The sequence below is a fragment of the Kitasatospora sp. NPDC056181 genome (assembly GCF_042266225.1).
Lineage (GTDB): Bacteria > Actinomycetota > Actinomycetes > Streptomycetales > Streptomycetaceae > Kitasatospora.
Genome location: NZ_JBHJUK010000063.1, coordinates 1 through 47,751 on the forward strand (window position 1 = coordinate 1; position 47,751 = coordinate 47,751).

Consider the following 47,751-nt stretch of genomic DNA (forward strand, 5'->3'; position numbering starts at 1 on the left):
CGACGGCCGCATCGTCGACGAGCTCACCGGCCCCACCGCCGACACCGTCCTGGACCGCATGCGCCGCTTCGACGCCAAGGGCCGCACCAGCTGACCCGCGCCCGCTGAACCGGCCGCCACCCATCGGACTCCCAGGACTGAAACCCCTCATGTACCGCACCGCACTGCGCAACGTGCTGGCCCACAAGGGCCGACTGCTGATGACGGCGCTCTCCGTCATGCTCGGCACCGCCTTCGTCGCCGGCACGCTCGTCTTCACGGACACCCTCGGCAGCGCCCTGAGGTCCCAGAGCGCCAAGAGCTACACCGACATAGCCGTCACGGTCAGCGACCGCGGCGCCGTCAGCAACGGCTACGACCGCCGGGGCGAGGGCCCCACCGGGCCCACCCTCACCGAGGAGACCCGCAAGGCCGTCGCCGCCCTGCCGGGCACCGCCGAGGCGCGCGGCGTGGTCAGCGGCTTCGCCGGCATCGCCGACCGGAAGGGCGCGCTGATCGGCAACGGCTTCTCCACCACCGGCACCAACTACGTGCCCGGCGCCGACGGCACCGACCCGCGCTACCCGCTGGTCGAGGGCCAGGGCCCGAAGAACGCCAAGGAGATCGCGCTCGACCGCAAGACCGCCGAGAAGGGCGGCTACAAGGTCGGCGACACCGTCCGGGTGGCCGTCAACGGCCCGGTGATGGAGCTCAGGCTCACCGGCACCGTGAGCACCAACGACCCGCGCGTCGTCTCCGGCGGCTCGCTCGCCGCCTTCGACACCGCGACCGCCCAGCAGCTCTACCTGACGCCCGGCCGGTTCGCCGAGATCGACGTCAAGGCCAAGCCGGGCGCCGACGACACCGCCCTGCTCGCCGCCGTCAAGCAGGCCGTCCCGCAGGGCGACTCGATCGAGGCCCGTACCGGCCGCGAGCTCGCCGACGAGCAGGACCGCATGATCGAGGCGGGCACCAAGGGCATGAGCAGCGCGCTGCTGGTCTTCGCCGGCATCGCGCTCTTCGTCGGCGTCTTCATCATCGCCAACACCTTCACCATGCTGGTCGCCCAGCGCACCAAGGAGCTCGCGCTGCTGCGCGCCGTCGGCGCCGGACGCCGGCAGGTCACCCTCTCGGTGCTGATCGAGGCGCTGCTGATCGGCCTCACCGCCTCGGTGGCCGGGCTGCTCGCCGGCATCGGGATCGCCGCCGGGCTGCGCGCCCTGCTGAACGGGCCGCTGGAGGCCAACCTGCCGGACGGCCCGCTGGTGATCGGCCCGTCCACGGTGATCGCCACGGTCGCCGTCGGCGTCGTGGTGACCGTGCTGGCCGCCTGGCTGCCGGCCCTGCGGGCCTCCCGGATCGCCCCGGTGGCCGCGATGAGCTCCGCCGAGCAGCCGGCCACCCAGAAGAGCCTGCGGGTGCGCAACGCGATCGGCCTGCTGTTCGCCGCGACCGGCGTCGGCGGCCTGCTGGCCGGCTCGGCCGCCAAGGAGGTCAAGCTCGTCGGCCTCGGCGCCGGCGCCCTGCTGATCGGCGTCTTCGTCCTCACCCCGCTGCTCTCCCGGCCGCTGATCGCGATGTTCGCGCCGCTGCTGCGCCGACTGTTCGGGACGCCGGGCAAGCTGGCCCGGGAGAACGCCGTCCGCAACCCGCGCCGCACCGCGGCGACCGCCTCGGCGCTCACCATCGGCGTCACCCTGATCACCGCCCTGACCGTCGTCGGCGCCTCGGTGAACAAGGCCGTGGACGAGGCCACCGCGAGCGACATGAAGGCCGACTACACGGTGGCGATGGAGAACTTCTCCACGCTCTCCCCCGAGGTCGCCACCCAGATCGCCCGCACGCCCGGCGTCACCGCCATGAGCGTGATGCGCACCGTCGAGGTCGAGACCGGCACCGACGGCGACACCGACTGGCTCACCGGCGTGGACGCGAACACCATCGACCGGCTGGCCACCCTGAAGGTCGTGGAGGGCTCGGCCGACGCGCTCAAGCAGGGACAGCTGCTCTCCAGTCGGGGTTACGCCGAGCGCAACAACCTCAAGGTCGGCTCGACGCTGGCCGTCACCTACCCGGACGGCTCACAGGGCACGCTGACCGTCGGCGGCCTGCTGGAGTCGAGCTCCGTGGTCTCCGGGCTGCTCGCGCCGGACGCCGTGGTCGGAGCGCACGCCTCGGCGGGCTCCGGTCTGGACAAGGTCCTGGTCAAGGGCGCCAACGGCGCGGACCCGAAGCTGAAGCAGGCGCTGCGCGACGCCACCGGCGGCAACCCGCTGATCGCCGTCAAGGGCGAGAAGGACATCAAGGCGGAGAACCGCCAGATGGTGACCGCCGTGCTGAACATCATGTACGGGCTGCTCGGGATGTCCGTGGTGATCGCGGTGCTGGGCGTCGTCAACACCATGGCGATGTCGGTGTTCGAGCGCCGCCGGGAGATCGGCATGCTCCGGGCGATCGGACTGGACCGGCGCGGCATCGGCCGGATGGTCCGGCTGGAGTCGCTGGTGATCGCGTTGTTCGGCGGTGTGGTGGGCGTGCTGCTGGGCGTCGTGACCGCCTGGGCGGGCAACCGCACGATGGCGGGCACGTTCAAGAACATCACCACCGTGGTCCCGCCGGTCCAGGTGCTCGGGTTCCTGGTCGGCGCCGCGGTGATCGGCCTGCTGGCCGCCCTCGTACCGGCCCGCCGGGCCGCCCGGATGGACATCCTGGGCGCGATCAAGAGCGAGTAGGCGCCCCCGGAGAACGTGGAGCCCCCGGCCGGATCGGGTACCGGCCGGGGGCTCCGGCGTGCGGGCGGCGGGGTGCGGGCGGCGCCGGGATGCGACCACCGGGTTTGCGGACGCCGGGTGTACGGGCGCCGGGTGTACGGGCGCCGGGTGTACGGGCGGCGCCGCGGGGCGGACGACCGCGGGGAACGGACCCGCCCCGGGCGGAGCGCCGAAGCCCTCCGCCCGGGGCGGTCACCTGTCCTTTCACCCGATCGGGTCAGAATTCACTCGTGACGCTCACCCCGCTGAAGCCCTGCTGGGCGTAGAGGCTGAAGAAGACGTAGCCGGCGGGCGGGTTGGTCACGGTCAGGGTCTCGGAGTTGTCCGGGCCCGTCGAACGCGTGGCGTAGGAGTTGGTGTACGCCCAGCTGCCCGGGTTGTAGTAGAGGTCGCCGTTGCCGGTGCCGCCACTGGTGGTGATCTTCACCTGCTTGGTGCCGGCCGGCACCAGGACGTAGAAGTGCGCGTAGTTGCCCGTGGTGGCCGCGACGTTGCTGCGACCGCAGTTGGCGTCCAGCTGGCGGGTGTCGGCGGCCGTGCACTCCGGCACCCGCGGCGTGGTGCCGTCGGTGGCGCAGGCGCCGTTCGCGCACCTGGTCAGCCAGCTGTCGAAGTCGGCGTCGTAGCGGGTGCCGATGGTGGTCTTGAGCAGGGTACGGGCCCCGTCCCAGTCCCCCGCCCGGTACTTGGCGAGAACGGCGTCCATGTCGGAACGGTGCTGCTCCAGCATGTAGCGGACGGCGAGGTAGCCCCAGCGGTAGACGCGGTCCTGGTCCCCGTAGGCGGTGTCGAAGAGGTCGCTCAGCTTGTAGGTGTGACGGGCCGCGGCCTCGATGGCGGCGTCGTTGGTGACCTTGCGGTACGAGTAGGAGACGTACTCGGCGAAGCCCTCGACCCACCAGACGGTCGGGGTCTTCATGCCGGCGTTGAAGTCGCCGTACATGTCGAACCGGCCGTCGAGGTAGTGGGTGTACTCGTGGTTGAGGTTCCAGATCTGGAAGTCCGGGCGGGCCCACTCGGCCTCGTAGCAGAGGAACCGCGGCTGGTTGCCGGCCGTGGCCGGGTTGCCCTCCAGGTACATGCCGCCGTTGTTGGTGTCGATGCCGTAGACGGCGGCGGCGAGCACCTGGTAGTCGAGCGAGGAGTGGAAGACCACGACCTCGATCGTGTTGTTCCCGTCGTCCTTGACCGGGCCGTTGTCCTTGGCCACCGAGTGGAAGAACGCGTCCTGGCCGGTCAGGCTGGTGCAGGCGGTGCCCAGCTGGGTGTTGTCCAGCGCCTGGGCGATCAGCTTGATGCTCGGGCTGCAGGTGTAGTTCACCGTCAGCACGCCCGCCTTGATCCGGTCGGCGCTGTTGCAGGTGCCGTAGTACGAGCAGTTGCCGGCGTCGTAGTAGCCGACCGCCTCGGCGACCGCGGCCCACTGGAAGACGGTGCGGCCGTTCGGTGCGGACCGGTCGGCCAGCGCCTTGGCGAGCGGACGGACCTTGGGCTGGAGCGCCGTGTCCTTGAGGAAGCGGCCCAGCTCCTTGGTCGCGTTGTAGACCAGCACGCCGAAGTCGCCGCCGAGCAGGTCGTTGTTGCGGGTCGCGAAGCCGGACAGCGTGTCCAGCACGCTCGGGTCGGCCTCGACGGCCGCGTCGAAGCCGGGCACCTGGTGGCCGCGGAACAGCACGGTGAACACCGGGTTCACCGACCACGCCATGCCGGCGGGGTTCCAGGTGGCGCTGTTGTAGTCGCCCAGCAGCCGCTTGACCACCGGGATGTAGCGGATGTTCTCCTGCGCGCTGTCGATCAGGGTGACGGCCTCGCCCAGGATGGGCGCGTTGCCCGCGGCGACGTCACGCACGTGCGCGCTGGCGAAGAAGGCGTCCAGCCCGGAACGGATCGCCGTCTGGAGGGTGGCACCGTACGGGCCGACGTCGTCCTTGTGGTACCACTGCGCGAAGTAGCCGGCGCGCAGGTAGAGCACCAGCTGCTCGACGGAGGTCGAGTTGTCGCCCGGGTAGGAGGCGGCCGCGTCGCGCAGGGCGTACGACACGGTGGTCATCTGCTCCTCGCGGAACGCACCCCGCGCGTTGGCGCCGGTGAGCTGGAAGAGCCCGTTGATGCACTGGATGTCGGCGGCCTTGATGTGCTGGACCAGGTCGCTGCCCGTCCGGCCGGTGAAGTCGCCGACGTTGCAGGTCTGCCCGGCCGCCGCCGCAGCGAGGCCGAAGGACTTGGCGGTCGGCACGGCCTTGGTGGTCGGCCGGACCTCGGCCGGCCGGGTGTCGAGCGGGAGCGGCGCGCGCTGGTCGGCCGGGGTGGACTGCCGGTCGCCGTCGCCGTGCCCGGGGGCGTCGGTGGCGGGCTGCGGCGCCAGTCCGGCGAGGGTGCCGGGAGTGGGGGACGCCTTGCCGGGTGCGACGGGCGCGGCCTGGCTGTGCGGGGCGAACAGACCGACCGTCAGGAACAGGGTCAGGGCGAGCGTCAGGAGTCGTGCCAGTTGCGGTAGTCGCAACAGACGTGCGGAGCTCACGTGGGGGCCTCCGGGCCGTCGTCGGCCGCGCTGGGGGGCGCGGCCGGAGTGGGGGAGCGAGGACCGTCGGCGAAGGTGCCGCGTGGGGCGGCTCCGTCGCGTACGCGGTGGGGATGTGACATGTACAATTGCACACGTCACACGGTGTTGAGAAGTCCTCAAGCGGTGCGCAGTTCATGGGGAAACCGCAAAGGGATCGTGGTGGTGATCTGCACGTCGGCCTGGTCCGCTCCGCCGGTCGGGCCGGACGGCGGCCGGGCCGGGGCGGCGCACAGGTCCGGGCCGGGGCGGTGCGAACGTTCGGGCCGGGGCGGTGCGAAGGTCCGGGCCGGCTGGTCCCGTCCGGTCGTGGCCGCCGGGCGGGCGGTCGCACGACGTGGTCCGCGGAGGTGCCGACGGCCTGGCATGATCGCCGTATGAACGACCGAATCATCGCCGCCTGTGACGGGGCGGCCAAGGGAAACCCGGGCCCGGCGGCCTGGGCCTACGTGGTGGCGGACAGCGCCGGGGCACCGCAGCGCTGGGAGTCCGGCCCGCTGGGGCACAGCACCAACAACGTGGGCGAACTCACGGCGCTGGAGCGGCTGCTGGCCGCCACGGATCCCGCCGTGCCGCTGGAGGTCCGGCTGGACAGCACGTACACGCGTGATTCGGTGACGAAGTGGCTGAAGGGCTGGAAGCGCAACGGCTGGAAGACCGCCGCCGGAAAGCCGGTGGCCAACCAGGAGCTGATCCAGCGGATCGACGGGCTCCTGGACGGGCGGGACGTCACGTTCGTCTACGTGCCCGCCCACCAGGTGGACGGCGATCCGCTGAACGCCCTGGCCGACAAGGCCGCCAGTGACGCCGCCCGGACCCAGGAGGCCGCCGGCGGTACCGCGGCCGACCTCCCCGTGCCGGACCCGGCCCCGAGCACCTCCTCCCGGAGCGGCGGCGCCCGGAGCGGACGCGCCGCCTCCCCGTCCACGGCGAAGCGCCGGTCCTCGGGCGGTGCGCCGTCGCTGGCCGCGCGGTTCCCCGGCACCTGCCCGTGCACCCGGCCGTACGCCAAGGGGGACCGGATCACCAAGGTGGGCGGCGGTTGGGGACACCCGGAGTGCGCAGCCACGCAGGCGTGAGCGCCACCGCCGACGGTGGAGCCCCCGGCCGGATCGGGTACCGGCCGGGGGCTCCGGCTTTGGGGCGGGACATCCGACTTTGGGGCGGGACAGACGTTTCGTCAGCAGCCGTCGCCGTCGAGGATGTCAGCAGCCGTTGAGGATCGAGGTCAGCGCGCTCTTCTCGGCGCTGTCGACGTTCAGCCCGTAGAAGTACTTCACCTGCACCCAGGCGCGGGCGTAGGTACAGCGGTAGGACGCCTGCGGCAGCCAGTTGGCCGGGTCCTGGTCGCCCTTGGTGCGGTTGGAGCTCGCGGAGACGGCGATCAGCTGCGGGCGGGTGAGGTCGTTGGCGAAGGCCTTGCGCTGGTCGGTGGTCCAGGCCCAGGCACCGGAGCGCCAGGCCTCGGCGAGCGGCACCAGGTGGTCGATGTCGAAGGAGGAGGCGCTGGTGGTGGTGACGTTGTCGTACACCGAGGTCCAACTGCCGCTCACGGAGGCGCAGCTGGAGTCGGTCACCACACCGCTGCCGTCGCGCTTGAGGACGGTCTCGCGGGTGTTGCAGGTGCCGGAGATGGTGATCCAGTGCGGGAACAACGTCCGGTCGTAGGTGTCGGCGTGGGACTCCGCGGCCACCGCGATCGAGGCCAGGTACGAGCGGGCGGTGGCGGCCGAGACCGGGGCGGGCAGGGCGGCCTGGGCGGTGCCGGCGCCGGCCAGCAGGGTGGTGAGGGCGAGCAGCAGGGCGCCGGTGGCGGCGGCCAGGGCACGGTGGGGCGTGCGTATCGCAGGCATGCGGGGGGACTCCAGGGTCGGTGTGAGGGCAGGCGGAAGCCCCCGGGCGGAGCGGCCCGGGCTGGTAACCAGCATGGCGCGTCAGGGGTTTACGCGGGTAGACCCTAGAGGTGAACTTTTGAGTGAGAGTCAGCTCACAGCGTCCGTCGGGGAAATGGAGCAAACCGGGGCGGGCCGGCCGACGGGCCCGGGCGGCCGGAAGGGAACCGCACCGGCCGGCGGGCGGGGAAGGGCACCGACCGGGCCGCGGTGAGCCTCGGTGCGCCGGCCCATGGGCGGGCCCGGGCCGGGACGATCGCTGCGAGGGGACGGGGGACCCCCGTGCGGCTCCGCGCCTCCACGTACCGGGGCCGCCGGCGCGACACGGTCAACCGCCCGGCCGTCACCCTCAAGCCGTCACCTACGCGCCGTCGGCCGGGGCCCCGATCGCCGCGGCCGCCCCGGGCCTGCACGAGCAGATCGGCGGCGAGCGGAACCGGGACCAGGCGCGCCGGGACCAGCCACACCGGGACCACCGCCACACCGGGATCCGCGGCCCCCGCTCTCCGTCCGGGCCCTGATGGACCTCGGCCCCACCGACGAGTGGACGAGGTACACGCCTTCCGCCGGTGGCTGCGGAACCGCCCACCGGCCGGCGGCACCACCTCGGGCGAGCCGCTGCGGATCAGGTACCGGGTGAACGGCGAGCCGCACCCGACCGAGAAGACCCCCGACGTCGAGACGCTCGTCCGCGCAGGCCGGCCCGACCGGGCGCGCCGTGCCTTCGCACCACGCCTTCGACAGGACGCTCAGCTCCGCGAACCACGCCGGCCCGCCCGCCGAGGGGATCGGCCCGTCGGGCGGTCAACTCGGCGACTTCCCCGAGGCGTTCACCCACCTCACGCCGGTGGCGTCGGCCCTCGCCCTCGACGAGCGGCTCGACCCCGCACGACGAGCAGCTCGACGGCGCGCAACGGTGACCGGTCGCGGTCACCCCGGCCTGCGCGCGGCGGCCGCGCTCCCGGCTCCCGGACCGGGCCCTGCCGCGTCCCCCGCCCCCGGCGCCGGGGAGCGCGGCAGCAGGGCCGCCGACGCGAGGCCCACCACGGCCGCTCCCGCCAGCACGGCCATCGCGGCGGCGTAGGCGTGGCTGGAGAGCCCGGCGACCAGGATCGTCCCGGCGACCGCCGTGCCGAAGGACGAACCGAGGTTGGAGATGCTGCGGGACAGCCCGGAGATCTCCCCCTGCCGTTCCTCGGGGAACGCGGACTGCACGACGTTGACCGACGGGGTGAGCATGACCCCGAGGCCGAGGCCGATCAGCAGCAGTCCGGGGGCGAAGGCCCACGCCCCCGGGGTGCCGGCGACCAAGGCGATCAGCACGCCGACGCCGACGACGGTCAGGACGAAGCCCGCCATGATGAGGGTCCGCTGCGGGAACCGCCGCGCGAGGCGTTCCGCGGCCAGCGAGGAGACGAGCAGGCCGAGCGTGGCCGCCGTGAAGATCACACCGGTCTGGACGGCGTCGTAGCCGCGGACCACCTGGAGGTACGTCGCCACGGTGAACGACGTCCCCATGAGCACCAGCCACTGGGCGTTCTGGGTGACCAGGCCGAGGTTGGAGACCCGGCTGCGGAACAGGCTGGTGGAGAGCAGCGGTTCCCGCCCGGCCCGCTCCTCCGCACGGATCCGGTGCACGAACCAGGCCAGCACCAGTGCGCCACCGACGACCAGGCCGACCGTCAACCAGAGGTTGTTGTCGGCGGCGAGGATGCCCGTGACGACCAGCACCAGGCCGACCGCCGACAGCACCGCTCCGCCCAGGTCGAACGGCCGGGCGGGGTCGGGCGGCAGCGGGTCCACGAGCGAGCGGCTGAGCAGGACGATCACCGCGATCACCAGGGCCTGGAAGACGAACGCCGCCCGCCAGCTGAGCACCGAGGTGATCAGCCCGCCGATCAACGGCCCCGCCGCGGCGCCGACCCCGCCCAGGGCCATGATGGTCCCGAACGCCCGCGCCCGGGCGGTCAGGTCCTCGAAGAGCAGCGTGGTGAGGATGTAGACGGGCGGGATAAGCAGCGCCGTGCCGACGCCCTCGAAGATCGAGTTGCCCAGGATCAGCACCCCGAGCCCCGGCGAGACGGCGCTCAGCACCGCACCGATCCCGTAGATCACCAGTCCGAGCATGAAGCAGCGCTTGCGCCCCCAGCGGTCGGTCAGCTTGCCGCCCGGAATCATCAGGGCGGCCATGACCAGCAGGAACACAGTGATCGCCACCTGCACGCCCTGAACGGTGGTGTCCAGGTCCTGGCTGATGTCGTTGATCATCACGTTCATGTTCGAGCCCGCGAAGCTGCAGATGAACTGTGCCAGCGCGAGCGGCGCGAGCACCCGCCGCTGCGCTCCCGTCGGCCTGGCCGGCTGGTCCGCTGCGGTCATGACCCGCCCTTTCCGGAGGTCGCGACGGTCTTCAGGGGTCACCGGCGGTGCTGCGGGCCGGGTTGCGGGCCCGCCGCGGTGCTGCGGGCCGGCCCCGGGACCGCCCCGGGGACGGGCCGCCCGACGGCGGCACCGTTCGGTGGCGTCCGTCCCCACCATGGCGGTGACGGGCGGCTCGTGCCCGTCATGCCCGCATCCGGGTGACCCGTCCGGCCCCGGCGCGGCCCGGCACAGCCCGGCACAGCCCGGCACGGCCGCGGCTGCGTCCCGCTGCGGAGGTGGCCCGGCGGCCCGGCAGAGCCCCCGGACCTACACTGGGTTGGCGTACTGACGGGCCGGGCGGCCCTGTTGGGAGGACCACATGGCATCGAGCAGCCGGCGTCGCCCGATCGTGCTGGGCATCGACGCCTCGGCCCCCCACTCCCCCGCCGTCCTCTGGGCCGCGCAGGAGGCCGCGCAGCGCGGGGCGCCGCTGCGGATGGTCCACGCCTCGCTCCCCATGGAGGTCGACCTCCGCGGGTTCGAGGAGTCCGACCGCCACAAGGCCCTGCGTCGGCAGGGCGAGGAGGCGCTCGACGAGGCGTCGGCGCTGGTCCGCGACCACCACCCCGGCCTGGAGCTGAGCGTCCGGCTGGTGGGCGAGCACCCCGCCCCGGCGCTGTGCCGGGAGTCGGAGGACGCGGAGCTCGTCGTGGTCGGCTCGCGCGGGCTGAAGCGGTGGGACGAGATGCTGAGCACCTACTCCGTGGCGGTGCCGGTGTCCGCCCGGAGTCACTGCCCGGTCGTCGTGGTCCGCGTGACGGGGGCCCCGCCGCCCGGGCCGGAACGCCGGGTCGTCGTCGGCTCCGACGGCAGCCCCGACGCCGGCCACGCCATCGGCTTCGCCGCCGACCTCGCCGCCCGCCACGGGGCGTCCCTGCACGTCGTCCAGGTCTGGAAGGCGCCGCTGCTGGTGCCCGTCGACGAGAAGTCCGTCCTGGCGGAGCTCGGCCGGTCCCTCCGGGAGAGCACCGGCGGCCTGTCCGCGGACTTCCCGGACGTGCCGCTCGTCCACGAGGTCCTCGTCGGGCACCCCGTCGAAACACTCTCCGCCGCCGCCGACCGGGCGCTCGCGGTCGTGGTCGGTCGCCACGGGGACGGCGGGTTCACCGGCAGGCACCTCGGGTCCGTGGCCCACGGCCTGCTCCACCACTCCCTCTCCCCCGTGATCACCGTCCCGCTGCCCGCCGGCTGACGACGGCCGGGGCCGGGCCCTGCCGCCGTCCCGGGGCCGGGGCCCTTTCCCGGCCGGACCGTCGGTGGTGCGTGCGAGGATGGCCCGGCCGGGCGACGCCCGGGGACCGGCAGGGGGATCGACAGGGGGATCGATGGATCGGATCAGGATCACGGGCGAGGGCCCGGACGGGCACCAGCACGTCGTGAGGGTCGTCTCGCGCCGGCACAACCAGGAACGGGTGGTCTGCGACACCTGCGGCTACAGCAGGTGGTCGGCGATCGGAGCCCGGGACAAGGCCGAGCGGCACCTCGCCGAGTCGCACGACGCGGAGTACTTCCGGCAGGAGCACGCGCCCGGGTGGTGGGTGGTGACGGCGATCGGCGTGATCGGCTTCGTCGCCTTCCTGTTCAGCCCGTACGGCTTCTTCCACTGAGCAGACACCCGGGACGGCGCCCGAGAGGACACCCGGGCCGGCACCTGCGGCGGCGCCGCTCCACCGGAACGACACCGGAACGACACCGCCCCGCCGGGCGGTGGCCGGGCGGGGCGGTGGGACGAGCGGTGGGGCGGTGGGACGAGCGGTGGGGCGGTGCCTCAGACGGCCGACTTCGCGGAGCCGGTCTTCGGTGCGACCGGCTTGGCCGGCCGGCCACCGAAGACGCCGAAGAAGAAGGCCAGCGTCGGGAGCAGGTACGCCGCCCAGACGGCCAGCTGGAGCACGGTCGGGTCCGGCTGGAAGTTGAACACGCCCTTCAGCAGGGTCCCGTACCAGCTGTCCTTCGGGATGGTGCTGCTGACGTCGAAGGCCAGGTCGTGCAGGCCGCCGAGCCAGCCGGCCTCCTGCAGGTCGTGCACGCCGTACGCCAGCACACCGGCGGCGACGACGACGAGCATGGCGCCGGTCCAGGTGAAGAACTTGGCCAGGTTGATCTTCAGCGCGCCGCGGTAGAAGAGCCAGCCGAGCACCACCGAGGTGAGCAGGCCCAGCGCCGCACCGATGACCGGGTTGTAGCCGTCGTTGGTGGCCTGCACCGCCGACCAGATGAACAGCGCCGTCTCCAGCCCCTCGCGGCCGACGGCCAGGAAGGAGGTGACCACGAGCGCGACGGTGCCCATGGCGAGCGCCGCGTCGAGCTTGCCGTGCAACTCGGTCTTCAGGTGACGGGCGGTGCGGCGCATCCAGAACACCATCCAGGTGACCAGGCCGACCGAGAGGATCGACAGCGTGCCGCCGAGCGCCTCCTGCGCCTCGAAGGTCAGCTGCGACGAGCCGAACTGGAGGACCGCGCCGAACGCCATGCTCAGCACGACGGCCGCCGTGATGCCGCCCCAGACCGGCGCGAGCTTGTCCTTGCGGTCGGTCTTGACCAGATAGGCGATCAGGATGCAGACGACGAGGCTGGCTTCGAGGCCCTCGCGCAGGCCGATCAGGTAGTTGCCGAACACGGCACTCTCCTCGGGGTTCGAACGGGACGGGGATCAGCCGAAGAGGGCTTGGCCCCACCACTCGCCGGGCTTGCGGACGCCCGCCGGGCAGGCGAAGTGGGCGGAGCCGACGTGCTGGATGTACTCGTTGAGCTTGTCGCTGGAGGCGAGGCGCTGCTGGAGCGGGACGAACGCCTTGCGGCTGTCGCGCTGGTAGGCGAGGAAGAAGAGGCCGGCGTCCAGGCGGCCGAGGCCGTCCGTCCCGTCGGTGAAGGAGAAACCGCGGCGCAGGATCATCAGGCCGTCGTTGCTGTCCGGGTGGGCGAGGCGCACGTGCGAGTCCTCGGGCATCGCCTTGAGGTCCGGCGCGTCGTGCTCCTTCGGCTTCCCGTACGGGGCGCCCTCGCCCTTGGTGCGGCCGAAGACGTCCTCCTGCTCCTTGAGCGAGGTACGGTCCCAGGTCTCGATGTGCATCCGGATGCGACGGGCGACCAGGTAGGAGCCGCCGGTCATCCAGTCCGGGCCCTCGCCGGGGCCGACCCAGACGTGCTCGGCGAGCTTGGCCGTGTCGGTGCCGGCGATGTTGTGGGTGCCGTCCTTGAAACCCATCATGTTGCGCGGGGTCTGCGCGTCCGGGGTGGTGGAGGAGGTCTTGCCGAAGCCCAGCTGCGACCAGCGGATGTTGACCGTGCCCATGCCGATCCGGGCCAGGTTGCGGATCGCGTGCACGGCGACCTGCGGGTCGTCCGCACAGGCCTGGATGCAGATGTCGCCGCCGCTGCGCTGCGGGTCGAGCTTGTCGCCCTTGAAGTTCGGCAGGTCGATCAGGGCCTCGGGGCGCTTGGCCTTGAGGCCGAAGCGGTCCACGCCGTCCTTCTCGAACAGGGACGGGCCGAAGCCGATGGTGAGGGTGAGCCGGCAGGCGGGCAGGCCCATCGCCTCGCCGGTGTCGTCCGGCGGAGCCTGCGGAAGGCCGCTGGCGGCGCCGCTGCCGACCTCGCGCCCGCCGGTCATCGCGGCGGCGGCCTTGGTCCACTCCTTCAGCATCTTCACCAGCGACTCGCGCGTGGCCGTGGCCGAGACGTCGAAGGCGGCGAAGTGCAGCCGGTCCTGGACCGGGGTGGAGATGCCGGACTGGTGGTCGCCGAAGAACGGGATGTCCCCGGCGGTGGCGGCGGCGGCCGCCGGGGCCGGGTCGTCCTGCCGGGTGGCGGCGGCGACCGAGCCGACGCCGGCCGCGCCGAGGGCGACCCCGGCGCCCGCCCAGCCGATCACGGCACGGCGGCTGACCGGGCCGCGGGCGGCACCGTCCTGGCCGGCGGCGGTCGCACGGGCGGTGGCGGCGGCCTCGGAGGCGGTGGGGGTGGCAGCGGCGTCGGAGGCGGCCGGAGTTCCGGTCTGCTGCTCGTTCTCGGCGTCCATCGGCGGGCGGGCCCTTCTCTGTACTGAACTCACGGATGCCGTGGCGGCCGATCGGGCCGCCACGGCGGTGTGGTGGAGGTGTGGTGCTCTGCCGGGCCGGCCCCGGTCGGGGCCGGGCCGGGCGGGTACTACTTGACGACCACCGCGGCACCCAGCTTCGACAGCGGCTCACCCAGCGAGTTCACCGCGTCGGAGAAGGTCTTGCGCTCGGCCTCGGCCACCTTGTCGTACGAGGTGAAGGTACCGTCGGCCTGCTTGTACTTGGCGAGCAGCGCCTGGATCGCGGCGAACTCCGAGTCCAGGGTCTTGGCCAGCTCGGCGTCCTTCTCCGAGGCGACCGGCTTCAGCAGCTCGTAGGCCTTCTGCGCGCCCTCGACGTTGGCCTGGAAGTCGGCGAGGTCCGTGTGGCTGTAACGGTCCTCCTCGCCGGTGATCTTGTTGGTGGCGACCTCGTCCAGCAGCTCCTTGGCACCGTTGGCCATGCTGGTCGCGGTGATCTCCGCCTCGGGGATCTTCTTCTGCCAGTCCTTCAGGTCGGCGACCAGCTGGTCGGCGAGCTTCTTGTCGGCGTCGTCGATCTTGTTCTCGGCCCAGAGCGACTTCTCCAGCTTGTGCCAGCCGGTCCACTCCTGACCGGCCTCCAGCTTGTCCTCGCGGGTGTCGGTCTTCGGGTCGACGTCACCGAAGCTCTCGGCGACCGGCTCGGTGCGCTCCCAGCCGGCGCGCGACGGAGCGTACAGCGGCTTGGCCTTCTCCACGTCGCCGGCCTTGATCGCGGCGGCGAAGGCCTCGACGGCCGGGATGGTGGCGTCGGCCTGCTCCTGCGCGTACTTGCGGTAGGCGTCGACGGCGGCGGTCAGGCGCGGGTCGGCCGGGGCGGCCTGGGCGGAGGCGTCACCGGTGACGGTGATCTTCTGGCGGATGCCGTCGCCGACCATGCCGGGCTTGCAGGCGACCTCGTACGAGCCGGCCTTGATCTCGGCGTTGATCGTGGCCTTGGTGCCGGGGCCGATGTTCTCGCGCTCGGTGATGATCTTGTCGCCGTCGCCGTAGACGTAGACCTCGGTGGTCTTCGAGCCCTTGTTGGCGATGTCGATCACGACGTGGCCGGCCGGGAAGCTGGTCTTGGAGAGCTCGCAGGCCGTGTCGGTGGCGTTCACCTTCACGGCGTCGGCGGACGCCTTGTCGTCCTTCTTCTGCGAGCAGCCGGCCAGAGCGGCGGTTGCCACAGCGAGGGTGAGCAGCGTGGCTGCGGTGGAACGACGGGCGGACATGAAGGCTCCAGCGGGAGGGCAGGGTGAACCAGGGCAGGGCTGAGTGTGGATGCGGGAACCGGAGCCACCCGGAGCCCCCACCCACTTAGCTAAGGCATACCTTAGAGATATCTGTTTTTGCCGTCTACACCGCCCCCCGTTCGCCGTCCTCGCAGGTGGGGACGGCCCTTGGCGGCGGCATGTCGTCAGCCCACCGACGAATTCCGGCCACCACCCGCCGAACGGCGGGGTTGACCTCGCCCGCTTCCCCTGTTCCCCCTGCTCCTGGCGTTCCTCCCGCCTCTCCCACCCCTCGCGGTTCGCGCGGTTCGCGTGGTCCACGTGGTCCGCACCTCGTGCGGTTCGCTCTCGTACGGTTCGCACCTCGTGCGGCTCGCACCTTGCGCGGCGTCAGCGCTCCGGCGTACGGCGGGTGGCGGCGCGGGCGGTCCAACGGCCCTCGTGACGGGTGATCCGGATGGGGTGGCCGAAGCAGGCGCTGATCAGCTCGGTGGTCATCACCTCGTCCACCGGCCCGGCCGCGAGGCACTCGCCCTCGCGGAGCAGCAGCGCGTGGGTGGTGCTCTCCGGCAGCTCCTCCAGGTGGTGCGTCACCAGCACGCTGGCCAGCTCCGGATGCTGGTGGCGCAGCAGGTCCAGGCTGTCCAGCAGCAGCTCGCGGGCGGTGAGGTCGAGTCCGGTGGCGGGCTCGTCGAGCAGCAGCAGACGGGGGCTGGGCATCAGCGCGCGGGCGATCAGGGCGCGGCCGCGCTCGCCCTGGGAGAGCGTGGTCCAGGGGGACTCGGCCATCGCGGTCATGCCGAGGGTCGCGATCAGCTGCTCGGCCCGGTCGAGCTCCTCGGGGGCGGGCTTGCGGTTGAGGTCCGGCTCGATGGTGTTGCCGGTGCCGGTGAGCACGACCTCGCAGACGGTCAGCGGCGAGCGCAGCGGGTGACGCGGGTTCACGTGGCCCAGGTGGGCACGCAGTTCGCGGATGTCGACCCGGCCGAGCCGGCGGCCGAGCACGTCCACCTCGCCGCGGGTGGGGTGGGAGACCGCACCGAGCAGGCCGAGCAGGGTGGACTTGCCCGCGCCGTTGGGGCCGAGCAGCGCCCAGTGCTGACCGGGCTCGATGGCCAGGGTGATCCCGCGCAGCAGGTGGCGGCCGTCGCGGACGACGTCGACGTCCCGGGTGCGCAGCAGCGGGCCGGTGGGCAGCGGGTCGGACGTACTCATGGCGGACGTACTCATAGCGGGCGGTCCTCCGGGGGTCGGCGCCGGGCAGGGGTGCGGGTGCGGCGCCGCGCCGGGCGGGCAGGCACCGACCGTCCGCGTGCAGAGTACAACCATCGCCGCGATGGCGGCCCGTGACGTCCGAGGGGCGGACGGGCAGGGCGGACGGGCTGGGCGGGCCGGAAGTGGCCGGGGCGGGCGCGGCGGGCGCGCAGGGAATGGCCGGGACGGGCGGGGCGGACGGCACGGACGGGCGGGGCGGACGGCACGGACGGGCGGGGCGGACGGCACGGACGGGCGGCGAGTGACCGGGACGGCGGGGGCGGACGGCCCTTGCGAGGGGGCGCGCGCGAGGCGGTCGTTCGCACGCCCCTGTCGCCGGAAGGCAGTTGGCGGCAGGATCGGAGGGAAGCACGATGCGAAGGGGGCTGACAGGATGGGGTGGGACGCGGAGCCGGTGGGGCGGGCCGGGACGCTGCACGGACGGTTCGAGGAGCAGGCCCGGCACTCGCCGGGCGCGATCGCCGTCCGGTGCGGCCCCCGGGAGCTGACGTACGGTGAGCTGGACGCGCGGGCGGACCGGTTGGCCCGGTACCTCGCGGCACAGGGGCTGGCCCCGGGCGGCCGGGCGGCCGTGGCACTGGGCCGGGGCACCGAGGTGTTCGTCGCGCTGCTCGCGGTGCTGAAGGCGGGTGGCGCGTACGTACCGCTGGAACCGGGCGCGCCCGACCCGCTGCTGCGCCACGTGCTGGCGGACGCCGATCCGGCGCTGGTGGTGACCGAGGAGGCCCACCGGGTGCGGCTGACCGACGCCAGCGGGCGGACGGTGGTCTGCGTGGACTCGGCGGCGGAGACGGTGGCGGCACTGCCCGCCGGACCGCCCGAGGCGTCCACCGGGCCGGAGGACCTCGCCTGCGTCTTCTTCACCTCCGGCTCCACCGGACTGCCCCGGGGCGCGCTGATCGAACACCGCAACCTGCTGGCCGCCCACCGGGGCTGGCACGAGGTGTACGGGCTCTCCCCCGCCGACCGGATCCTGCAGACGGCGAGCCTGGAGTTCGACGTCTTCACCGCCGACTGGGTCCGCGCGCTGTGCACCGGCGCCACCCTGGTGGTCGCACCGCGCAACCTCACCCTGGACCGCACCGCCGACATCGCCGACCTCCCGGCGCTGGTGGCCGCCGAGCGGATCACCGTCCTGGAGCTGAACGTCCGCACCGCGCGCCGCCTGCGCGACCACCTGGCGGCCACCGGCGGCTCGCTGCCGGGTGTACGGCTGCTGACCGTGGGCGCGGAGAAGTGGTACCTGGACGAGCAGCTGAGCCTCCAGCAGCTGCTCGGCAGAGCCGGCGGCGGGCGTGTTGTGGGTGGCGCCGGCAGCGGGAGTGCTGCGGGTGGCGCCGGCGGCAGGGGCGGCGAGGGTGGTGCGGGCGGCGGGGGCGGCACCGCGGGCCTGCTCAAGCACGGCCCGGTGGACGGGGCCGCGGACGGCACGGAGGACGGGGCCGGGGGCGGTGGCACGCGGGTGCTCAACGTGTACGGGCTCGCCGAGGCGTCCGTGGACAGCACCTGGTTCGACGCCGCCGGCTCGGCGGGCGGCGAACTCAGCGAACGCGTCTCGCTGGTCGGCACGCCCTTCCCCGGCACCCGCGTCTACGTGCTCGGCCCGGACGGCACCCCGCTGCCGCACGGGGAGGTCGGCGAGATCGCCGTCGCCGGCCCGGGCCTGGGCCGCGGCTACCTGAACCGCCCCGAGGAGACGGCCCGGCGCTTCGTCCGGGCGGTGTTCGACCCCGACGGCCGCGTCCTGCTCACCGGAGACCTCGGGCGGGTCCGCGAGGACGACGTCCTGGAGTTCACCGCCCGGGCCGAGGGCGTGGTCGGACCCACCGACTCCGTGCAGGCCGCCGACGTGGTCGAGCGGGTCACCAGGGCCGCTCACGCCGAGGGCGTGCTGCGCGCTCACCCGGCGGTGCGGGAGGCCGCCGTCGCCGAGGTCGAGCCGGAGCCGGGGCGGCGCGTCCTGGTCGGTTACGCGGTGGCGGCGCCGAACGCCGACGAGGTCGACGCCTGGTCGCTCTCCGCCCACCTGTCCGAGCGGCTGCCGGCCGGGGCCGCGCCGGCCGCCGTGGTGCCGCTGCCCGCGCTCCCCCGCACCCGGGCCGGCAAGCCGGACCGCGCCGCCCTGCCGCTGCCGGCCCCGCGCGACTACTTCGCGTCCAACGGGCCGGGGGCCCCGAGGGGCGGTAAGGGCGGCAGGGGCGGAAAGGGTGGCGGGGGCGGGGGCGGCGGCAAGGCGGGGGGCCGGCGGCCGAGCGACGACCCGGCGGCCAAGCTCGGCTGCGGCTGGATCGCGCTCGCCCTGCCCTTCGCCTTCGTCGCCTGGCTGCTCACCGACACCCTCTGGCCGGGATCCACCGACGTCTCGGCGGTACCCGACCCCTATTCCGGCTGGTTCCGCATCCTGTACGTCTTCGAGTACCTCTCCTTCGGCCTGGGCGTGGCCTTTCTCATGGCCGGCCCCGCGGTCATCGCCAGGTTCAACCGGCCGGTCGGGCTCTCCATCGCCACCACGGTGTCGGTCTTCTGGCTGCTCGCCGCCTGGTGGCCCCAGGACAACCTCTACCGGACCAGCTCGCCGACGGACTGGCCCCGGCAGGCGGTCCTGGTATACGCGTTCAACATCGCGCTGATGGTCGCCGCCGCGATCGTGGTGCGCTTCCTGGCCTGGAGGTCGCCGGCCGAGCGGAGGTGACGGCCCGCCGGGCAGAGGTGACGGCCCGCCGGGCGGAGGTGCTGGTCCGCGGGGCGTCAGGAGGCGAGGCGGCGAGAGGGCTCGCGGCGCGGCGAGCCGGCGGCCGGGCCCGCGGCGACGCAAGCCGACGGGCGGGCCCGCGGCGAGGCGCCGCGGGCTCAGCGCAGGGCCTCGAACATCCGGCCCAGCGCCTGGTTGGCCGCCCCGACCAGGGCCTCGGCCGCGTCCAACGCCTCGACCGCACCGGACGCCCAGGCGTCCGGTGCGTCACCGCGCGCGGCGAGCGCCAGGCCGACGGCCGGTTCCGGGTCGTATCCGGCCGTCACCACCAGCGGCAGCAGGGTGACGCCGAGCGCGGCGCAGCGCGGGCGCAACCGGTCCAGGTGGTCGTGGAGCGCCTGCTGGGAGAGCCGGGCGCCGAGCGGCATCGCGTCCAGGGTGCGGACCACGTGCCCCGGACCGCGGACCTGGTCCAGCCGAGCCTGCAGCACGAAGGCGATCGCGGGCCCGGTCAGCCGCAGGTTGGTCTCGGTGGGCGCGAGCCTCCGCTCCCGGTCGGTGACGAAGTCGACGTCGTACCAGCCGCGGTGACCCTCCGCCGCGAGGCGCTCGCCGACCGCGCGTCCGAACCTGCGGGCGGTCGCCGCCGCACTCGGCGGCACCACGCCCGGGCCGACCGTCACCCCCTGGTACCGGGTGCCGTCCACCGCCATCGCGCCGACGCCGACCGGGTGGACGGTCCCGTCCTCGCCGATCACCGCGTCGAAGGTGAGGTCGCGCAGACGGTCCGCCCGGCCGCCGTCGATGTACTCCTCCAGTAGCAGCCCTCCGCCGGGCGGCAGCACCTCCTCCCGGGCCAGGCGGCGCAGCAGGGCCCGCGCGCCGCCGGCCGCGAACAGCTGCTGCGGGGTCACCACGACGGTGCCGTAACCGCCGACGCCGTGCGGGCTCTTGACCACCGTGGTCTGGCCACGGCCCGCCCGGGCGGTGAGTCGGCGGGCGGTCCGGCGGGGCGAGTCCGGCTGCTCCTGCCGTGGCACGACGATCCCCGGGTGGTCCGGGGCCAGCCCGGCGAAGAGCCGGTGCGAGGCCGCCTTGGACTCGTACCGCCGCACCGCCGCGAGTTCGGGCCCCTCCCCCTCGGGCCCCTCCCCCTGCGCGGGCGTCCGCCCCCATGCCAGCACCGGTTCGGGACCTCCGGCGATCCGCGCCGCCAGCGCCGGCCGGGCGGCCAGCGCCCGGGCGAGCGTCTCCCCCGGCGCGACCCCGCTGTACAGCTCGACCGGCCCCCAGTCCAACTCCCTTGCCAGCCAGTCGATCCAGTCCCGCTCGACCTCGCCGGGCAGCACCACCAGCGCCGGCTCGGGGCTGTAGCAGGTGGCCATGCCCGCGTAGTGGTGCGCCTGCCGCAACCGTCGTGCCCGCTGCGCGCCGTCCATCCCCGCCGCGAAGAACTGCTCGTTGAAGTCGGCCACGTTGCCCAGGTGCACGGCCCGCCGCCCACCCGTCCAGGCCCCCACCCATCCGTCCATCCGGCGAGCCTACGGTTTCGCGGCCCCGGGGTCGGCCGGGTCCGTCACATTCGGAGCCGGAGGAGGCCGGCGTCGGTGCTGCGGAAGCCGCAGGCGTCCAGGTAGAAGGCGCGCAGGTGGGGCTCGAAGTCGACGTGCAGCCATTCGCAGCCGGCCGCGCGGGCGCCGTCGGCGGCGACGGCGACCAGGCCTGTGCCGACCCCGGTGTGGCGGGCGGCGGTGGCGACGACGGTGTCGAGCAGGAAGGCATGGGCGCCGCCGTCCCAGGCAACGTTGACGAAACCGGTCAGCGGGGCGACGGCCGGCGCAGTGCCGGTTGACGCGGTGCCGGTCGGCGCGGTGCCGGTCGACGGAGCGAAAGCCGTCCGGCCATCGGTCAGGGAAGTGGCCGTCAGCGGGTCGGCGGCCAACGGGCGGGCGCAGACCCAGCCGAGGCTGTGCCGCTCCACCCGGGCGCGCCAGCCGACCGACCGGCGGGGGTGACCGAAGCCTTCGGCGTGCAGGGCGTCGAGTTCGTCGTCGGTGAAGGCGTCGCGCCAGGTGTAGCGGGTCGTCATGGAGCTGCTCCCAGAAAGGTGTTCGCATTCGATCAAATTTGATCAGTACAGGACACAACTTGGTCAAGATCTGACTCAATGTCTAGCCGAGATTGGCAGCGCACCGTCAATCTCAGAGCTCGCGGCCGCGTCCGCAGCTCCTTCCCTGCAGCTACCCCGACTGGAGTCAGAGTGAGCCCCACCTCCTCTCACCGCCGCCGCCACCTCGCGGCCGGAGCCATAGCGGCCACCGCCGCCCTCGTCGCCGCCACCTTCCAGGCCGGTACGGCGTCCGCCGCCCCCGCCGGCCGTGACGCGGCGATCGCCCAGGCCAAGGCCAACGTCGCCCACAACGCCGGTGTCTTCGGCTTCGGTGACGGCCAGGACCTCCAGGTCAAGGACGTCATCATCGACGCCGACGGCACCCAGCACGTCCGCTTCGACCGCACCTACCGCGGACTGCCCGTCGTCGGCGGCGACCTGGTGGTCCACCAGGACGCACGCGGCCGGCTCAAGGACTCCTCCCGCGCGGCGGCCCACGACGCCACCGTGAAGTCCACCGTCCCGAAGGTCCCGGCGCAGGCGAGCGCGAGCCAGGCGCTCCAGGCCGCGCCGACCATCGATGCCGCCACCAGCTCGCCCGAGCTGGTCGTCTGGGCCGCCGACGGCACGCCCCGGCTCGCCTGGAAGACCACCGTCGCCGGCGTCGGCGAGCACGGCCAGCCGGCCGGCAAGGTCGTCGTCACCGACGCCACCACCGGCGAGCAGATCGAGTCCTACGACTCCGAGCACCAGGCCAGCGGTACCGGCCACTCCGAGTACACCGGTGACATCACCATCGACACCACCCCGCAGAACGGCGGCTACGCGCTGATCGACCCGCTGCGCGGGACCATCACCAAGGACGCCCACAACGTCTCGTCCAACTCGCTCAACGCGAGCTCCGGGACGCTCTTCACCGACGCGGACAACGTGTGGGGTGACGGCAAGAAGTTCTCCGGCGACCGCGCCACCGCCGCCGTCGACGCCCACGCCAACACCGCCTGGACGTACGACTACTACAAGAACACCTTCGGCCGTAACGGCATCAAGAACGACGGCAAGGGCGCCACCGTCTTCGTCCACGTCGGCACCAACTGGGACAACGCCCAGTGGTCCGACAGCTGCTTCTGCATGATGACCGGCGACGGCGACGGCACCACCGACCCGGAGCAGGTCGACCTCGACACCATGGGCCACGAGATGACCCACGGCGTCACCAGCGCCACCGCCAACCTGCGCTACAGCGGCGAGTCCGGCGGCCTCAACGAGTCCACCAGCGACATCTTCGGGACGATGGTGGAGTGGTACGCCAACAACTCGGTGGACACCCCCGACTACCTGTTCAGCGACCAGTCCACCCCGCCGTGGCTGCGCCGGATGGACAAGCCCTCCCTGGACGGCCGGTCCGCCGACTGCTGGAGCCGCAAGGTCGGCCAGCTCGACGTGCACAACTCCTCGGGCGTCGGCAACCACTGGTTCTACCTGGCCAGTGAGGGCAGCGGCACCAAGACCGTCAACGGCTTCACCTACAACAGCCCCACCTGCAACGGCTCGACGGTGACCGGCATCGGCAACCAGAAGGTCGCCAAGATCTGGTACCGCGCGCTGACCGTCTACATGACGTCCACCACGGACTACAAGGGCGCGCGCGTCGCGTCCCTGAACGCCGCGAAGGACCTCTACGGTCTCAACAGCACCGAGTACAAGGCGGTCGCGGCCGCGTGGAGCGCCGTCTCCGTCGCCTGATCCGTCCCGCCCACGTGACCCTGCAGACGTGACCCTGCGCGGGTGATGGTTCGCGGGTGATGGTTCGCGGGTAGTGCCTCGTTCATCAGCCTCTCGCGTCATCCTGGTCGCGTGACCTTCACGACTGTGGGCCCGCCATTTACGGCGGGCCCACAGCCATGTCCGGGGCCCGGTGGCGGGCGAGGGTCGCGGGGCTCGGGACCTCGGGGCTCGGGGCTCGGGCGAAGGGAGGCGGGCGCACCAACCGGCCGCCGTAGGGGAAGCCGCTGCCCGCGTCCTGCCGGGCCGTTCGCCGACGACGACACGGACCGCTTCACGATCGGCGTCCTCGGCCGGGCCGGGGCGTTCCTGCTGGGCCGGCGGGCGGACGAGCTCTCGCGAACCACTGGCCGAAGGTGACCGACCCGGCCGACCCCACCGCCACCCGGCTCACCGCCCTGCCCAAGTACGTCGCCTCGAACACGCTGACCGACCCGCACTGGGCGCTCACCCAGGTGCCGGCCGGCGACACCCTGGGCGAGGTCGCGCCCTCCGGGAGTGGCTGCCTGACATGCCCGACGGCGAGCCGCAGATCCACGGCGGTGGCGCACTGACGCGGTCGCTGACGGACCACGACCTGATCGACGAGTGCCACCTGCTCGTGTACCCGGTGGTCCTGGGCCGGGGCCAACGCCTCTTCCCGGCGGGCGGGTTGCCGACCTCGTTCGAGCTGACCGGCTCCCTCACGTCGAGTGGCAGAATCGCCGTCCACACCTACCGGCCCACGGAGCGGCCCGCCTTCGGGCCCTTCGCGCCGGAGCAGTAACGGGCAGGTGTGAAACGCCCGCCGGCCCGCCCCCGCCCGCCCCGTCGGCCCCGTTGGCCCCGTCGGCCGCCGTGAGAGGATCACTCGGCGGCGTGCGCCGTCCCCGACCCGGAAGGTGACCATGTTCGCGATACCCCTGAGCGAGGACGGCAGCACACTGTGCCCGCTGGAGCCGTGGCAGGCCGAGGAGTTCCTCGCCCATGTGGACCGGGGGCGGGAGTTCATCGGGCGGTTCAACGGCCTGCCCGACGTCGTCACGGACCTGGAGTCGAGCCGCACGCTCCTCCAGACCTACGCGGACCGGACCGCGGCCGACAGCGGGCGACTCTTCGGGATCCGGACGGCCGAGGGTCTGCTGGTCGGCGCGGTGCTGTTCCGGCGCTTCGAGACCGGCTCGGGCATCGCCGAGGCGGGCTGCTGGTTGGAGCCCGCGGCGGTGGGCCGGGGCCTGGTGACCCGGGCCGTCCGCGCGATCATCGACTGGGCCGTCGAGGAGCGCGGCATCCACCGCGTGGAGTGGTGGGTCTCGGCCGGGAACGAGCCGAGCATCGCCGTCGCCCGCCGGCTCGGGATGACGAAGGAAGCCGTCATGCGCGAGAGCTACCTGTACCGGGGCACTCGGCACGACGAAGAGGTCTGGTCGGTGCTGGCCCCGGAGTGGCGGGCGGCCAAGCAGACGTCCTGACCACCGACGGCGCAGCCCGAGCACGGTTGCGCGGGCGCCGGAAACAGAGGGGCCGAGGGGGCTGAGGGGCGGGCGACGCTCCTGCTGGGAGGCAGGGCGGCTGGGAGACTGTGCGACTGTCGACAGGAATATGCAGACCGGTCTACTGTTTCCGCATGGGAGTCAAGGGTGAGGAGACCCGCGCCCGGCTGATCGCCGGAACGCGCAGTCTGATCGAGGCGCAGGGCTACTTCGGCACTGGCCTGAACCAGATCGTGGCGGAGAGCGGCGCACCACGCGGCTCGCTCTACTTCCACTTCCCCGAAGGCAAGGACCAGTTGGTCGCCGCCGCCCTCCGCCAGGCCGGCCAGGAGATCGAGGAACTCCTCAAGGCCCTGGCCCGCAAGGGCGCGGACGCCACCACGATCGTCGGACAGCTCACCGAGGCCTTCACGGCCCGTCTGGAGGACTCCGACTACACCAAGGGCTGCCCGATCGCGACCGTCGGCCTGGAAGTGGCCGGCACCAACGAGGCCCTGCGCAGCGTCTGCGCCGAGGTCTACGCGAGCTGGCAGGCCGTCCTCACCGAACGCCTGACGGCCGACGGCTTCGAACAGGACGAGGCCGCGACCGCGTCCGGCCAGGCCCTCGCCCTCCTGGAGGGTGCCGTCCTGCTCGCCCGCGTCCGCCGTGACCGGCACCCCCTCAACGACGCGCACCACGCCGTCCGGCACCTCCTCGTCACGCGCCGGGACCAGACGTCGAGCCGGTCGACCCACCGCTGACGGCAGAGCGCACTCGGGGCCGGTCGTCCCGGGAACCCCGGCGTGCGCCGAGCCGGCCACGCTCGCGCTTTCCCGGGGTCGTCCCGCCGGCACGGCTGGCCGACTCGTGCGACGCAACGGCCCAGTCGTGGGTTCCGACACCGGCTGGTGGCTACAGCCCCTGAAACAACGGCGGCTTCAGCATCAACCGCGGCGGCACCAACCGTGCCCCGACCAGCGCTCGGAGGAGCCCGTGGGAGCGGCTACGCACTGCGCGTGCCCTGCCCGGGCCGGCGGCCGTCGACCGGGCGACGCCGCGGCCGGCCACCCCGTCGGGGCGCAGGCCCAACGGATCAAGACCGAAGTGATCGGCCGGCTCGTACCGTAGGGGCACCAATCGCCCGCTGCCTGGCACCCGCGTGGAGCCGGCCGAGTACGGGGGCGAGCATGCAGTCATACTCGGCCTGCACGTCGTCGGCGACGCCGACCGGGTGCCACTCGTCGAGCGGGTGCTGCGGGCCGTTCTCAGGGGAGGCGGTCCAGGGGTGCACCGCCCAGGGCTGCCACCCCGGATCGGCCGCTCCCGGTCCGGACTCCGCGGTGCGTCGCGTGGCCTTGCGAACCGTGTTTCCCCGAGGGCCGTGCCAGCCTCGGCGACCGTGAGAACCGCGGTGGCAGAGAGAGGCGGTGGCAGAGAGAGACGCGGTGGCGAGAGAGCCGTGGTGGCAGTGAGCACCGTGGTGGCCGTGATGTTCCCGACCGGGCCATAGGTCCGCTCTATGGGGTCATCGCTCCCTGGCCCCTACAGCGCTGCGGGTGGAGCGGGTTTGAATCAAGCACCCGCCCGTCTGCCAGAAGGAACGCACCGCCCATGACCCGCCCGATCCGTATCGCGATCGTCGGAGCCGGCCCCGCCGGCATCTACGCCGCGGACGCCCTTCTCAAGTCCGACGCAGCCCGGGAGCCCGGGGTCTCGATCGACCTGTTCGAACGGATGCCCGCCCCGTTCGGACTGATCCGCTACGGCGTGGCGCCCGACCATCCGCGGATCAAGGGCATCGTCACCGCGCTGCACCAGGTGCTGGACAAGCCCCAGATCCGGCTCTTCGGCAACATCGACTACCCCGGCGACCTCGGCCTGGACGACCTGCACCGCTTCTACGACGCCACCGTCTTCGCCACCGGCGCGACGGCCGACCGCGCGCTCGACATACCCGGCGTCGACCTGGACGGTTCGTACGGCGCCGCCGACTTCGTCTCCTGGTACGACGGGCACCCCGACGTCCCCCGCACCTGGCCGTTGGAGGCCGAGAAGGTCGCCGTGCTCGGCGCGGGCAACGTCGCCCTGGACGTCGCCCGGATCCTCGCCAAGACCGCCGACGAGCTTCTGCCCACCGAGATCCCCCCGAACGTCCACGCCGGGCTGAAGCGGAACAGGGCGCTGGAGGTCCACGTCTTCGGCCGCCGCGGGCCGGCCCAGGCCAAGTTCAGCCCGATGGAGCTGCGCGAACTCGACCACTCACCGAACATCGAGGTGATCGTCGCCCCCGAGGACATCGAGTACGACGACGGGTCGATCGCCGAGCGGCGGGCCGCCAAGCACGTCGACATGGTCGCCTCCACGCTGGAGAACTGGGCGATCCGCGACGTCGGCGACCGCCCCCACCGGATCTACCTGCACTTCTTCGAGTCCCCGGTCGAGGTGACCGGCGAGGACGGCCGGGTGAGCGGCCTGCGCACCGAGCGCACCGAACTCGACGGCACCGGGAACGTCCGCGGCACCGGCCGCTTCACCGACTGGGACGTGCAGGCCGTCTACCGGGCGATCGGCTACTACTCCGACGAACTGCCCAAGCTGCCCTTCGACCCCGTCTCCGGCACCGTCCCCAACGAGGCCGGCCGCGTCCTGGCCGGCGACGGCTCGCACCAGGCGGCCACGTACGTCACGGGCTGGATCAAGCGCGGCCCGGTCGGCCTGATCGGCCACACCAAGGGCGACGCCAACGAGACCGTCGGCTGCCTGCTCGCCGACCACTCCGCCGGACGCCTGCCCGGAGCCACCGAGCCCGACCCGGACGCCGTCGTCACCCACCTGCGCGACCGGGGCGTCCGGTACACGACGTGGGAGGGCTGGCACCGGCTCGACGCCCACGAGCGGGCCCTCGGCGAGGCGGAGGGGCGGGAGCGGGTGAAGGTCGTGGAGCGCGAGGAAATGCTCCGGCGCAGCAGCGCCTGAGTGCAGCTCCCAGAACGGCACCGGCGAGAAGCCGTTGCACGTGGGCGTCGGGTGGGCCTCCCCGAGGACGGGGAGGCCCACCCGCCGTTCACGTGGAACAGCGGGACGGGCGCCCCTCCGGGGCGGACTACCCTACTTTACGTCGGTGCCCATGGTACCCATACAACCGACTCCCCGGCGGCGGTATCTTCGCCTGCGTACACCGCTGATCCCGTCGACGCACGGGGCAGGGGTTCTTTGTCGCGCAAAAAATATACAGACCGGTCTATAGAAACTCTCTCGGCGCTGCACGCCGACACCCCGCCAGCCCGGAACCCCAGCAACCCGGCAACCCGGCAGCCGGAACCTCAGGCCCCCGAAACCCGCACTCACAACCAGCGCCACGCCCGCACCAGACCCCCGCCCCCAGGCCCCGCATCCTCACGTCCCCATGGCCAAAAAATATGCAGACCGGTCTACATAAGTAGACCGATCTACAGAGAAGGAGTCCGCCCATGAACGTCACACCCCCGATCGCACCCACAGCTGCCCTGACTCCCCCGGACTCGGTCCCCCTGCCCCCGCGCACCCTCGTCCTCGGCGCGACCGGCTTCCTCGGCCGCTGGCTCGTCCTCGAACTCCTCGGACGGGGCGAGCCGGTGGCCGCCGCCGTCCGGGGCGGGCGCGGGACCGCACGCGAACACGAGCTGCGCAGCTGGCTCCGCGCCCACGGGGCCGACGACACCGCGCTGACCACTGTCGCCGTCGACCTCACCCGGCCCGGGCTGGGCCTGTCGCCCGAGGACGACGCCCGCCTCGAAAACGTCCGCGACGTGCACAACCTCGCCGCCCTCTACCGCTTCGGCCTGTCCCGCGCCGAGGCGCACGCCGCCAACGTCGCCGGTGCGCTGCACGCCCTGGACTGGGCCGCCGGCCGCCCTCACCTGCGGCGGCTGGTCCACCTCTCCGGCTACCGGGTCGGCCGGGACGCCACGCCTCGTCACCCGCTGCCCGACGCCGAGGCCGACGCCCTCTACGCCCGGCTCGGCGCGTACGAGGCGTCCAAGCAGCTGGGCGACGCCGCCGTCCGGGTCACGGCCGCCCGGCTCGGGGTGCCGCTCACCACGGTGAACCCGAGCAGCGTGGTGGGGCACTCGGTCACCGGTGAGGCCGGACAGTACCTCGGCCTGGCCGACCTCGTCCGCCAACTCTGGTACGGGCGGCTGCCGTTGCTTCCCGGTTCGGCGCGCACCTTCCTGCCGGTGGTCGCGGTCGACCACCTGGCACGCTTCCTCGCGGCCGTTCCCGGGTACGACACCGGTCCCGCCCACGCACACACCGTGCTCGACCCGGCCACGCCGCCCCTGCCGGAACTGATCGCCCTGCTGGCCGAGCACCTCGGCGTTCCCGCGCCCCGGCGGCTGATCCCCGTCGGCCTGGTCCGCCGGCTGCCCCGCGCGCTGACCGGCGCCGACCCGGAGACGCTCACGTTCCTCTCCGAGGACACCTACGACACCGCCTCCGCCGACCGGCTGGCCCACGCCGTCGGCCTCCACCACCCGCCGGTCGCCAAGCTGTTGCGCCGCTGGGCCACCCGGCTGGTCACCGACGGCTTCGGCGCCCCGCCGTCGGGCGGGGCGCTCCCGGGAAGGTTCACCAACGCCGCCGGTGGGCGGAGTTACCTGGTCGGCGACGGCGAGGCCCCGCGCTTCGTCCTGCTGCACGGCCCGGGCTCGGACGCGGACGTGTGGCGTGCGGTGACCGAACGGCTGGACGCGCCCGCGTTGGCGGCCGACCTGCCCGGCCTGGGCCGCTCCTCCCCCGCGTCCGTCCCGGACGACCACTGGCTGGCCGAACTGCTGGCGCCGGTCCGCACGCGCCCCGTCCTGGTCGCCCACTCCGCCTCCGCCACAACGGCGTTGCGCCACGCGGCCGCACACCCTGACACCGTGGCCGGCGTCGTCCTGGTCGCGCCGTCCTTCGTCGGGCCACACACCGGAGGGCCGCACACCGGAGGGCCGGCCATCGACGAGCCGGCCACCACGTCGACGCCGCCCGCGTCCCATCGCCCCGGCGCCGCCAGGCGCGCCGCTCGCCGGCTGCGCCGGGCCGGGCGTCCGGCCGAACAGGCCGAGGCCGCTGCCCTGATGCGGGCGTGCCCGGTGCCGGTCACCGTGATCCCGGGCGTCCCGGAGACTGCCGCGCCGCCCACCACGACCCGGCCGGCCGGCTCTCTCCCGCTCCCTTATGCCGCCGAACTCGCCGACGACATCCGTGCTTCCACGGCGAACTGGTGAAGCCCGAAGAGGCCCGGGTCGCACCCGTGCGCCGGCCGGGACGGCAATGGGGACCGGCCACCGGATCGGGCCAGCGGGTCGGGCCACCGGGTCGAGCCCTCCCGGCCGGCCCGTGGACGGGCGAACGAGGAGGTGCAGCCGCCTGCTGCTTCCCCCGCCCCGGTTCGGGTGAGGCTGAGCGAGAGCCCGGGGCCGGGGTACGGCGGGACGCACCGGACCGGCCCCACTGCCGCACGGGCGACCGTGGACGGCGAGGCAGTCTCGGCGCGCACTCGAAAGGCGTCGCACTGGTCGTTTCAAGGTGAGGCTTGCCCTGCCTCGACGCCGAATGGGGCACCTGTCCACCCGGAGCGGGAGTCCTATGCTCGCGGAGACGGAGAACCGGGTGAGAGGTGGGGGCGCGGTGGATCGAGTGTCTGAGAGTCGTCCGAGGAGCGTGCTCTCGGAGGCGGAGGTTCTGTCCTTCGAGCGTGAGTACGGGGTGACCCTCCCTAAGGACTACCGAACCTTCTTGACGACCATCGGCAACGGCGGCCCGGGGCCTTACCACGGAATTTGGCCGCTGAGCAGGTCGTACGGCCCCAGGGACGAGGCCTGGTGGCCCGGGTACCTTGCGACACCGTTCCCATTCACGCGGGCGGTGGGTCCGGACGACCTCGAAGACGACTACGACGAGGACGGGATCGTTCCGGGGTCAATGATCATCTCGGACATGGGGTGCGGCACGTTCGTCCGGCTGGTGGTCACCGGAGCCGTCAGCGGTCAGGTCTGGTTCGACACCCTTGGGATAGAGGACAGGCTGGCCCCTGGCCCGGCCTTCGGGGATTGGTATCGGGCGTGGGCGACCAGTGGGAACCAAGCTGATGCGATGTGAACACGTAGCCCGCCCCGGGTGACGGTAGCGCCGCAGGCGCAGGCGGCAGCAACGGGGCTACTCGCTCCCACAGGTCATTCGGAACAAGATCAGCACGCACGCGGACACCCTGCTGACCAAGATCACTGAGCGAAAGACCTGGGGCTCAGCCATTGTGAAACGACCAGTCAGTCCGCGATCAGTTGTGTCATCGCGCGCATTGGTGCGGGCCAAAACGGTGTCGGTGGGGCAAGCGTGACCGCTGGTGGACTCCTGTGGGGCCACCAGCTGGTCCTCAGGGCCTGGTGGGAGGTGCGTGGGGAAACGTTGTTCGACGCTCGCGTCGTGATCGCGACGATGGCGCAGGACGTCAAGGACGAGTTCCGCCGCGATGACGTGCCCCGGAACCGCTTCCTGCTGGGCAACAGCCCGACTGAGGAGCTTGCCGCGAAACAGCCCTCGGACGTCCGCGTACCGGCCGCGCTCGCCTGGCTCTGTCCCTCGGAAGGCCCCGTCCCGGACGACCTGCGCTCCGTGCTCGACGCCCTGGTCACCGACGACCTGCCCCGCGCCCTCGACCACGTGCCGTGGATCCGGCACGTCGACGAATGGACGGTCTCGCCGACACCCTCGACCAGATCACTGAGGGCATCGCGTACTGGATCGTGGTGAGTTGCCCAGGTAGGCGGCGACAGAACGAGCAGTCGGTCGTCCCAAGCGGGTGGGACCGGCTCAGTCGCTCAGGTGGCTCAGAAGCGTGTCGCCCGACGGATAGGGGCGTTCGACGGGAAGGAGTTGCCGGGCGGCTTCCAGAGCCCCGTCCCTCACATGGGCATGGATGGCATGCGCGAGTGCGGTGACGTCGTTGATCGAGACGATCCAGTCCTCCGCGTAACGCTCAGCGGCCTCGTCGGCGAGGCCGAGTTGAAGAGAGCGGTGAGGAAGCGGCCGTAGGTGCAGATCGCGTTCGGGATCCCACTGCACTCGGGCCGGGGCTCGCTTCAACTGGCGCTTCCAGGTGGCGCGGTCGGTGTGCAGTCCGTGTTCGTAGTGGGCCAGACAGGCGTTTGCCAGGGCCCATTCGAAGCCCGCACGGGTGATTTCGATCGCGAGGACGGTCTCCTGGCCTTCCTTGCTCGCCCATCCGCAGCGGTACATCATCCAGAGGAACGACGGTTTGATCCACGTCATCCGGTCCCTCTTCCAGGCCGCCGGAAAGCGACCGTCCTGTGCAGCGGGCAGGCCTATTTCCGGAGCGTATGCCTGGTAGACGGTCACCGTGGAGGCCGTGTGGAGGGCGCGGATCTGATGCTTGAGTTCTGGCACGGTGACCAGGGTCGGGGTTGGGTGCGCGTGACACCATCGAATTACCAGCCTGGATCATCAGGCTGGGATTGGCTGCGCTACCCCGGTGTACCTGCGGGCTGGTGCCGCGCTCACGCGCCAGGTCAGGAAGGTGCTCGCGCGGGCAAGGCAGCTCTCCGGGGTCCCATCGGACCCTTCTCCGGGATCGTCCGGCGCGAGCGGCCCACGGACACAGATGGTCAGGAGATCACGATCCCTGTGCCGGCCGACGGCGCCGCCCCTCGGGGGTGAAGGTGAAGCTCGCGGCGAACGGAGCGTCACCACGTCGGACGGCCAGGAGCAGTGGTTGCTCGTGGGCCGGTGGCCAGGAGGAGTCGGCACCCGGGTCGGTGCCGTTCCAGAGGTGGAAGAACAGCATGGGTGCGGAGGGGTCCGTGGTCACGTAGCCAAGTGTCTTCCCGTAATAGGGGTTGGTGCTGCCGAACAGGACCGACGGCGGGCCGAACGCCGAGGTGACGTCGGCCCACACCCGGTCGTGGGTGGCCCACGAGTCGATCGTGGCGAGCATCGAGTCGTACTCGGCCGCGTCCAGTAGCCGGTCGGCCTCGAGCCATCCCTGTCGGTGTGCGAACTCCGCGTAGACGGAGGCGACGCTTGTGCCGTGATCAGCTGGAAGGAAGTCCTCGAACGCGCCCTTCACGCCGATCGGTGTCCACGCCTTGCGCTGCTCCAGGGCACGCTGCTCGTCCTCCCATGCTCCCTGCCGACGTTCAGCGAACAGGAGGTGGTCCAGCATCAACCGGATGGCGTGCTCCCCGCCCCACATTCCCGGCCGACGGAGGGCGTCGTTGAGTCTGGTGACGAGATAGGTGTGGATCTCGTCCGAGGACGCGAGCGTGTCGGCGGCAGGCATGCTGTCAGTCTCTCCCACAGCCTTTCCGGAGCGGTGAGAACGTCCTCGTTCATGGGCAACCCGGCGGCGGCGTGGCGAAGCATGGGTGGTGGTGGAGCCGCTGCTGACCGGTGACAGGCCCACCATGCCCCGCTTCGCGGCCCCAGCGATCAAGCCCTCCCACAGGTTGACCACGACTCGGCACGCGCCCTGCGACGGCCGTGGGACCACCGTGGGCGGAGTGCCCTCCGGGCGCCGACGTGCGTGGTGGCAGACTCGGGACCATGAATTCCTCCGTACCCGAGCCGGACCGGCAACTCTCCGATCCGAGCGTGCTGTTGCTGGACTATCTCGACTACTACCGGTCCGTGATCGGCGCCAAGATCGAGGGAATGTCCGACGCAGAGCTGCGCGTCAGCCGGCTCCCCTCCGGGTGGACCCTGCTCGAACTGCTGAAGCACCTCGTACACATGGAGCAGCGCTGGCTGCGCTGGGGCTTCCGGGCCGAGCAGGTCGCCGCACCGTGGGGCGACCGCGGCCCGGCGGACCGCTGGCACGTCGGTCCGCAGGAGACGGCCGCCGACCTGCTCGCCGCGCTGCACGCGGGTGGTGAGTACACCCGAGCCATCGCGTCGGGCACGCCGCTGTCCACGATCGCCGCAGCCGGCGGCCGCTTCCCAGACGACGGCACCCCGCGGCCCAGCCTGGGCTGGATCCTGTTCCACGTCCTGCAGGAGTACGCCCGTCACGCGGGCCACCTGGACATCGTCCGGGAGCTCACCGACGGCGTCACCGGCCCATAGCCACCGGCTGCCGTGCGGGGCCGACAGCGCCTCGCCCCGCACAGCAGCCGGTGTCGGACCGTCAGCGTTCGCCGCGCGCCCGGCCACGGAGCAAACGGTTGGTTCCGTCCCCGAACTGCCGTTCCCCGGAGCACGGGGCGTTGACGAGCTCCTTGAGCAGGTCAGGAACAGGCGACCGGCGCCGGTACGAACGCGGGCCGGCCGGCCTGTGGACCGGGCCGCGTATCCTCGACCCCGTGCCCCGCCATCCGAAGACGCCCCGCCGGCTGGTCACCGACGGGCGCACGTACCTATGGACGCTCCGCCACCGCCACTCCTCACCGGACGGCGGCCGGTCCGCGGACTGCCGCGAGACGCTGACGCTGTACCCGCAGCCCGCCGGCACCGGCGGTGCGCTGCGCATCGTCTTCGCCGACGGCCCGGGGCGGTACGTCCCCGGCGGGTTCCCCATGGGCTCCGGGGACGTGGGGTACGTCCGGGGCGGCTCTCTGAACCTGCACGAACCGGGCGCCGTCCGGGCCCTGCTCGACGCGGCCCTGGCCGGCGGGTGGCAGCCGGGAGAGCAGGGGGCGGTGGAGGTCGACGGCTGGCCCCTGCTGGAGGCGGCAGCCGCTGCGCGAGCTGCGGCCATCGGCCCCGCAGGCCCGTAGACGCGGACGCCCGGACGCCCGCAGGCCCGCAGGCCCGCAGGCCGGGGAGGCGGCCCCGAGGACCTCACTGATCCGCGCTTCCGCACGGCCGCACGACTGCCCGGCCGCCCGGTTGCCCGGCCGCCCGGCCGCCCGCCCGCGATCGGACGCCGGTGGAACCGGCCGGACTCCGCCGAGGCGGAACGTTCCCGGCGAGCGCCGACAGTGGTCGGCACCGGCGGTCACGGGCCGCGGTGGAAACGGCCGGCCGCGGACGGTGACCCCGGCGCCCGGCCGCGACCCCCGCCACGACCGCCCTACGCCCGCGCCGCACCAAACCGCGCCGCACCAAGCCACGCCACACCCCGCCCCGCCACCCGCACACCCTGCGACGGCCCCCGCTACGGCCGCGGCCCGCCCGCCGACTCGAAGGCGAGCACCGCCCAGCTCACACCCGCGCGGTCGTGCAGGTCGTGCCGTTCGGTGCGGACCAGCAGGTCCAGCCCGCGGGCCCGGGCCTGCGCGATCGTCTCCTCGGCCGGGACGTCGAACATCCGGCGGCCCGGCGGGACGGGGCCGTAGCGCAGCGAGAGGATGACCCGGCCACCGGGGGCGAGCAGCCGGGCGAGGGCGTCCATCGCCAACGGGCGTTCGTCCTCGGCCAGATGCATCCAGACGGCGGCGAGCAGGATCAGGTCGTAGCGCTCCCCCGCCGTGCCGAGGCGGGCCACCGAGGGCAGTGCGTCGTCGACCCAGCGGATGCCGCTGCCCGCGTGGATGCGCTCGCCGGCCCGGCGCAGCTCCGCCGTCGGTTCGGCGGCGACGACACGGTGGCCGCGCGCGGCCAGGGCGGCGGCGTCCCGGCCGGTGCCGGCGCCGATGTCGAGGACGTCGGAGGGCTGCCCGGGGATCAGGTGCAGCACCTCGCGGTGGACCTCCTCAAACGTCACTTCCTCGTACTGCAGCACGAGTTGGTCTGCCGCCTCGCCATAACCTGCGTTGCTCGCCCGTCCGTCCACTGCTCCCCCTGGTCCGTCCGCGTGCCGCGGTCAGGCCGGATCGCCCGCCACGGTGAGAACGATCTTCCCCCGGTTGCCGCGCCTTTCCAACTGCCGGTGGGCGTCGGCCGCCTGCTCCAGCGGGAAGACGGACTCCACGGGGACCCGGAACGCCCCGGCGGCGACGCGGGCGGCGATCTCCCGCAGATCGGGGCGCGGGTCGTAGCCGTGGTCCAGCAGGTTGGTGATCTGGAAGCCGTGGATGGACACGTTCTTCGGGTAGAAGTGCCGGGTGTCGATGGTGCTGGGCTCCAGGGCGACGTTCGCGAGCGCGACGACGCGTCCGGCCTGTCCGGCCTGGCGCAGGCTCTGCCCGAACACCCGCCCGCCGACGGTGTCGAGGACCACGTGGGCGCCGCGGCCGCCAGTCAGCCGGAGCACCTCGTCGACGGCGGCGTCCTCCGGGTGGACGGAGGTGTCGACGGTCGCCCCGGCGCCGAAGCCGGCCGCCCATCCGGCCTTCTCCGCCGAGCCGGCCACGGCGATGACGCGCGCGCCGGCCTCCGCGGCGATCTGCACGGCCGCACTGCCGACCCCGCTCGCCGCCGCCTGCACCACCACCGTCTCCCCCGCCGCCACCCGGGCCAGCCGGTGCAGGCAGTACCAGGCGGTCAGCCAGGCCGACGGGAGGGCGGCGGCCGCGAGCAGGCCGACGCCGTCGGGCAGGGGCGTGACCCGGCCGGCCGGGACGACCGCGAGTTCGGCGTAGAAGCCGGAGCCGGCCGCGGCGCCCATCGCCAGGACGGGCTGCCCCGGCTCCAGGCCGGTCACCCCCTCGCCCAGGGCCGCGACGGTGCCGGCCGCCTCGATGCCGGGGATCAGCGGCGGCCGTCCGGCGCGGTGGTAGACGCCCGAGCGGACCAGCGCGTCGGCCCGGTTGACGCCTGCTGCGGCGACCCGTACCAGCACCTCGCCGGGGCCGGGCACCGGATCCGGGAGGTCCGCCGGGAGGAGGACCTCGGGGCCGCCGAACCGGTCGATCCGTACTGCGCGCATGCTTCCGTACCCGCTCTCGTTGGTGACGCCGGATGACACCGGATGAACAGGTGTCACCTTGCGACACCGGATGAAGTGGTGTCAAGGGCGGTCCCGGGCGTAGGCTCACCTCCATGCCGCGCAGCACCCACGCCACCGACCCGCAGCTCGCGTTCCCGTTCATCGGCGGACGCCCCTGCCTGAACTTCGTCGCGACCCTCGGCCGCCGCCACGCCACCCCCGTCGAGCGCCTGCCCGACCCGGACGCCCTGACCCGCTGGTTCACCGAGGCCGGTCTGCACCCCGACGGCGCTGCCGCCGAGGCCACGGACCGCGACCTCGCGCAGGCACGCCGGCTGCGCGAGGCCCTGTACCGGCTGCTGCGCGCAGCGATGACCGGCCACCCCCCGGCCGCGGACGACCTCGCCGAGGCCAACACGGCCGCCGCCGCCCCCGACCTCGCCCCCCAACTCGCCCCGGCGGACGGCGGACTCCGCCTGCACTGGCACACCGGGGCTCCCGCGGGCGGCGTCCGGGCCGCCCTCTCCGCGGTGGCGCGTGACGCCGTCCTGCTGGCCGGCGGCCCGCTGCTCGGGCGGGTCAAGGAGTGCGAGAACCCGGACTGCTCGCTGCTCTTCCTCGACGACTCCCAGGCCCGCCGGCGCCGCTGGTGCTCGATGGAGCGCTGCGGCAACCTCGCCAAGGTCGCCGGCTACCGCGCCCGGACCCGCCCCTGAGAGGGCCCCGGACGGCCTTGAGAGGGTCCCGGGACGGCCCTGAGACACCCCCGGACGGACGGCCCCGCGGCAGAACACCCGCCCCACGGACACCGCCCCCGACCGAAGCGCTCGTCAGGGACCCGTCGGCGGGCGGGTGAGGGCCCGGCCGTCGGGATCGAGTCGTCGAGCCCCGGCCGTCGGGGTCAGGCCTCGCCGGGGTGCCAGGCGGGCCACTCCCAGGGGCGGTCGGCCCAGTGGATGCGGACGGGGTCGTGCGGATCGAGGTCGGGGAAGAGCTGGTGGACCCGTGGCTCGAACTCCTCGGGGGCCAGGGGCTCCCAGCCGTGGCCCTCGAAACGGACCAGGCGGTAGCGGCTGTCGGTGCGGAACTCGGCGACCTCGACCAGGGGCTTCGACGTGCTGTTCGACGTGCTGTTGGTTTCCATGCCCCCAGCATGTGGTGGACCCCGGGCCTCCGCACCCGGGGTACGGCAGGCAGGGTACCGGCGCGCGCGGACGGCCGGGCGCCGATCGGCGAGAGAACCCTCTTCCGGGTCATGTCCCGGCGTCCGCCAGCTCGTTGACCACGTCGAACGGGTCGCCGGAAGTCGGCGACGACCGGCAGGAGGAGACGGGTATGGGCGGTCAACCGGCGGCGGGACAGAGATCGGACAACCAACCGGCGGCGGGGCAGAGAACGGGCGGGCAGGCGGCGGGGCCACGGGCGGGCGGGGAGCCGGTCGGCGGCCGGCAGCCGGGCGGGCAGTGGCAGTGGCCGGCTCAGCGGTGGGAGCCGCCACCGGTGCCACCGCCACCCACCGGTGCGACGCCCGACTGGGCCGCCGTCCCCGCCTCGGCCGCGCCGGCCCCGGCGCGCAGGTCGCGACGGGTGTGGGCGGCGACGGCCGCCGGGACCGTCGGCGTCATGGCCGCCGTCCTGGCGATGTGCGGGCCCGGGTCGGGTGACGAGGGCACCGGGGTGGTGGCGTTCCCGTCGGCCGCGCCCTCCCCGTCGACGTCCTCGTCGGTGTCCTCGTCGGCGGAGGTGTCCGCCGCTCCCGCGTCGCCCCTCGAACCCTCGTTCCCCCTGTCGGCCGACCTGCTGGCGGTCCCGGACACGCCGCCCGCCGGCACCCCGGCCCCCTCGCCGGAGATCGTCCCGAGCCCCGCCCAGCAGGCCGGCGGCGACGGCGAGCCGGCCGGGCCCGACCGCGCCGAGACCGGTAGCGCGGCGAGCGGCAGCGCCCGGCCCAGGCCCGGCCACACAGCACGCCCGGGCCCGCTCCGCCCGGCGGCCACCCACGCCGCGTCCGCCCCGGCCGCCGCTGTTCCGGCCCCCGCACCGGGCGGAGCGCCCCGACCTCCGGCGGCCGTCGACCCCAAATCCGTCTGCGACCAGGCCGAGCACTTCGGCCACTGGCCCGCCGGCTCGGACCAGGCCCGGCTCTGCCACAGCCTCTACGGCTGAGCCGACCGGGGGCGCCGGACGGAGCACAGGGCCGCACAGGGTCGCGCGACACCGCACGGGACCGCACGGGATCGCACGACGTCGGACCCGCCGGGCGCCGGACCCTGCACGCGGCTCCGTACGAGGGAGCCCCGGAACGGGGCCAGTGCCGGGACGGCCCCAGCACTGGCCCCGGCCTGGTCCCCCGGCACTGGCCCCCGACCTGGTCCCCCGAACACAGGTACCCGGCCTGGTCCCCCGACACTGGTCCCCGGCGCTCACCCCGCGCCCAGCAGCCCCCTGTCCAGCCGGGGCGCCAGCACCCGCGCCAGCGTGTCGGTGATGTGCCCGGTGTCCCGGTAGAGCACCACGCCCTCCAGGACCGCCGGGCAGTCCGGGCCGGTGCCGGGGCAGAGCAGCGGGCCGAGGTCGAGGACGCGGACGCCGTAGCGGCCCGCGAGGCCGCCGTCGGTCAGCGGGTCCCGCTCGAAGGCCGACTCGCGGGGGAAGAAGCAGGCGTCCGAGCGGCCGTCGGAGGCCGCCAGGCAGGTCGGGATGTCCTTGCCCGGCATCGGCGTGTCCGCGAGGTAGGCGAGCGGCGCGCCGACGGCGGAGAGCCGGTCGAGGGTGCGGGTCCAGCCCTCCGTGCGCTCCTCCTGGCTGCCGTACCGGTTGAGGCCGGCCATCAGGATCAGCCGGGGCCTGGGGCCGGTGGCGAGACGGGTGAGGGTGTTCTCGCGCCAGCGGTCGCACTCGTCGAAGGTGCGGCCGAGGACGTTGTTCCGCACGGTCAGGGTGGCCAGCGGGCAGCCGGGCTTGACCAGCACCTCCAGCGCCCAGTGCCGCTGCCCGGCCAGTTCCAGCGCGGCCGAGATCCACTGGCCGGCGTGCGAGTCGCCGACGAGCACGATCCGGTCGGGGCTGGTCTCCGCGCCGAACAGGCAGCGCGGGCTGCTCTCGGCGCCGAGCGGGATCTCGCACCCCTTGCCGGGCGGGAAGTCCTCCCGTGCCCGGGCGAGCGAGGGTGTGAGGGTGAGGACTCGGGTGCCGGGGGCGAGCAGCGCGGGCCCGTCCACCGCGCCCGCCGGGACCACCACGGGCAGGTCGGCCTTGCCGACGGCCCGGACGGTGCCACCGCCGAGGGTCAGCCCGGCGATCAGCGGGATGACCAGCGCGCTGGCGCCGACCGCGAGGCCCCGGCGGGGCGCCGGGCTGCTGCCGTACCGCAGCGGCTGCTCGACCAGCCGCAGGGTGAGCCAGGCGGGCAGGGCGGAGGCCGCGGTGAGGGCGGCCAGCGTGGTCCACGGCAGGGCGCCGTAGCGGGCCTGGGCGATGGTCAGCACCGGCCAGTGCCAGAGGTACCACGCGTACGAGAGGCGGCCGGCGGCGCGCAGCGGCCGGGTGGCGAGCAGCCGCCCGGCGTCGGTCGGGCCGAGGGCGCGGTGCGCCGGTCCGGCGAGCAGGACGGCCGCGGTGCCGAGCACGGGCAGCAGGGCGGCGCTGCCGGGGAACGGCGTGTTGCGGTCGTACCGGAAGACCGCGAGGACGACGGCCGCCGCGCCGGCCCACCCGAGCAGCCGCAGCGCCCGGTCCGCGCCCCGGGCGGCCCGGCCCGCTCGGGGCAGCCATCCGGCGATGGCCGTCCCGAGCAGGGCGGCGCAGGCGCCGGTGGCGAACTCCCAGAGCCGGCTGGCGGTGGAGAAGTAGCCGAGCGGTGCGGAGTCGGCCGTCCAGCGGATGCAGAGTGCCAGGGAGACGCCGCCGATCACGGTGGTCGCGAGGGCGATCGCGGCGGTGCGGCGGCGGCCCGCGAGGTGGCGGGCGAGGCCGAGCAGCAGCATGCCCCAGAGCAGGTAGAACTGGTTCTCCACGCCCAGGGACCAGAAGTGCTGGAGCGGGCTCGGGTCGCGTTCGGCGGCGAGGTAGTCGGTCTGCCGGCCGACGAACCGCCAGTTGGCGAACTGGCCGGCGGAGGCGATCAGGTCGCGCGCCAGGTCGGTGCCGCGCAGCGGGTCGAGCAGTGCTCCGCCCGCGAGCGCGGTGGCGACCAGGACGACGGCGGCGGCGGGCAGGATGCGGCGGGCCCGGCGGGCGGCGAAGTCCCGCAGGCCGATCGGGCGGCCCAACAGCAGGCCGGTGATCAGGAATCCGGAGATGACGAAGAAGACGTCGACGCCGACGTAGCCGCCGGTGAACGCGGGGACCGCGGCGTGGAACGCGAGGACGGCGAGCACGGCGACGCCGCGCAGCCCCTCGATGTCGGGCCGGAACGCGGCCGGCCGGCGGGGCGCCTCGGCGGCGTCCTCGCCCGTCCGCCCGGCCGGTGCGCCGGCTTGCCTCGGCGCCAACCCGGCGCCGGGGGCGGGACGGTGGGATGGTTCGACCAGGATGTCGGGTGTTCCCGGACCGGTCGCGGGATCGGCTCGGACGGCGCTCGACGGTTCGACGGGCGGGCGTCCGGCACTCGGTGGTTCGGCCGTGGGCACGGCGGTGCTCCTTGCATGACTGGCAGCGGTGTTCGGGGCCACCGGGCCGATGGGGCGGCCGGGCGGCGGGTCCGCGCCGGTGGGGCGACGCGCAAGGGGTGCGGGAGGGTACTCGGGGAGCGGGAAGGTGCTCGGAGAGCGGGAGGGTGCTCGGAGAGCGGGAAGGTGCTCGGAGAGCGGTGGACCGACGAGTCGACCAGCCGACCGACTGGCGGATCGTCAGAAGATGAGCGGGTCGGCCCAGCCGGAGGCCAGCAGGCCGCAGAGCAGCAGCACGGCGGTCAGGGCGACGGCCTCGGCCCGGCCGAAGCCGAGGTCGGAGGTGCGTCGGCGGGGCGGGGCGACCTCGGCGACGGCGGCACCGTTGCCGCCGCGCAGGAGGGGCAGGAGGGCCCGGACGAGCGGGACCGTCGTGTAGGCGGTGAGCCCGAGCAACGCGGCGAGGGCCCAGAAGGGCTGCCAGCCGTACAGGGCGACGGCCCGGGCGAGGCCGGCGACGCCGGCGAGGACGACGAGGCCGAGCCAGCCGACGCCGATCCGGGCGACCGTGCGGGCCAGCGAACTGCCGCCGGAGACGGCACCGGTGGGCACCCAGTCGGCGCTGCGTCGGCGCAGCGCGTGCGCGATGGCGACCACGTGGCACAGCCCGCCCAGGAGTTGGACCCGGGTGACCTCGAAGCGCCACCGGGTGCGGGACATCGCGGGCAGCAGGACGAGCGCGACCCAGATCGGCGGCAGGAAGGGCAGGACCTGCCAGGGCTGGATCTCCTCGGGGCGGAAGAACAGCATGATCAGCGCCGGCAGCGGGACGGCGAAGACGTTCACCGCGCTGGTGAGGTAGCCGAGGATGCCGTTCCAGAAGCAGAGCCGGGCCGAGCGGGGGAGCGGCCCGCTGCGGAAGCCGGGGTCGCCGACCAGGGCGAGGGAGCCGAGGCACCAGCGGTACTGCTGGCTGATGAAGGCGGGCAGGCCGGTCGGCGACATGCCCTTGGCGACCAGCGCGGGCACGTACCGGGTGGTCCAGCCGGCGCGGGCGAGCGAGAGGCCGGTGTAGAGGTCCTCGCTGTGGTCGATCTCGGCGAAGCCGCCGACCCGCTTCAGTGCGGCGCGCCGGTAGAGCGCGTTGGTGCCGCAGCAGACGGTGCCGTCCTGGGCGTCGCGGGAGGGCTGGATCCAGCGGTAGAAGATCTCCTGGGTGGCCCCGGCGGCCCGCTCTAGCCACGACATGTCGGGGTCGGTGTCGAAGCACTGCGGGCTCTGGACGATGCCGACCTCGGGGGTGTCGAGGTAGGGCACCAGGTGGTGGAGGAAGTCGGGGCGCGGGCAGAAGTCGGCATCGAGGACGGCGACGATCTCGCCGCTGCCCTCGGCCAGGCCGTGGTTGAGGTTGCCGGCCTTCTTGAAGCGGCCGCGGTCGGGCCGGGCCCGGTACTCGAATCCGTGGGACTCGGCGAGTTCGCGCACCTCGGAGCGGGCGGCGTCGTCGAGGACCAGGACGGTCAGCTCCCCGGGCCAGCGGACGGCCGCGGTGTGGCGGTAGGCGTTGGCGAGGACGTCGAGCGGCTCGCCGGCGGTGGGCAGCAGCAGGTCGACGCTCGGGTGGCGGGCCGGCTGCCACGCGCGCAGCAGCAGGTCGTGCGAGTCGCGGGTGTAGCGGCGGGCGCGCTGGCCGTCGGCGAGGGAGAGCAGCCAGGTGGCGGCGTTGAGCAGGGTCAGGGCCAGGAAGGGCCAGAGCAGTGGCCGGCTGAGCGCGAAGAGGCCGAGCGTGGCGGTGGCGCCGGCGTAGGAGAGGGTGGCGCAGAGCAGCACCCAACGGCGCTGCGGGCCGAAGTACCAGTAGAGCTCCTCGTCGTCGGGCGGGGCGGGCAGGCGCTGGGCACCGGCCACGACCGGGCCGCGCGCGGTGTCCGGGCGGCGCGTGCCGGCCGGACGGAGTGCGGCGGCGCCGGTCGCGGGTAGGGCGAGGTCGCCTGCGGGCCGGGCGGCCCCGGTCGCGGGCGGGGTCGTGTCGGTTGCGGACATGGCGGTGCCATGGAGTGCGGGCATGCGGAGATGGCCCCCCTGGGCTGGACGGAACGTGGCCGTTCGTCCGTCAGCCTCTCACATTGGCCTAGACCAATCATGAACGAGGTATGACATCTCCGCATTGCCGCAGGTCAACCTTGACGGATCCTCAGGCCTACCGACCGGTGAGCTTCTTCACCAGCTTCTCGAACCGCAGGTCGGGACGGAGCGGGATGCCGAAGCGCTCGTCGCCGTACGGGAACGGGGAGTAGATCCCGGTGCGGGAGAAGCCCCGGCGCTCGTACCAGGCGATCAGGTCGGCGCGCTGCTCGATCACCGTCATCTCCAGCTCGACGGCGCCCCACTCCTCCCCCGCGAACCGCTCGGCCTCCTCCAGCACCGCCCGGCCGACGCCGCCGCCCTGCCGGCCGGGACGGACCGAGAACATCCCGAAGTAGGCGTGCTCCCCCCGGCGCTCCAGCTGGCAGCAGGCAAGCAGCTCACCGGCGCGCTCGGCGAGCAGGACCACGCCGTCGGCGTGCGTCACGGCGGCCGTCACGCCTTCGACGTCGGTGCGCTGCCCTTCGAGCAGGTCCGCCTCGGTCGTCCAGCCGGCCCGGCTGGCCTCGCCGCGGTAGGCCGACTCGACCAGCTCGACCAGGGCCGGCACGTCGGCCTCGGTCGCGGGGCGGAAGGCGAGGCCGCCGGTCTCGGGCAGGGCGGTCGCGGGCTGCGTCACGTCTCGGGTGGTCTCGGGCACGGGGGTCCTCTTCTCTGCGGTGGGGCGGCGGCGGGCTCACGGCCAGGCCTCTGGCATCGTGCCACAGCCCCCCGAACGCCGGCCGGGCCGGGCGGCGCGGGCCCGCCGGGCCCGGGCTCGCCGCCCGCCCGGGGTCGCAGCGCGGCCCGCAGAACTGCGGCCCGGGTCGCAGTGGCGCAGGCCACGGCGCAGCCCGGGTCGCAGCCGCGCAGGTCACAGCGCAGCCGGGCCACGGCGCAGCCCGGGTCGCAGTGGCGCAGGCCACGGCGCAGCCCGGGTCGCAGTGGCGCAGGCCACGGCGCAGCCCGGGTCGCAGCCGCGGCCGAACGGACCGCACACGAGGCCGGGCCACGGTCGGACTGTCGCGCTACCGTGGGACCATGAGCTACCGCCACCCGGACCGCGAGCAGATCCGCATCGAGAGCGTCCTCTCCGCCCTGGGCAGCCCGGTCCGGTTGGCCGTCGTACGGGTGCTCGACGCGGGGGGCGAGCACAACTGCGGCAGCGTCCTCGGCATCCTGGGCGTGACCTCGAAGTCGACCATGACCCACCACTGGCGGGTCCTGCGCGACAGCGGCGTCATCTGGCAGCAGCCCTCCGGGCGGGAGAACCTGCTGCGGCTGCGCCGGGCGGACCTCGACGCCCGCTACCCCGGCCTGCTCGACGCCATCCTCACCGGCGCGCTCGACGACGAGACCGCCGAGGCCGACCGCGAGCGGCTCCGCACCGGCAGCTGAACCCACGGCGCGGAAGCCCCGAGCATCGCCCGGAAGCCACCGAACTCCCGCATGTACAAACTCGCTCCGCTCACCGCCCAGTGGCCCCTGGTCCTCACCCGCACCAACTCGCACGAGGCCGCCGACCCCGCCGACCTGCGGAGCCGTCTCGCCTTTGCCGGCCGGGCCCGTGCGTGACGGCCGAGGACATCCCCGCGGCGCTGCACCGGGCGGGCGACCTCGCCGGGCCCGGCGGCCTGATCGTCGTCATCGGTTCGCACCGCCTCGTCGGCGAGACCCGCACCGCCGGAACCGCCGACCGTGCCGAAGACATGCACGGCGGCGACCTGTCATGCCTGGTCGCTCCGATTGCTCGCGCGGTACTGCCAGAGGCCGTCGGTCCGGTGGTCGTGCTCCGAGAACGCGTCGAGCGGTCCGACCCGCTCGTACGCCTCCTCGGTCCGCGGGTCGCCGCGGCGAGCGAGTGCCCAGGCTGCCTCCAGGCGCAGATCCTTGTCCTCCTCGTCGAGCAGCGCGAGGAAAGCATCCAGGGTGGGTGTGGTCCGATCGTCAGAGCCGGCGAGGGATTGTGCGGCCTGCCGTCGCACCCAGAGGGTGCCGTCGCGAACCAGCAAGAGCAGGGCGTCCCGGATCGCCGGCGCGAGTCGGTTGTCGGGAGTGAACCGCGGGGCGAACGCCTGGGCGACGGAGGCCCGGACATCAGGTTCGGGATCGTGGACGAGGCCGAGCAGTGCCGATGTGGCCGCGTCGCTGCGAGCGGTCCGCTCCCGGCTCACGCAGAACACGGCCTCGCTGCGTACGCGCGGGTCCGGATGGCCGGTGTACCGCAGGCCGATGGCCTCCTGGTCCGGGTGATCCCTGCCGGTGTAGACATCCAGGACAGCGGAGAGTACCTCGCCGTCGGGCTCCTCCTGTGCCCAGGACGCCAAGAAATCGACATCCTGGGCGACGTCTGATGCGCGGTCCTCCGTCACGAGAAAGCCCCGGTGCCACAGAACCGACGCGAGGAAGCGGCGGTGCGCGGGATCGGGGTGCCGACACAGAGCGGTGAGCTCGGACCAAATGCGCAGGCCGCGGCGCCGACCCAGATAGTGGGCAGCGGCGAACCAGTTGCTGTCCCCGTCCTGCGAGTGCGGGACGGCGCGTGCCATCACTTCGTCGAGAGGCGGGATCACACCGAACTCCCACTCGAGGTGGGTGAGGATGGCTCCGTGCCCGTCCCGTACGGTGCAGCCGCCCAGGGAGACCTCCCCGGTCGTGTCACCGTGAGGGTCGTCGACCTGGCGCTTGACAGCCGGTTCTGCGGCTCCCGTCCGGCGGCGCAGTTCTTCGACCACGCCGGTCTCGTGCCAGTACCGGGCCAGGTCGAGCAGCTGCCGCCGGGAGGCCTCGGGCAGGCGAAGCCGAGGGGCGTTCCCGAGCACCGCGGAGACCAACGTGGGGGAGCCCGTACCGACCGCCCGCAGCAAGGGAGTACCGCCGTCCGGAAGCTCGCGGTCCTGGTCGGCACCCCCGTCGACCAGAACCTCAGCGGTGAGGTGATCGAACCTGGCCAAGGCGGTGCAGAGCAAGGGCAGTCCGTCAGAGTCCAAGGTGTCCGGCGCTGCCCCCTGTTCCAGGCATGTCCGCACCGTGTCGGTGTCCCCGGCGGTCACGGCACTGGCCAACCGGCCGGCCAGGTCCAACGACGAATCCGTCAATGCTCCCCCTGATGGTGTGTTCGAAGTGAGCAACGTACCCGAAGCACCGAGAAGGTGCCGAGGTCCCCGTCAGCGACGAAGCGCTCGGCCGAGCGAACCGGAAAGCCGCGCAGCGCGGAACCCGCTCGCCGGTCCCCACCTGTACAGCCTCAGCATGCGGGTTCCAGCTGATGACTGACCGAGAATCCGCAAACCTGCGCGCTTCGGCCCGCCCGGGTACGTCCGCCGCCACGACTGCGGCACCCGTCCGCCCGCCGGCTCCGCTCCGGAAGCCGCCCGGCAGCGGCCCAGCGGCCGCACGGCAGCGGGCTTTTGACTTCTGACGCCACCTCACCCCAGGTCGGCCGGGTGTCCCGGTCGCCCGGGGCCCGTCGGGCCCCCGTCGGCAGGCCGGGCCGGGCGTTGCCGGACCTCCGCCGGGCATTGCCCGGGGCCCCTCCGGGTGTCGGCGTGTCACACGCGACGGCCGTTCGGTGTGTGATTCACGGGACCTGGTCAGCCTGGCGGGTACATGGCTACTGTGCTCCGGGCCGGGCGCACACGGCGCACCGGCCGCACCGCGTCCACAGGTCGTCAGGACCGGACCAGAGGAGTGTTCATGCCCAGCACTTCCCGCTCCGCCCACCCCACCGGCAACACGGGTAACACCGGTAACACTGGCAACACCGGAAACCCCGGTGCCGCCGGCACCACCGACGGTGCCGGGACGCCCAAGTCCCGCCGGTTGCCCGTCCTCGCCGCACTCGCCGCGGCGGCCGCGCTCGTCACGGGCGCCGCCGCACCCGCGTACGCGGCCGACCCCGCCCCCGGGCAGTCCGCGGAACAGGCGGACTCCCAGCGCCCCGTCCTCCACCCGGAGCGCGACTTCGCCGGCTCCACCGTCGCGGCGCACGAGGGAAGAGAGAGCACCGCGGGCGTCCTCGCCCTCGCCGCCACCCAGACCCCCGGGCTGGACGTCGCCAGCTACCAGGGCAACGTCAACTGGGCCTCGGTGGCCGGCAACGGTGCCCGCTTCGCCTACGTCAAGGCCACCGAGGGCACCGGCTACACCAACCCGTACTTCGCCCAGCAGTACAACGGCTCCTACAACGCCGGCCTGATCCGCGGCGCGTACCACTTCGCCCTGCCGGACCGCTCCTCCGGCGCCACCCAGGCCAACTACTTCGTCAACCACGGCGGCGGCTGGTCCCGTGACGGCAAGACCCTGCCGCCCGCCCTCGACATCGAGTACAACCCCTACGGCGCCACCTGCTTCGGCCTCAGCCAGAGCGCGATGGTCAGCTGGATCCGCTCCTTCAGCGACACCGTGCACTCCCGCACCGGCCGCTACCCGACCATCTACACCACCACCAACTGGTGGAGCACCTGCACCGGCAACAACGGCGGCTTCGGCGCCACCAACCCGCTCTGGATCGCCCGTTACTCCTCGTCGGTCGGCACCCTCCCGAACGGCTGGGGCTACCAGACCTTCTGGCAGTACGCCGACTCCGGCACGTTCCCGGGCGACCAGAACCTCTTCAACGGCGCCTACGACCGCCTCCAGGCCCTCGCCAACGGCTGAGCCGCACCACCGGTCCGGGCGGGTGGAGAAACGTTCCTCCCCGCCCGGACCGACACCCCTTCCGCCACGCACCGCACGATCCGCCCGGACCGTCGGCACCCGAGAGGCCGGCCACCCGAGCGGATCACCGGAACATCGCACAAGTCGCCTGCGAAACATCGGAGTTCGACCGGCGGTCGGCTGATCACCTGGCCACCGTGCGACGCCATCGGCCGGAACGCCGCCGCCCGCCCTGCGCCGGGTGGCAGAGCCGGCGCCATCGGCCTTCGGCGGCCGGGTGGCCGGGTGGCCACGGGAGGGTGATGTGGGGCAGGGGCCGCGCCGCCGGCGCCCGGG

At 73.5% G+C, this 47,751-nt stretch carries 40 protein-coding genes and 2 pseudogenes; 22 read left to right on the top strand and 20 right to left on the bottom strand.

Annotation, left to right across the window (positions count from 1 at the left end; genetic code table 11):
• Together ACFC1F_RS23295 and ACFC1F_RS23300 are read left to right on the top strand one after the other, a co-directional pair.
• A pseudogene (locus ACFC1F_RS23295) lies at positions 1–94 on the top strand (ABC transporter ATP-binding protein); the annotation flags it as partial.
• Positions 95–149: 55 nt separating this feature from the next.
• Positions 150–2,711, top strand: a complete 2,562-nt coding sequence (locus tag ACFC1F_RS23300; protein ID WP_376160917.1) for an ABC transporter permease — start codon at positions 150–152, stop codon at positions 2,709–2,711.
• Positions 2,712–2,967: 256 nt separating this feature from the next.
• On the opposite strand, the gene ACFC1F_RS23305 is transcribed toward ACFC1F_RS23300, so the two are convergent.
• Positions 2,968–5,271, bottom strand: a complete 2,304-nt coding sequence (locus ACFC1F_RS23305; RefSeq protein ID WP_376160919.1) for a M9 family metallopeptidase — start codon at positions 5,269–5,271, stop codon at positions 2,968–2,970.
• Between the two features lie 416 nt (positions 5,272–5,687).
• Between ACFC1F_RS23305 and ACFC1F_RS23310 the strand changes: the two genes are divergently transcribed.
• The gene (locus ACFC1F_RS23310) at positions 5,688–6,389 is read left to right on the top strand and encodes a ribonuclease H (protein ID WP_376160921.1); all 702 of its coding nucleotides are present in this window, start codon (positions 5,688–5,690) and stop codon (positions 6,387–6,389) included.
• A gap of 126 nt (positions 6,390–6,515) precedes the next feature.
• Here the strand turns inward: ACFC1F_RS23310 and ACFC1F_RS23315 are convergent, their stop codons facing one another.
• Both ACFC1F_RS23315 and ACFC1F_RS23320 read right to left on the bottom strand, forming a co-directional pair.
• The gene (locus tag ACFC1F_RS23315; RefSeq protein ID WP_209415066.1) at positions 6,516–7,163 is read right to left on the bottom strand and encodes an HNH endonuclease family protein; all 648 of its coding nucleotides are present in this window, start codon (positions 7,161–7,163) and stop codon (positions 6,516–6,518) included.
• A 969-nt stretch (positions 7,164–8,132) separates the two neighbouring features.
• Positions 8,133–9,581 carry an MFS transporter gene (locus tag ACFC1F_RS23320; RefSeq protein WP_376160923.1) on the bottom strand — a complete coding sequence of 483 codons (1,449 nt, stop codon included), beginning with the start codon at positions 9,579–9,581 and terminating at the stop codon, positions 8,133–8,135.
• Between the two features lie 361 nt (positions 9,582–9,942).
• Here ACFC1F_RS23320 and ACFC1F_RS23325 point away from each other — a divergent pair, with 361 nt between their 5' ends.
• Together ACFC1F_RS23325 and ACFC1F_RS23330 are read left to right on the top strand one after the other, a co-directional pair.
• Positions 9,943–10,815 (top strand): universal stress protein, encoded by an 873-nt coding sequence (locus ACFC1F_RS23325; protein WP_376160925.1) that lies wholly within the window; start codon positions 9,943–9,945, stop codon positions 10,813–10,815.
• A 133-nt stretch (positions 10,816–10,948) separates the two neighbouring features.
• Complete coding sequence (locus ACFC1F_RS23330) at positions 10,949–11,230, top strand: hypothetical protein (protein ID WP_376160926.1); 282 nt, start codon at positions 10,949–10,951, stop codon at positions 11,228–11,230.
• A 161-nt stretch (positions 11,231–11,391) separates the two neighbouring features.
• Here the strand turns inward: ACFC1F_RS23330 and efeU are convergent, their stop codons facing one another.
• The 4 genes from efeU to ACFC1F_RS23350 form a co-directional block, all read right to left on the bottom strand.
• On the bottom strand, positions 11,392–12,243 hold the full coding sequence (gene efeU, locus ACFC1F_RS23335) for an iron uptake transporter permease EfeU (protein ID WP_376160928.1): 852 nt from the start codon (positions 12,241–12,243) through the stop codon (positions 11,392–11,394).
• 33 nt (positions 12,244–12,276) lie between these two features.
• Positions 12,277–13,644, bottom strand: a complete 1,368-nt coding sequence (gene efeB, locus ACFC1F_RS23340) for an iron uptake transporter deferrochelatase/peroxidase subunit (protein WP_376160930.1) — start codon at positions 13,642–13,644, stop codon at positions 12,277–12,279.
• 128 nt (positions 13,645–13,772) lie between these two features.
• Positions 13,773–14,918: an iron uptake system protein EfeO gene (gene efeO, locus ACFC1F_RS23345; RefSeq protein ID WP_376160932.1), complete on the bottom strand. Its 1,146-nt coding sequence runs from the start codon at positions 14,916–14,918 to the stop codon at positions 13,773–13,775.
• A gap of 390 nt (positions 14,919–15,308) precedes the next feature.
• A complete protein-coding gene (locus tag ACFC1F_RS23350; protein WP_376160934.1) occupies positions 15,309–16,133 on the bottom strand; it encodes an ABC transporter ATP-binding protein in 825 nt (274 codons plus the stop codon).
• Positions 16,134–16,566: 433 nt separating this feature from the next.
• Here ACFC1F_RS23350 and ACFC1F_RS23355 point away from each other — a divergent pair, with 433 nt between their 5' ends.
• A complete protein-coding gene (locus tag ACFC1F_RS23355; protein ID WP_376160936.1) occupies positions 16,567–18,885 on the top strand; it encodes an AMP-binding protein in 2,319 nt (772 codons plus the stop codon).
• Between the two features lie 158 nt (positions 18,886–19,043).
• On the opposite strand, the gene ACFC1F_RS23360 is transcribed toward ACFC1F_RS23355, so the two are convergent.
• On the bottom strand, positions 19,044–20,417 hold the full coding sequence (locus ACFC1F_RS23360; RefSeq protein ID WP_376160938.1) for a hypothetical protein: 1,374 nt from the start codon (positions 20,415–20,417) through the stop codon (positions 19,044–19,046).
• A gap of 44 nt (positions 20,418–20,461) precedes the next feature.
• Positions 20,462–20,974: a GNAT family N-acetyltransferase gene (locus ACFC1F_RS23365; protein WP_376160940.1), complete on the bottom strand. Its 513-nt coding sequence runs from the start codon at positions 20,972–20,974 to the stop codon at positions 20,462–20,464.
• A 171-nt stretch (positions 20,975–21,145) separates the two neighbouring features.
• Here ACFC1F_RS23365 and ACFC1F_RS23370 point away from each other — a divergent pair, with 171 nt between their 5' ends.
• The 8 genes from ACFC1F_RS23370 (at position 21,146) to ACFC1F_RS23405 (ending at position 30,360) form a co-directional block, all read left to right on the top strand.
• On the top strand, positions 21,146–22,741 hold the full coding sequence (locus ACFC1F_RS23370) for a M4 family metallopeptidase (RefSeq protein ID WP_376160942.1): 1,596 nt from the start codon (positions 21,146–21,148) through the stop codon (positions 22,739–22,741).
• A gap of 395 nt (positions 22,742–23,136) precedes the next feature.
• Positions 23,137–23,334 (top strand): hypothetical protein, encoded by a 198-nt coding sequence (locus tag ACFC1F_RS23375; protein WP_376160944.1) that lies wholly within the window; start codon positions 23,137–23,139, stop codon positions 23,332–23,334.
• A complete protein-coding gene (locus ACFC1F_RS23380) occupies positions 23,292–23,546 on the top strand; it encodes a dihydrofolate reductase family protein (RefSeq protein ID WP_376160946.1) in 255 nt (84 codons plus the stop codon). Before ACFC1F_RS23375 ends, ACFC1F_RS23380 begins: the two co-directional genes overlap by 43 nt.
• A 121-nt stretch (positions 23,547–23,667) precedes the next feature.
• The gene (locus ACFC1F_RS23385) at positions 23,668–24,231 is read left to right on the top strand and encodes a GNAT family N-acetyltransferase (RefSeq protein WP_376160948.1); all 564 of its coding nucleotides are present in this window, start codon (positions 23,668–23,670) and stop codon (positions 24,229–24,231) included.
• Between the two features lie 155 nt (positions 24,232–24,386).
• Complete coding sequence (locus tag ACFC1F_RS23390) at positions 24,387–24,995, top strand: TetR/AcrR family transcriptional regulator (protein WP_376160950.1); 609 nt, start codon at positions 24,387–24,389, stop codon at positions 24,993–24,995.
• Positions 24,996–25,845: 850 nt separating this feature from the next.
• Entirely contained in the window at positions 25,846–27,210 is a 1,365-nt protein-coding gene (locus tag ACFC1F_RS23395; protein WP_376160952.1) for an FAD-dependent oxidoreductase, read from the top strand.
• 494 nt (positions 27,211–27,704) lie between these two features.
• Positions 27,705–29,486: an alpha/beta fold hydrolase gene (locus tag ACFC1F_RS23400; RefSeq protein WP_376160954.1), complete on the top strand. Its 1,782-nt coding sequence runs from the start codon at positions 27,705–27,707 to the stop codon at positions 29,484–29,486.
• A 361-nt stretch (positions 29,487–29,847) separates the two neighbouring features.
• Positions 29,848–30,360: an SMI1/KNR4 family protein gene (locus ACFC1F_RS23405; RefSeq protein ID WP_376160956.1), complete on the top strand. Its 513-nt coding sequence runs from the start codon at positions 29,848–29,850 to the stop codon at positions 30,358–30,360.
• Here ACFC1F_RS23405 and ACFC1F_RS23410 read toward each other — a convergent pair.
• Positions 30,343–30,460: pseudogene (locus ACFC1F_RS23410) on the bottom strand (IS5/IS1182 family transposase); the annotation flags it as partial. The gene ACFC1F_RS23405 and the pseudogene ACFC1F_RS23410 sit on opposite strands and share 18 nt — an antisense overlap.
• Before the next feature lie 224 nt (positions 30,461–30,684).
• On the opposite strand from ACFC1F_RS23410, the gene ACFC1F_RS23415 reads away from it, so the two are divergent.
• The gene (locus ACFC1F_RS23415; RefSeq protein WP_376160958.1) at positions 30,685–31,011 is read left to right on the top strand and encodes a hypothetical protein; all 327 of its coding nucleotides are present in this window, start codon (positions 30,685–30,687) and stop codon (positions 31,009–31,011) included.
• 60 nt (positions 31,012–31,071) lie between these two features.
• On the opposite strand, the gene ACFC1F_RS23420 is transcribed toward ACFC1F_RS23415, so the two are convergent.
• The gene (locus ACFC1F_RS23420; protein ID WP_376160960.1) at positions 31,072–31,665 is read right to left on the bottom strand and encodes a DUF4291 domain-containing protein; all 594 of its coding nucleotides are present in this window, start codon (positions 31,663–31,665) and stop codon (positions 31,072–31,074) included.
• 226 nt (positions 31,666–31,891) lie between these two features.
• On the bottom strand, positions 31,892–32,557 hold the full coding sequence (locus tag ACFC1F_RS23425) for a hypothetical protein (protein ID WP_376160961.1): 666 nt from the start codon (positions 32,555–32,557) through the stop codon (positions 31,892–31,894).
• Positions 32,558–32,820: 263 nt separating this feature from the next.
• On the opposite strand from ACFC1F_RS23425, the gene ACFC1F_RS23430 reads away from it, so the two are divergent.
• On the top strand, positions 32,821–33,339 hold the full coding sequence (locus ACFC1F_RS23430; RefSeq protein ID WP_376160963.1) for a DinB family protein: 519 nt from the start codon (positions 32,821–32,823) through the stop codon (positions 33,337–33,339).
• Positions 33,340–33,575: 236 nt separating this feature from the next.
• A complete protein-coding gene (locus tag ACFC1F_RS23435; RefSeq protein WP_376160965.1) occupies positions 33,576–33,989 on the top strand; it encodes a hypothetical protein in 414 nt (137 codons plus the stop codon).
• A gap of 380 nt (positions 33,990–34,369) precedes the next feature.
• Here the strand turns inward: ACFC1F_RS23435 and ACFC1F_RS23440 are convergent, their stop codons facing one another.
• Both ACFC1F_RS23440 and ACFC1F_RS23445 read right to left on the bottom strand, forming a co-directional pair.
• Positions 34,370–34,918 carry a class I SAM-dependent methyltransferase gene (locus ACFC1F_RS23440; RefSeq protein ID WP_376160967.1) on the bottom strand — a complete coding sequence of 183 codons (549 nt, stop codon included), beginning with the start codon at positions 34,916–34,918 and terminating at the stop codon, positions 34,370–34,372.
• A gap of 99 nt (positions 34,919–35,017) precedes the next feature.
• Positions 35,018–36,022 (bottom strand): zinc-binding dehydrogenase, encoded by a 1,005-nt coding sequence (locus ACFC1F_RS23445; protein WP_209415088.1) that lies wholly within the window; start codon positions 36,020–36,022, stop codon positions 35,018–35,020.
• Positions 36,023–36,135: 113 nt separating this feature from the next.
• On the opposite strand from ACFC1F_RS23445, the gene ACFC1F_RS23450 reads away from it, so the two are divergent.
• Positions 36,136–36,738 (top strand): CGNR zinc finger domain-containing protein, encoded by a 603-nt coding sequence (locus ACFC1F_RS23450; protein WP_376160969.1) that lies wholly within the window; start codon positions 36,136–36,138, stop codon positions 36,736–36,738.
• Between the two features lie 185 nt (positions 36,739–36,923).
• Here the strand turns inward: ACFC1F_RS23450 and ACFC1F_RS23455 are convergent, their stop codons facing one another.
• Together ACFC1F_RS23455 and ACFC1F_RS23460 are read right to left on the bottom strand one after the other, a co-directional pair.
• A complete protein-coding gene (locus tag ACFC1F_RS23455; RefSeq protein WP_376160971.1) occupies positions 36,924–37,166 on the bottom strand; it encodes a hypothetical protein in 243 nt (80 codons plus the stop codon).
• A 334-nt stretch (positions 37,167–37,500) separates the two neighbouring features.
• Positions 37,501–37,647 (bottom strand): hypothetical protein, encoded by a 147-nt coding sequence (locus ACFC1F_RS23460; protein WP_376160973.1) that lies wholly within the window; start codon positions 37,645–37,647, stop codon positions 37,501–37,503.
• Between ACFC1F_RS23460 and ACFC1F_RS23465 the strand changes: the two genes are divergently transcribed.
• Complete coding sequence (locus tag ACFC1F_RS23465; RefSeq protein ID WP_376160975.1) at positions 37,646–38,188, top strand: hypothetical protein; 543 nt, start codon at positions 37,646–37,648, stop codon at positions 38,186–38,188. The two genes, ACFC1F_RS23460 and ACFC1F_RS23465, sit on opposite strands and share 2 nt — an antisense overlap.
• Positions 38,189–38,445: 257 nt before the next feature.
• Here the strand turns inward: ACFC1F_RS23465 and ACFC1F_RS23470 are convergent, their stop codons facing one another.
• The 3 genes from ACFC1F_RS23470 to ACFC1F_RS23480 all read right to left on the bottom strand — a co-directional run bounded on the left by ACFC1F_RS23470 (position 38,446) and on the right by ACFC1F_RS23480 (position 43,417).
• Entirely contained in the window at positions 38,446–40,653 is a 2,208-nt protein-coding gene (locus ACFC1F_RS23470) for an acyltransferase family protein (protein WP_376160977.1), read from the bottom strand.
• A 219-nt stretch (positions 40,654–40,872) separates the two neighbouring features.
• A complete protein-coding gene (locus ACFC1F_RS23475; RefSeq protein ID WP_376160979.1) occupies positions 40,873–42,675 on the bottom strand; it encodes a glycosyltransferase family 2 protein in 1,803 nt (600 codons plus the stop codon).
• A 157-nt stretch (positions 42,676–42,832) separates the two neighbouring features.
• Complete coding sequence (locus ACFC1F_RS23480; RefSeq protein ID WP_374106114.1) at positions 42,833–43,417, bottom strand: GNAT family N-acetyltransferase; 585 nt, start codon at positions 43,415–43,417, stop codon at positions 42,833–42,835.
• Between the two features lie 380 nt (positions 43,418–43,797).
• On the opposite strand from ACFC1F_RS23480, the gene ACFC1F_RS23485 reads away from it, so the two are divergent.
• Together ACFC1F_RS23485 and ACFC1F_RS23490 are read left to right on the top strand one after the other, a co-directional pair.
• Positions 43,798–44,154, top strand: a complete 357-nt coding sequence (locus tag ACFC1F_RS23485) for a helix-turn-helix transcriptional regulator (protein WP_209415095.1) — start codon at positions 43,798–43,800, stop codon at positions 44,152–44,154.
• Between the two features lie 51 nt (positions 44,155–44,205).
• Positions 44,206–44,331, top strand: a complete 126-nt coding sequence (locus tag ACFC1F_RS23490) for a hypothetical protein (RefSeq protein ID WP_256463560.1) — start codon at positions 44,206–44,208, stop codon at positions 44,329–44,331.
• A gap of 152 nt (positions 44,332–44,483) precedes the next feature.
• On the opposite strand, the gene ACFC1F_RS23495 is transcribed toward ACFC1F_RS23490, so the two are convergent.
• Entirely contained in the window at positions 44,484–45,839 is a 1,356-nt protein-coding gene (locus tag ACFC1F_RS23495) for a HEAT repeat domain-containing protein (protein WP_376160982.1), read from the bottom strand.
• A 613-nt stretch (positions 45,840–46,452) separates the two neighbouring features.
• Here ACFC1F_RS23495 and ACFC1F_RS23500 point away from each other — a divergent pair.
• The gene (locus ACFC1F_RS23500; protein WP_376160984.1) at positions 46,453–47,415 is read left to right on the top strand and encodes a lysozyme; all 963 of its coding nucleotides are present in this window, start codon (positions 46,453–46,455) and stop codon (positions 47,413–47,415) included.
• The last annotated feature ends 336 nt before the right edge of the window (positions 47,416–47,751 follow it).

Bases quoted from the DNA above. Each gene is read 5' to 3' on its own strand.
- ACFC1F_RS23485 (WP_209415095.1), top strand. From the start codon at position 43,798: ATGAGCTACCGCCACCCGGACCGCGAGCAGATCCGCATCGAGAGCGTC.
- ACFC1F_RS23300 (WP_376160917.1), top strand. From the start codon at position 150: ATGTACCGCACCGCACTGCGCAACGTGCTGGCCCACAAGGGCCGACTG.
- efeB (WP_376160930.1), bottom strand. From the start codon at position 13,644: ATGGACGCCGAGAACGAGCAGCAGACCGGAACTCCGGCCGCCTCCGAC.
- ACFC1F_RS23465 (WP_376160975.1), top strand. From the start codon at position 37,646: ATGGCCGCCGTCCTGGCGATGTGCGGGCCCGGGTCGGGTGACGAGGGC.
- ACFC1F_RS23330 (WP_376160926.1), top strand. From the start codon at position 10,949: ATGGATCGGATCAGGATCACGGGCGAGGGCCCGGACGGGCACCAGCAC.
- ACFC1F_RS23360 (WP_376160938.1), bottom strand. From the start codon at position 20,417: ATGGACGGATGGGTGGGGGCCTGGACGGGTGGGCGGCGGGCCGTGCAC.
- ACFC1F_RS23365 (WP_376160940.1), bottom strand. From the start codon at position 20,974: ATGACGACCCGCTACACCTGGCGCGACGCCTTCACCGACGACGAACTC.
- ACFC1F_RS23500 (WP_376160984.1), top strand. From the start codon at position 46,453: ATGCCCAGCACTTCCCGCTCCGCCCACCCCACCGGCAACACGGGTAAC.
- ACFC1F_RS23320 (WP_376160923.1), bottom strand. From the start codon at position 9,581: ATGACCGCAGCGGACCAGCCGGCCAGGCCGACGGGAGCGCAGCGGCGG.
- ACFC1F_RS23390 (WP_376160950.1), top strand. From the start codon at position 24,387: ATGGGAGTCAAGGGTGAGGAGACCCGCGCCCGGCTGATCGCCGGAACG.
- ACFC1F_RS23325 (WP_376160925.1), top strand. From the start codon at position 9,943: ATGGCATCGAGCAGCCGGCGTCGCCCGATCGTGCTGGGCATCGACGCC.
- ACFC1F_RS23425 (WP_376160961.1), bottom strand. From the start codon at position 32,557: ATGCCTGCCGCCGACACGCTCGCGTCCTCGGACGAGATCCACACCTAT.
- ACFC1F_RS23395 (WP_376160952.1), top strand. From the start codon at position 25,846: ATGACCCGCCCGATCCGTATCGCGATCGTCGGAGCCGGCCCCGCCGGC.
- ACFC1F_RS23315 (WP_209415066.1), bottom strand. From the start codon at position 7,163: ATGCCTGCGATACGCACGCCCCACCGTGCCCTGGCCGCCGCCACCGGC.
- ACFC1F_RS23310 (WP_376160921.1), top strand. From the start codon at position 5,688: ATGAACGACCGAATCATCGCCGCCTGTGACGGGGCGGCCAAGGGAAAC.
- ACFC1F_RS23450 (WP_376160969.1), top strand. From the start codon at position 36,136: ATGCCGCGCAGCACCCACGCCACCGACCCGCAGCTCGCGTTCCCGTTC.
- ACFC1F_RS23355 (WP_376160936.1), top strand. From the start codon at position 16,567: ATGGGGTGGGACGCGGAGCCGGTGGGGCGGGCCGGGACGCTGCACGGA.
- ACFC1F_RS23475 (WP_376160979.1), bottom strand. From the start codon at position 42,675: ATGTCCGCAACCGACACGACCCCGCCCGCGACCGGGGCCGCCCGGCCC.
- ACFC1F_RS23385 (WP_376160948.1), top strand. From the start codon at position 23,668: ATGTTCGCGATACCCCTGAGCGAGGACGGCAGCACACTGTGCCCGCTG.
- ACFC1F_RS23400 (WP_376160954.1), top strand. From the start codon at position 27,705: ATGAACGTCACACCCCCGATCGCACCCACAGCTGCCCTGACTCCCCCG.
- efeO (WP_376160932.1), bottom strand. From the start codon at position 14,918: ATGTCCGCCCGTCGTTCCACCGCAGCCACGCTGCTCACCCTCGCTGTG.
- ACFC1F_RS23430 (WP_376160963.1), top strand. From the start codon at position 32,821: ATGAATTCCTCCGTACCCGAGCCGGACCGGCAACTCTCCGATCCGAGC.
- ACFC1F_RS23405 (WP_376160956.1), top strand. From the start codon at position 29,848: ATGCTCGCGGAGACGGAGAACCGGGTGAGAGGTGGGGGCGCGGTGGAT.
- ACFC1F_RS23445 (WP_209415088.1), bottom strand. From the start codon at position 36,022: ATGCGCGCAGTACGGATCGACCGGTTCGGCGGCCCCGAGGTCCTCCTC.
- ACFC1F_RS23460 (WP_376160973.1), bottom strand. From the start codon at position 37,647: ATGACGCCGACGGTCCCGGCGGCCGTCGCCGCCCACACCCGTCGCGAC.
- ACFC1F_RS23455 (WP_376160971.1), bottom strand. From the start codon at position 37,166: ATGGAAACCAACAGCACGTCGAACAGCACGTCGAAGCCCCTGGTCGAG.
- ACFC1F_RS23380 (WP_376160946.1), top strand. From the start codon at position 23,292: ATGCCCGACGGCGAGCCGCAGATCCACGGCGGTGGCGCACTGACGCGG.
- ACFC1F_RS23350 (WP_376160934.1), bottom strand. From the start codon at position 16,133: ATGAGTACGTCCGACCCGCTGCCCACCGGCCCGCTGCTGCGCACCCGG.
- ACFC1F_RS23490 (WP_256463560.1), top strand. From the start codon at position 44,206: ATGTACAAACTCGCTCCGCTCACCGCCCAGTGGCCCCTGGTCCTCACC.